Genomic DNA, 57,484 nt, shown 5'->3' on the forward strand with positions numbered 1-57,484 from the left:
ATCGAGCTTCACGTCGTGACCATCCCTCTAGCCGAAGAAGTTCCGCACGTACTCCAGCCCCTCGATCAGCGCGTCGACCTCGGCCGGAGTGGAGTACAGATAGAACGACGCCCGCGTGGTCGCAGGAATTCCGTACCGCAGGCAGACCGGCCGGGCGCAGTGGTGGCCCACCCGGACCGCGATGCCCTGCTCGTCCAGCACCTGGCCGACGTCGTGCGGATGGATGTCACCGAGGGTGAAGGAGATCGCGGCACCGCGGTCCTCGGCCGTCGTCGGGCCGATGATGCGCAGGTCGGGGACCTCCTGCAGCCGGCGCACCGCGTACTCGGTGATCGCGTGCTCGTGCGCGAGGATCTTGTCCATGCCGATCGCGGACAGATAGTCCACGGCCGCCCCGAGCCCGACCGCCTGGGCGATCGGCGGGGTCCCGGCCTCGAACTTGTGCGGGGCGGGCGCGTACGTCGAGGAGTGCATGGACACCGTCTCGATCATCTCGCCGCCGCCGAGGAACGGGGGCAGGTCCTCCAGCAGCTCCTGGCGGCCCCAGAGCACGCCGATGCCGGTCGGACCGCACATCTTGTGCCCGGTGAAGGCGACGAAGTCGGCCTCCAGCGCCTGGACGTCCAGCGGCATGTGCGGGGCGGCCTGCGAGGCGTCGACGACGACCAGTGCGCCGACCTGCTGGGCGCGGCGCACGATGGCCTCGACCGGGTTCACGGTGCCGAGGATGTTGGAGACCAGCACGAACGAGACGACCTTGGTCTTCTCGGTGATGATCTCCTCGATGTTCGACAGGTCGAGGCGGCCGTCGTCGGTGAGGCCGAACCACTTCAGCTTCGCGCCGGTGCGCTGCGCGAGCAGCTGCCACGGGACGATGTTGGAGTGGTGCTCCATCTCCGTGATGACGATCTCGGTGTCGTGGTCCACCCGGTAGGGCTCGTCGGCCCAGCCGAGCATGTTGGCGACCAGATTCAGCGACTCCGAGGCGTTCTTGGTGAATATCACCTCGTCGCGGCTGGGCGCGTTGACGAACGCGGCGACCTTGTCGCGGGCGCCCTCGTACAGCGCCGTGGCCTCCTCGGCGAGGACGTGGACGCCGCGGTGCACGTTGGCGTTGTGCCGCTCGTAGTAGGAGCTGAGCGCGTCGAGCACCTGGCGCGGCTTCTGCGAGGTCGCGGCGTTGTCCAGATAGACGAGCCGCTTCCCGTCATGGACCACGCGGTCCAGGACGGGGAAGTCCTTGCGGATCGCCTCGACGTCGTACGGGGAGGCGACGGGCTGGTGTGTCACTGAGGGGTACCGCCCTTCACATAGGCCGCGTAGCCCTCCTCCTCCAGCTTGTCCGCGAGCTCGGCGCCGCCGGACTCGACGATCCGGCCGCCGGCGAAGACGTGCACGTGGTCGGGCTTGATGTAGCGCAGGATGCGGGTGTAGTGCGTGATCAGCAGGGTGCCGACCTCGCCGCTGTCGCGGACGCGGTTGACGCCCTCGGAGACGATGCGCAGCGCGTCGACGTCCAGACCGGAGTCGGTCTCGTCGAGGATCGCGATCTTCGGCTTGAGGAGCTCCAGCTGCAGGATCTCGTGGCGCTTCTTCTCGCCGCCGGAGAAGCCCTCGTTGACGTTGCGCTCGGCGAAGGCGGGGTCCATGGACAGCCGGGCCATGGCCTCCTTGACCTCCTTCACCCAGGTCCGCAGCTTGGGGGCCTCGCCGCGGACGGCGGTGGCGGAGGTGCGCAGGAAGTTGGAGACGGTGACCCCGGGGACCTCGACCGGGTACTGCATGGCGAGGAAGAGGCCGGCGCGGGCCCGCTCGTCGACGGCCATGTCCAGCAGGTCCTCGCCGTCCAGCGTCACCGAGCCGCCGGTGACGGTGTACTTGGGGTGACCGGCGACGGAGTACGCGAGGGTGGACTTGCCGGAGCCGTTGGGACCCATGATGGCGTGGGTCTCGCCCTGCTTCACGGTCAGGTCGACGCCCTTGAGGATCTCCTTGGGGCCGTTCTCGCCCTCGACGGAGACGTGCAGGTCGCGGATTTCAAGCGTTGCCATGTGCTTCAGGACTCCTGGGTGAGGGAGACGAGCACATCGTCCCCATCGATCTTTACGGGGTATACGGGGACGGGGCGCGTCGCGGGCAGCCCGGACGGCTTTCCGGTACGCAGGTCGAAGCGGGAGCCGTGCAGCCAGCACTCGATCTGGCAGTCCTCCACCTCGCCCTCCGAGAGGGAGACGTTCGCGTGGGAGCAGATGTCGTAAACGGCGAACACCTCGCCCTCCGTGCGCACGACGGAGACCGGCGTGTCACCGAGCTCCACCCGCTTCGGGGTGTCCTCCTCGAGCTCGGCGAGCGTGCAGACCTTGACGTAGGAGCTCATGCGGCCGCGGCCCCCAGCTCGGTCTCGATCCGCGCGATGAGGCGCTCCTCGATGTCGTCGATGCCGATCTCCTGGACCAGCTCGGCGAAGAAGCCGCGCACGACGAGACGGCGGGCCTCGTCGGCGGGGATGCCGCGAGCCATCAGATAGAAGAGCTGCTCGTCGTCGAAGCGGCCGGTCGCCGAGGCGTGGCCGGCGCCGACGATCTCGCCGGTCTCGATCTCCAGGTTCGGCACGGAGTCGACGCGGGCGCCGTCGGTGAGCACCAGATTGCGGTTGAGCTCGTAGGTGTCGGTGCCCTCGGCGGTCTTCTGGATCAGTACGTCGCCGATCCACACCGCGTGCGCGTCCTGGCCCTGCAGGGCGCCCTTGTACGTGACGTGGGAGCGGCAGTTCGGCGCCTCGTGGTCGACGAACAGCCGGTGCTCCTGGTGCTGGCCGGCGTCGGTGAAGTACAGGCCGTAGAGCTCGGCCTCGCCGCCGGGGCCCGCGTAGTTCACGCGCGGGTGGATACGGACCGCGTCGCCGCCGAAGGTGACGACGACGGACTTGAACGAGGCGTCCCGGCCGATCAGCGCGTTGTGCTGGGAGCAGTGGACGGCGGTGTCGGCCCAGTCCTGGACGGACACGAAGGTGACCTTGGCGCCGTCGCCGATCAGGAAGTCGACGTTCGCGGCGCGGACGGCGTCGCCGGTGTGGTCGATGACGATCGCGACCTCGGCGAAGGCGCCGATGTCGAACACCGTGTGGCCGTAGGTCGTCCCGCCCTCGCCCTGCAGCCGGATCCGCAGCGGCTCGGCGAGCACGGCCTCCTTCGGCACGGAGATGACCGTGGCCTTCTCGAACGCGGAGTACGCCTGGGCGGCGACCCGGTCGACGGGCGTACCGGCCTTGCCGAGCCGGGCGTCGTCGCGGCCGACGGACTCGACGGTGACGCCCTCGGGGGCGTCCACCTCCACCTTCATCGAACCGTCGGCGGTCGCCGAGCCGTCGTGCAGGCCCTTCAGCCGCTCCAGCGGCGTGAAGCGCCACTCCTCCTCGCGGCCGTGGGGCACGGGGAAGTCCGCCACGTCGAAGGAGGGCGGTGCGCTCATCCGGGTGGCGACGGTGGACTCGGCGGCCACCGCGATGGTTCCGGCGGCGGTTGACCCGGCCGGGATCTTGGCCTCTGACATAGCTGTCGTCGTGCTCACTTTCTGCTTTATCGCTGTCGCCCCCGCTCGCTGCGGAGCCACTCTGTTGGACGGGGTCCGGGGGCGGAGCCCCCGGTTTCCTTCGGCTTCATTCCTCAGCGGAGCGGACTAGCCGACGGCACCTTCCATCTGCAGCTCGATCAGCCGGTTGAGCTCCAGCGCGTACTCCATCGGCAGTTCCTTGGCGATCGGCTCGACGAAGCCGCGGACGATCATCGCCATCGCCTCGAACTCGGTCATGCCGCGCTGCATCAGATAGAACAGCTGGTCGTCGGAGACCTTGGAGACCGTCGCCTCGTGGCCCATCGTCACGTCGTCCTCGCGGACGTCGACGTACGGGTAGGTGTCGGAGCGGGAGATCGTGTCGACGAGCAGCGCGTCGCACAGCACGTTCGACTTGGATCCGGCGGCACCCTCGCCGATCTCGACCAGACCGCGGTACGAGGTCCGGCCGCCGCCGCGGGCCACCGACTTCGACACGATGTTGGACGAGGTGTTCGGCGCCATGTGGACCATCTTGGAACCGGCGTCCTGGTGCTGCCCCTCGCCGGCGAAGGCGATCGACAGGGTCTCGCCCTTGGCGTGCTCGCCCATCAGATACACGGCCGGGTACTTCATGGTGACCTTGGAGCCGATGTTGCCGTCGATCCACTCCATGGTGGCGCCCTCGTAGGCGACGGCGCGCTTGGTGACCAGGTTGTAGACGTTGTTCGACCAGTTCTGGATGGTCGTGTAGCGGCAGCGGGCGCCCTTCTTCACGATGATCTCGACCACCGCGGAGTGCAGCGAGTCCGACTGGTAGATCGGCGCCGTACAGCCCTCGACGTAGTGGACGTAGGCGTCCTCGTCGACGATGATCAGCGTCCGCTCGAACTGGCCCATGTTCTCGGTGTTGATCCGGAAGTAGGCCTGGAGCGGGATCTCGACGTGCACGCCCTTCGGCACGTAGATGAAGGAGCCGCCGGACCACACCGCGGTGTTCAGCGAGGCGAACTTGTTGTCGCCGGCCGGGATGACCGTGCCGAAGTACTCCTTGAAGAGCTCCGGGTGCTCCTTGAGCGCGGTGTCGGTGTCCAGGAAGATGACGCCCTGCTCCTCCAGGTCCTCGCGGATCTGGTGGTAGACGACCTCCGACTCGTACTGCGCCGCGACACCGGCGACCAGGCGCTGCTTCTCCGCCTCGGGGATGCCGAGCTTGTCGTACGTGTTCTTGATGTCCTCGGGCAGGTCCTCCCAGGACTGGGCCTGCTTCTCCGTGGAGCGGACGAAGTACTTGATGTTGTCGAAGTCGATGCCGGAGAGGTCGGAGCCCCAGTTCGGCATGGGCTTCTTGCCGAAGAGGCGCAGGCCCTTCAGGCGGAGCTTCAGCATCCACTCGGGCTCGTTCTTCTTCGCGGAGATGTCCCGGACGACGGCCTCGGACAGGCCACGCTTCGCGGCCGCGCCGGCCGCGTCGGAGTCGGCCCAGCCGTACTCGTACGTGCCGAGCCCGTCGAGCTCCGGGTGAGTGGTCTCTGTGGGCGCAGTCATGCGGGGTTCCTCCCGGCCTTGCTGGTGGTTGGTGGCGTGCTTCCCGCGTGCGGGACGAATGTGGTGCAGACGCCGTCACCGTGGGCGATGGTGGCGAGACGCTGCACATGGGTGCCGAGCAGCTGCGAGAAGACTTCCGTCTCGGCCTCGCAGAGCTGCGGGAACTGCTCGGCGGTGTGGGCCACCGGGCAGTGGTGCTGGCAGAGCTGTTCGCCGGGGGCGCCGGGGGCGCTTCGCGCCGTAGCAGCGTACCCGTCGTCGGACAGGGCCTTGGCCAGCGCCTTCGCCCGCTCCTGCGGCGGGACGCCGGCCAGCTCGGCGGCGTACTTCTCGGCCTGGCCGGCGACCCGGGCGCGGGCGAAGTCGGCGACGGCCGCCTCACCCCGCTCCCCGCCGCCGGCGCAGTGCGAGATCCAGCGCAGGGCGTCGGCGGCCAGCTCGTCGTAGGCCTGGTCGAAGGCGTCCCGGCCGAAGTCGGTGAGCGCGAAGACCTTGGCGGGGCGGCCGCGGCCGCGCGAGCCGTAGACCCGCTGCTGGCGGGCCTCCACCACGCTCTCGGCGACGAGGGTGTCCAGATGCCGGCGGACGGCGGCCTGGGTCAGGCCCAGGCGCTCGGCGAGGGCAGCGGCCGTGGAGGGGCCGTGGTCGAGGATGGAGCGGGCGACCTTGTTCCGCGTGCCGTGCTCGGCGGGCGGGGCAGCGTTCACGGGCAGCGCGGGGCCGGCAGCCGTCACGGCCGCCTCGTCCTGTCCCTGCGGGCGCTCACGCGGAGTTTTCACAACGCCATTGTTGCGTAATTCACGGCCGGGGGACAAGCGGGGTGTGGATCACCTTTGGTGCGCTGCGTCACTTAGGGCCGCCTAAGTGGATACGCGGGGTGCCCGGGCGTTTCCGGACGGTGTCCCGGCGCGCGGGACGGCCCCGCGGGTGGATCCCGCGGGGCCGTCCCAGGTGCTGCGTGATCAGCCGGCCAGGTCCGGGCGGTGACTCACCCGCACCAGGTTGACCAGGCTCTTCCCGGTGACCGCCGGCAGCCGCAGGTTCAGCTGCCCGTCGGTGACCTCCACCGTGAAGCTGCGCGTGAGGGCGCGGTAGCTGCCGCCCGCCTCCAGCGCGACGTCCACGTTGGGGATCTGCTCGGCGTCCTCGGCCATCACGTCGAAGACGCGGGCCCCGGGCTTGGTGCCGCTGAGCTCCGCGAACCCGAGCTCCACCTGGTAGACGCCGTCGGCCACCCCGTCGAAGCGGTACTCCAGCGCCCCGGTCCGCGAGGTCTGGAACAGCGCCTGCTCGTCGGTGCCGGCGACGGCCTTCGTGGTCTGCTGCAGACCGCTGTTGCCGACCCAGCCGTACGAGCCCGCGGTGTACTCCTGGTCCGCGGTCCAGGTGTCACCCAGGCCGTCGACCCGGTCGCCCACATCCTCGGCGCCCGCGTCCAGCGCCGCCTGGTAGGCGGGCACGGCCACGGTCACCGGCACCTCACGGACGGGGGTCCGGCCGCTCTCCGAGGCCACCACGAGGGTGCCCCGCAGCACCGAGCCGGGCTCGGCGCCCGTGGTGTCAAAGGTGAGCGTCACCTGCTGCTCCGCCCCCGCCGCCAGCCGTCCGGAGGCCGGTCCGGCGTCCAGCCACCCGGCGCCGTCCTTCTCGGCCACCGACCAGTCGGCCGCCGAGCCGGCGTTCGCCAGCGTGAAGGTGCGGGTGCGCTGCTGGTCGGCCGGGATCACCAGGGTGTACGCCGAGAGGCCGGCCGGCGCGATCGCACCGGTCTTCAGCGTGACGCCCTCGCGCGACACACCCCGCGGCTCGAGCGCCGCGGTGCGGGCACCCGCCCCGTAGTGCGCGGCGGAGACGTCCACGTCGTACGAACCGGCGGCCGTCACCGGCACCTGCGCCAGATAGGCGCCGTTCTCGTCGGTGACGTCCGCGCCGCTCGCCGTCCCGTCGCGGCTGACGCCGACGGTGGCGCCGGCGACCGGCAGACCGTCGTTGTCGTCCGTGACGACACCGGAGACCACGGCGGACTTGGTGGTCGAGAACTCCAGCGACATCCCGTCGGAGACCACCGGCTGGTTGTACGCGTACAGCATCGCGTCCGTACCGGTGGCGTTCTCCGCCCCGATGGTGGCCGCGGAGCCGTTCTCGTAGTTCCCGGTGCCGATGTCCTTGTAGTGGAAGGAGTACGAGCCGTCCTCACCGATCACGGCGGAGAACGTCACGCGCTGCGTGGTGGCGCTGCCGAACTTGATGTTGCGCCACTCCACCACGACCTCACGGTGCGGGGCGGTGCCGCGCCGGGACGTGTACACACCGGACTCGTCGTCCAGCGTGAAGTTGTCCCAGAACGGGTAGAGCGCGCCGTTCGGCGTACCCGTCGAGGGCAGCGACACGTTGGCTGAGCTGGTGCTGCTGGTGCCGAACGCCAGCACACCCTCCACCGTGGCCGTCGCCGTGCGGTACGTCTTGCCGTACAGCGCGACCGGGAACGGCAGCGCGACCGTACCGGTGCCGGACGTCGTGCCGCTCATCGTCACCTGGGTGTCACCGGCGGGGAAGTCCCCGCCCGAGCGCACCCGGCAGTTGGTGCCCGCGGCGTCGAGCCGGTCCGCGAGGTCCACGTCCCGGACGGTGTCCCCTGCGATCTCCACCGGGACGGTGGTGGGCGAGGAGCAGCGGCCGGCCGGCGTCACGTTGATCTCGTACGTGCCCTGCGGCAGCGTCATCGCGTAGCGGCCGTCGGCCCCGGCGGTCGCCGTCACCGGCGTCCCCTGGGCGACGAGCACGGCGCCCGCCTCGGTGCCGCCGCCGGAGCGCACGGTGCCGGTGAGGGTGCCGCTCGGCGCGGCGTCGACGGTGACGTCCCGGGTCGCGGTCCCGCCCTCGGTGACGGTCACGGTGGCCTCGGCCGTCAGGTAACCGAACTTGGTCACCGTCACCGTGTAGTCGCCGACCATCACCTTCGGCAGCCCGTACGAACCGTCGGCCCCGGTGCGGACGGTCGCCTGCATCGGGCCGGCGAAGCGCACGGTCGCGTCGGCCAGCGGGGCGCCGCCGGAGGTGACGGTGCCGGTCACGGCGCCGAGCGCGCCGCGCGGGGTGGCGCTGACGGCGGCGAAGGCGTCGAGCCGGCCCTCGCCGAAGACGTTGTTGTTCGCCGCGGTGCCGCCACAGGTGGTGGCGTCCACGTCGATCGCCGTCTGGTTCAGCAGCGCCTCCGTCGCGGCCACGTCACCGCGGATCGCGGGCGAGGCGGACCACATCAGCGCCACGGTCGCGGCGGTGTGCGGGGAGGCCATCGAGGTGCCGGACATCGACCCGAAGCCGCTCGGGATCGACGAGCGGACGTTCACGCCGGGGGCGGCCAGGTTCGGCTTGATGCCCCCGGTCTCGCCCGTACCGCGGCTGGAGAAGGAGGCGATGGCGTTGTTGATGTCGAAGGCGCCCGAGGAGTACGAGTTGGTGTACGCGCCCGGGGAGCCCGAGGTGGTGCAGCCCGGGCCGCTGTTGCCGTTGGAGAACGCCGGGAAGATGCCGGCGTCCCGCCACGACTGGACGGTCGCCTTGTACCAGGTGTCGATGACCGTGTTGCCCCACGAGTTGTTCACCACGTCGGGGGCCAGGTCCGGCCGCGGGTTCTGGCCGTTCAGGTCCGTGGGCGCCACCACCCACTGGCCGGAGGCCAGCAGCGACGCCTGCGAGCAGCTGCTGGACTCGCAGCCCTTCGCGGCGATCCACTGCGCGCCCGGCGCCACGCCCACCTGGTTGCCGGCGCCGTCGTCGCCGACCATGGTGCCCATGGTGTGGGTGCCGTGGTTGTTGTTGTCGCACGGCGTGTCGTTGGCGCACATGTTCGCCGGGTCGAACCAGTTGTAGTTGTGGTCGTACGTGCCGTCCGACCGCAGCCCCCGGTAGCCGTCGGCCACCGCCGGGTGCTGATAGGCCACACCGGAGTCGATGTTGGCGACGACGACGCCCTCGCCGCGGACGCCGAGCTCGTTCCACACCCGCGGGGCGTTGATCCGGTCGACGTTCCACTCGATGCCGTCCACGGCCGGCTCGTCCTGCGCCGGCAGCGGGTCGGGGAGCAGGAGCGGGACGTCCGCCTCGATGGCCGCCACCTCGGGCAGGGCGGCGATCTTCCCGGCCACCGCCTTGTCCGCCGTCACCTGCACGGTGTTGGCGATCCAGAAGCTCTTGTACGACGCCTTCTCCCGCTTCAGCAGGGCGCGCAGCTCCGCCTGGCTGCGGTCGGCGTGCTCGGTCTTGGCCTCGTACACGGCACGGCCCTTGGCCGCCTTGGACTTGGCGGCGCGGGCGGCCGACATGTCGGCCTGGGAGTCGAGCTGCACCCAGAAGGTGACCTTGCCCTCGTCACCGAGGTCCCGCAGCACGGCCGCCTCGGCCTTCGCCTGCAGGTCGGACACGGCCTTCGCGGGCGCCGGGGCAGCTTGGGCGGGGCCGGCGCCGACGGCGAGCGGGAGGGTGAGGGCTGCCGCCGTCAGCGCGCTCAGTGCGGCTCTGCGCAGCACGGTGGGTCTTGCCAAGGTTCTCTCCTTCATACGGTCGGTGGGGTCGCCACCGGGATGAGGGACGGGTGCGCTTGTGCGTTGCGCTGTGCGTTTGCGCTGTGCGTGAGACATCACTCGGTCCCGCGCGTCCCGGGGGGTGGGTGCGCGTGGGGGGCGGTCCGAGCCTGGCGGGGGGAGTCTGGGCGGCAAGCGCTTGCCGCCGCCAGGGGGTGAGGCGGTTTTCGGCCAGGGGTGTATATCCCGGGGTGAGGCCTTTGACGGCTCGCTTCCTTTGCCCCTGGGGCGGGTGTGACGTGGCCGTTTGCCGCTCGGACGGTTCACCTCCCCCGATCCCTATGTTGTCCGGTACATGCCCGGATCATCGCGGCGGTGGCTCGCGTGGTGGCGCGTTCTCGCCATCCGGCGGGGGTGGACGTCCTCGGGATGTTGCGGTCCGCGCCGGCTTCTCCGGGCCTTCTGAACCGCCTCCCGGCGCGAGGGCACCGACCCGGAGCCCAGGCAACCCGACACCCCCCGCCCCGTAGACTCACCCCCATGCACAGCACCCCCGCCGTAGAAACCACCGCCCTCATCAAGCGGTACGGCGACAAGACCGCCCTCGACGGCCTGACCCTCACCGCCGCGCGCGGCACCGTCACCGCCCTCCTCGGCCCCAACGGCGCGGGCAAGACCACCACCGTGGAGATCTGCGAGGGCTACCGCCGCCCCGACGCCGGCACCGTCCGGGTCCTGGGCCTCGACCCCCACCGCGACGCCGCCGCCCTGCGGCCGCGGATCGGCGTGATGCTCCAGGAGGGCGGCGTCTACCCCGGCGCCCGGGCCGTCGAGATGCTCCGCCACATGGCGAAGCTGCACGCCCACCCCCTGGACACCGACGCCCTGATCGAGCGCCTGGGCCTGGCGTCGACCGGCCGCACCCCGTTCCGGCGGCTCTCCGGCGGGCAGAAGCAGCGCCTCGCGCTGGCGACGGCGGTCGTCGGGCGTCCGGAGCTGGTCTTCCTCGACGAGCCGACCGCGGGCCTGGACCCGCAGGCCCGGCACGCCACCTGGGACCTGATCCGTGAGCTGCGCGCGGACGGGGTGTCCGTGATCCTCACGACCCACTACATGCACGAGGCCGAGGAGCTCGCGGACGCCGTCGCGATCATCGACGAGGGCCGCCTCGTCGTCCACGGCACCCCGGAGGAGCTGTGCCGGGGCGGCGCGGAGAACACGATGCGGTTCTCGGGCCGCCCGGGCCTGGACACCGCGTCGCTGCTGAAGGCGCTGCCCTCGCGGAGCGCGGCGGTGGAGCTGACGGCGGGCTCGTACCGGGTCACCGGCGACATCACGCCCGAACTGCTGGCCACGGTGACGACGTGGTGCGCGCAGAACGGTGTGCTGCCCGACCGGATAACGGTGGAGCGGCGCACGCTCGAGGACGTCTTCCTGGAACTGACCGGCAAGGAGCTCCGCGCATGAGCACGGGCGTGTACACCCCCCGCCCCGGAGCGGCCCCGCTGTCGCGCATGATCGCGGCGCAGGCGGCGCTGGAGACAAAGCTCCTGCTGCGCAACGGCGAGCAGCTGCTGCTGACGGTCATCATCCCGTCCGTGGTCCTCGCCCTCTTCAGCGCGGTGGACGTGATCGACACGGGTGCCGGCGAGCGGGTCGACTTCCTGGCCCCCGGCGCCATCGCCCTGGCCGTCCTGGCGACGTCCTTCACCGGCCAGGCGATCGGCACGGGCTTCGACCGCCGCTACGGCGTCCTCAAACGCCTCGGCGCGTCCCCGCTCCCCCGGTTCGCGCTGATGGCGGCGAAGACGGCGTCGGTGCTGCTGACGCAGATCCTGCAGATCGCGCTGCTGTCCGTGATCGCCGCGGCCCTGGGCTGGTCCCCCCGCGGCAACGGGCTCTACGCCGCGGTCCTGATCCTGCTGGCCACGGCGGCCTTCTCCGGCCTGGGCCTGCTCATGGCGGGCACCCTGAAGGCGGAGGCGACGCTGGCGGCGGCGAACCTGGTCTTCATCATCCTGATGGTGATCGGCGGCGTCCTGGTCCCCCTCGCGAAGTTCCCCTCCGCGGTCCAATCCCTCCTGGAGCTCCTCCCGATCACGGCCCTCTCCGAGGGCCTGCGCGACGTCCTCCAGCACGGCGCGGGCATGCCGTGGCCGGAGGCGGGCGTGCTGGCGGTGTGGGCGGTCGTGGGCCTGGGCCTGGCGGCGCGCTTCTTCCGCTGGGAGTGACGGAGGGGCCTACCGCCCGAAGTTCCACTTCCCCGGCAGCCGCGCCCCGCACAACACGCAGACGTAGTCGTCCTCCCGTACGACCGCCCGCTCCCCGCAGCCCTCGCAGCGCCGGAAGACCACCTCGTGCGTGAAGCCCTCCGGGGCCGGGAGCCCGGCCCGGTGGAGGGCCGAGGCGAGGGCGGGCCAGCAGGTGACGTCGGGGCAGTAGCCGGTCGACTGGTTGCTGGACTCGCGGACGGTCCATCCCGTACGCGCGCGTTCGAAGCCGATCTCCCCCGCGGCCAGCACCCGGGCGCCGGACGCGCAGGCCACGTGTTCGCTGCGGCGCGGGGCCAGGCACAGGGTGCCGGTGAGATCCACGACGTACGTGAACGGCTCCGCGAGTTCGGCGCGGGGCCGGGCGGTGAGCCAGCGGTCCAGGTCCGCCGGGGAGCGGACCGGGGTTCCGGGCGGCTGGTCGACGGCCGCCGCGCGGATGTCGTCCGGTCCCACGTACGCGTAACCCTCCACGGCCGCGAGCCTATCCGCCTGCCGGAACCGGCTACCCCCGGCCACGCGTGTTGTCCTACGGTGCTGTGGTCGGCACGAGTGGCTACGCAGGGGGAGGTACCGGATGAGCGCGGGGGCGCTGGCGGAGCGGATCGCCGAGCGGCGGGCCGGGTCGGGTGACGGCCGGGCCATGGTCGGGGAGCTGCGGCGGGCGGCGGTGCTCGTGCCGTTCGAGGGCGGCGGGCTGTGGACGGCCGAGTTCGGCGGGATCCGCTGGATCTGCGGCTTCACGGACGAGGCGGCGCTGGCGCGGTTCGCCCGGGCCAAGGACCCCGGCGACGGCAGCCTGACCGGCCGGGAGTGGGAGTACGCGGTCTACCGCGGCGCGCGGCTGCTGGACGAGATCATCCCGGCGATGGGCGTACCGGCGGGGGTGGCGATCGACATCGGTGACCAGGACACCGCGATGCTCTTCCCGCCGGTGGTGGGCATCGTGCCGGAGGCGGTCGCCGTGGACGCGGGCGTGGACGACGACGACCGGGAGGAACGGGACTGATGTCCGAAGACCTCAAGATCGACGCACAGTCGGTCCAGCAGATCCAGCAGGGCATGCGCAGCGCGATCGCGGAGCTGCGCGACATCGGCACGGGCACCGGCTCGGTGCTCGGCAAGGGCTTCTCGGAGCTGTCGATGACCGGCATGGAGGCCGGCCACCACGGCCTCTCGGTGGACTTCGAGGACTTCTGCGAGCGCTGGGAGTGGGGCGTACGGGCCCTGATCCAGGACGCCAACACCATCTGCGCGAAGCTCGGGATCGCCGCCGGTTTCCTCTGGGAGGAGGACCAGTACATCCAGGGCACCATGAAGATCGGCGTGAACTCCCTGATCGGCAACCCGCACGCGACGGAGGACGAGGTCACGAAGCAGAGCTGGGGCGACGTCGTCACCCCGGACGCCCCGGACTGGAGCGCGGAGTCCTGGGACAAGGCCGGCGACGAGATGGGCCAGACCTGGAAGGACACCGGCCGTTCCCTGGTCACCGAGGGGATGGGCGGGGTGCGCACGGACATCATGAACGACGCCCTGGGCGTCGACGACGACGCGTTCGACCAGGCGGTGGACGACACGTTCGGCCCGTCCCCGGAGGAGCGGGCCGCGGCGGGCGAGGGCGGATGACGGTCCCGGACCGGCGGGGAGCGGCGGGACGGCACCGCCGCACGGCATGCGCCCCGTGACCGGGACCTGGACCGACCTGCTGCGGCACCCCTCGCCCCTGGACCGGCTCTTCTCCTCCGTCCCGCCGCTGCGCGGCGTCCGGCTCCGGTCCGTGACCCTCGACCGGTCGGGGCCCACGGTGACCCTGCGGGTCGATCTGCCGGGGGTGCCGGATCTCGTGGCCGGGAAGTGGGAGTGCGACACCGTGCAGTGTCAGGTGCGGTTCCTGGCCGTCGGGGGGCTGCGGATGAGCGGGTGGACGCCGCCGGTGGTCGTGGACGTGGGGCTGGAGCGCCTGGCCCGGCGGCGGGTCGGGGTGCGGGTGACCGGGGAGGGGACGCGGCTCGTGTTCGTGGCGAGTGACGCGTTGGACGTCGGGCGTGTGAGCGCGTTCCGGGCCGGGGACGACGGTGGGCCGCACCGGTTCGTACGGCCGCTGGATGCCCGGCTGTACGCGGGGACGCCGGAGCCGCACGAAAGGGCCTTCTTTGAGCACCTCTGACTGGTCCGGCCTGCTCACGGCCCCCTCGGCGCTGCGATCGCTGTACGACCACGCCCCCGACCCGGCGGCCTGCCGCCACACGTACCTCCAGATCGACGAACGCGCCACCTCCGTCACCCTGTCCCTCACCACCCGCCACCTCCCCGACCACCCGGATCCCGGCTGGAGGAAGCCGTACGACGTCGTGGAACTCTTCCTCCACTGCACGGAAGTACGCGACCTCACCGTCGACGGCTGGGGCGGCACCATCCACCACGGGGTGACGTTCACCCCAACCCCCGACGGCATCGCCGTCACGCTGACCTCGGACGACGGCACGGCCGCCTTCCGCGCCGAACGGATGGACCTCGTACGGGTACGGGCGGGGCTGACCGGTCCGGAGTGACCCCGCCCCTCACGCCCCCACCGGAATCCGGTCCACCAGCCACCACAGGCTGACCGCGATGATCGGTGCCGTCAGGGCCGGGAGGAGCCGGCGGTGGGCCGGGGTGCGGCGGAGGAGCAGGAGGAGGGGGAAGAGGAGGGCTATCAGGGTGAGTTGGGCTGCTTCTATGCCCGCGTTGAAGCTCAGGAGGGAGAGGAGGAGGTCCCAGGACCAGGAGTCGGCGATGCCCAGCGCCCCCGCGAAGCCCAGGCCGTGGATCAGGCCGAAGAGGAAGATCACGGGAAGGCGCCCGCGGGTAAGGCGGGGGTCGTCGCGCAGCCACAGGCCCGCCGCCGCCGTCACGGCGATGGACGCCGCGATCACCGGCTCCACCAGCCCCGACGGGACGTCCACCACGCCGAGGGCCGCCAGCAGGAACGTGATGCTGTGCGCCGCCGTGAACGCCGACGCCGACCACACCACCTCCCGTACCGTACGGGCCCCCAGGATCAGCGTGAGCAGGAACAGGACGTGGTCCAGGCCCAGGACCAGGTGCTCGGCGCCCAGCCGGAAGAACTCCCCCACCTGGTGCGACGTCCGGTCCTGCCCGACCCGTACCGTCGGGTCCGCCGTCGTCAGCACCGTCGAGCCCGAGGCGCCGTCCACCGAGTAGCGCACGATCGTCCGCGTGCCGTGCACGAACGTCTCGCCGTCCGGGAAGAGCGCGCTGGAGATCGCCGGCTCGCCCGGGCCGCAGTCGTACGACACCGGCAGCAGCACGAACGACCGCCCGCCCCGCGCGTGGACGTCCGCCGGGCCGACGGACGGGACGCAGCGCGCCGAGCCCGCCGTCACCGCGAAGCGGCCCGTGACGTACTCCGCCACCGCGTCCGCGTTCAGCCGCAGCTGACGCAGCTGCTCCGTGCGGCCCTTCGCGTCGTACGCCGACGCGTACAGCCACGCCGACTTCATCAGCAGGTCGTACTCGAGGTCCAGCGTCGCCGAGATGCCCGCCGACCGCGACCCGGTGACGGTCGCGTACGCCGTGGTGGTCGCGTCGTGCGCGGCCGCCGGCGCGGGGCGGAAGAGCCCCCCGAGCAGGAAGCAGCCGAGGAGGAGAGCCAGGGCGCCGCCCCGGACCGCGAGGGTCCGGGGCGGCGTGCCGGAGGGCGTCAGAACCAAGGCGAGTCCAGCGTCCCGCGGCTGCCGTCCGCCTCGCGGGTGACGAACACCGCCGGCTCGGAGGCGGTCACGCCGCCCCCGCCGGAGCGGGCCGTGACCAGCCAGGCGTACGCCGTACCGGGCCGCAGACCGTCCCAGACGACCGACGCGGTGGAACCGGACTCCGCCCGGTCGGTGCCGATGACCCGCACCGGGTTGTACAGGGCGACGGAGTCCGTCCTGAACGTCGTCGTACGGGTGTTGAGGTCGATCGGCAGGACCATGTTGTCCTCCCGCCCGTCGTAGCGGTGGTTCGTGTCGTACTCCGTGGCGCCGAACTCGTCGAGCAGCGGCGAGTACGTGTCGACGGTGAGCTCGGAGCGGTCGACGTCGAACTGCAGCAGCCGGAAGAACGCCGCCCCGAACTGCAGCTGGGAGTCCGGTTCGTAGCCGCCGATCTCGGTGAGGCCGAGCCGGTCCGCGGACACCGTGTAGAACTGGTAGTCCGCCAGCAGCTCCACCACGCCCCGGCCGACCTCGCCGACCTGCGGCTTGATGTTCGTGCCCACGCCGTGCTCGTGGCCGGCGAGGATCAGGAACACGTTGGCGTTGGGCTGGACGACCCGCTTGTACAGCATCGAGCCGTCGGGCGCGGAGAACGGCGCCCCGCGACCGTCGGGGTTGCTGCTCGGCGCGAGGTAGTCGTGCGAGAGCAGGATGCCGTTGCGGTCGGGGTAGCGCTTGAACACCGAGTCGGCCCATTCGGCCTCCTCGCGGGTCACGCCGTACGACAGGCCGACGACGACGAAGTCCAGGCCGCCGGCCGAGAACAGGTCGTAGTGGTTCTGGTTGTCGCCCTCGCGCCACGGCCCGCCGTACTCGGCGTGCTCCCAGCCCTGCGACAGCGCCGCGTATCTGCCGGGCCCGTAGTACTGGTTGTAGATCGCGCCGGGGCCGTTCTCGGTGCCGGACTGGTTGTCGTGGTTGCCGGCGATGACGCCGTTGGGGATGCCGGCGTCGTCGAGCACCTGCTGCTGGCGGGACGACATCTCGAACTCGCCGGTGATCTCGCGGCGCATGGCGTCGTCGGCGGGCTTGCGGATGTTGTTCTCGATGATGTCGCCGGTGTGGGCGACGTAGGAGATCTTCCGCTCGTCCTTGTTGTCCTTGATCCAGCGGGTGACGTCGCCGTACGCGTGCTCCCAGACCGCCCGCTCCCCGGGCGTCTCCTGCTCCACCGCGCCCTCGGAGAGGTACTGGGTGTCGGTGTAGTGGACCATCGAGAAGTCGTACGAGTCGGGGTCGGCGAAGCCGTCCGGGTCCCCGGCGTCGATGTCGTCGGCGAACGGGTCCTCGCCGGTGATCATCGCGTGGACCTGCTGCCCGTCGATGTACCGGTCGTCGACCACGGCCGTCAGCACGGTCTCGCCGGAGGCCGCGCCGCGGGCGCTGGTCAGCACGTCCCAGGCCTCGGTGCGGGTGTTCCAGGCGCGCAGGGCGGCCAGCCGCTCGGGGTCGATGGTGCCTTCCCAGCGCAGGACCGGGTCGGCGATGTGGCCCTTCACCATGACGTCGAAGCGCTGGTACGTGACGTCCCGGCCGGCGGGCGCGTCGAGCGTCTGCCCGTCGGAGGGCTCCAGGCCCCTGGCCGGTACGGGCTTCTCGCCGGCGACCTTCAGGGAGGTGGGTACGGCGGGGGTGGTGCCGGCGTACACCTGGTTCGGGGTGAGGATCTCCGCGCGGGAGAACGTGGCGTCCACCGCGCCGCCGTCGGGTTCGGCGACCTTGGCGGAGAGGGTGACCTGTCCGCCGGCGTCCGTGGAGCCGGGGGCGGGGGCGAGGGTGGTGGGGGTGTCGGGGATGCCGGCGGACGTGAAGGCGACGGTGCGGGTGGCGGCGTTGCCGAGGCTGTCGGTGCCGGAGACCTTCAGGGTGTGCTGTCCCGCCTTCAGGCCCGGGCCGACGGGGGCGCCGGGCTTGATCGCTTTGCCGTCCAGGGTGACGTCGGGGCCGCTGACCACGGCGTTGGCGTCGGAGAGGCGGACGTCCAGGACGACGGCGGCGGTGAGCTTCTGGCCGGCCGCGGGGGTGCTGGAGGCGATCTCGGGGGCGGTGTTGTCGGAGAAGAGGGTGCGGGTGGCGGTCTCGCCGCCGGTGGAGACGGCGGCGAGGGTGTGCCTGCCGTCCATGATCCGCGCGGTGTCGAGGTCGGCGTGCAGGCCCTGGGGGGTGCCCTCGACCAGGAACTCGAGGTCGATCTCGCCGAGCGGGTTCACGTTGTCGCCGCAGTTGCCGTCGCCGAGGGAGTACGAGCCCTTGAGCATCTGTCCGGTGGCGGTGGCGCCGCCGGCCGGGGTGAGGGCGACGTTCGAGATCGCGAAGTCGTCGTGGTTGTCGCCGCAGGAGGTGGCGAAGGTGCCGGTGACGACGTCGAGGGTGTTCCAGCCGGGGACCAGCCACTCGTCGGGGAAGGTGAGCTCGACGCGCCGGCTGACGAAGTCGCTGTCCAGCAGCAGCTTCTGCCCGTTGATCAGGACGTGATTGCCGTACCGGGCCTCGATGGAGTTGGTGCCCACGTCGAACGCCAGCTTCGCGTCGCCGGAGCCCAGCGTCGGGCTGACGTGCGTGGCGGGGCCGTCGACGGTGAAGTGCACGGGGGCCTCGCGCAGCAGGGTGGAGCCGGTACCGCAGGAGCCGTCGCCCATGGCGTACGTGTCCTGGAGGTCCCGTGGGGTGACGGTGGCGCCGTCGAGGGCGAGGGCGAGGTTCGTCAGGGTGAAGTCGTCGCGGTTGTTGCCGCAGGACTCCTTGTAGTCGCCGGTGACGACCGTGACCGTGTTGTCGCCGGGGACCAGGAAGCGGGCCGGGACGGCGATGTCGACGTGCTGGCTGACCCAGTTTCCGCCGAGGTCGATGCGCTTGCCGTTGACGAGGAGGAAGTTGTCGAACCGGTCGTCGATCGAGTTCGAACCGACGTCGAAGGTGAAGTGCGCGGCCCCGTTGCCGAGGGTGGCCTTCGCGGGCGGCTCCGCGCCGTCGACCGTGAGGGACGTCACGCCGCCGTCGTCGCCGGCCGGGGTGGCGGCGAACACGGGCTCCGTACCGGCGGACAGGGTGCCGTCCGTGGGGAGGAGCTTCGGGGCGCCGGCGGGGGCGTTGTTCACGGTGACGTCGTGGCGGACGGTCCTGCCGGAGGCGGAGACCGCGGTGAGGGCGTGCTCGCCGTTGGTGAGCTTCGTCGTGTCGAGGTCCGCGGTGAGGCCGGTGGTGCCCCGCGGGTCGTTGAGGACGAAGAAGCTGAGCTCCGCGTGCGTCAGCAGGCTGGTGTTCGTACCGCAGGAGCCGTCGCCGAAGGAGTACGTGTACTCGTTCTCCTCGCCGTCCGCGGTCTCGCCGAGGAGCTCGAGGCCGATGTCGGAGAGGACGAAGTCGTCGTAGTTGACGCCGCAGGAGCTGTCGACCGTGCCGGCGAAGAACTCGACGGTGTTCTCGCCCTCGACCAGCTTCCCGTTCGGGATCTCGATCGTGGCGCGCTCGCCCACCAGGTCGCCGATGTCGACCCGGTAGTCGCCGTTGACCAGCACATAGTTGTGGTAGCGGGCCTCGGTGGAGTTCGACCCGACGTCGAACGTCAGCCGGGAGGAGCCGACGGTCCGCTCCGCGTCCAGCTTCTCGCCGTCGACCGTGAGGCTCGTCACGTCGTCGTCGAGGGTCGTCGGGGAGCCCGTGACCGTCTTCGTGCCCTCGAGGTACGCGCCGTCCCCGGGGGTGAGCACCGGCGCGGTCGCGACCGCGTCCGGAGCGGGCTTCTCGCTCGCCACGGCCGGGATGGCGGGGGCCACCACCGCCGTTCCGCTCATGAGCAGCACGGCCGCCATGGCGGGGCCGAGGACCTTCCCCGTACCACGTCGTCGTAGCCTCTGACCTCTTCGCCGCATCCGCAGGTCCGTCCTTCCGTCACGAGCAGGCCGAAGGGCATGCCGTGAGGCAGCACGACATGCCCGCGTCAGTCAGCCTGGGCGGCCGGGGTGAACGGGACGCGAGCGGGCGGAGAAGAGCCGGGGAACGGTAAGCCCTTACGGAATCCCGGGCATGACGGTCTTGTCCGGACATCAGCCCACCCCTGTCGGCTCCCGCGCATCCGCCCCGCATACGATGGCGCCGTGTTCAACCCCCTCGCCCTCATCGACCGGCGCTGGACGCCGTCGCCGCAGACCGTCCGGCGGGCCGCCATGACCGCGCTGGTGACCAGCGTCGTGATCGTCGTCACCGGCGGCGTCGTACGCCTGACCGGATCCGGGCTGGGGTGCGACACCTGGCCGAAGTGCTCCTCCGAGAGTCTGACGACCACCCGGGAGATGGGCCTGCACGGCGCCATCGAGTTCGGCAACCGGCTGCTCACCTACGTGGTGTGCGCCGCCGTCGGCTGGGCGATCATCGCGGCCCGCTGCGTGAAGCCGCGCCGCCGGGGGCTGACCCGGCTGGCCTGGTGGCAGTTCTGGCTGGTCGTGGTCAACGCCGTGGTCGGCGGCATCACCGTGCTGATGGATCTCAACCCGTACATCGTGGCCGGGCACTTCCTCGCCGCGAGCGGTCTGCTGACCGTGGCGTTCCTCACCTGGCACCGCGCCGGGGAGGGCGACGGCGGGCCGGACTGGCTGGTCGGGGGCATCGTCCGCAAGCAAACGTGGCTGCTGGTCGCGGCCACCGTGGTGCTGCTCGTCGCCGGCACGATCGTCACCGGGGCGGGGCCGCACGCGGGTGACTCCAGCGAGGTGCCGCGGATCGAGTGGATCTCGTGGACGGACGCGTCGCACGTGCATGCCGCGTCCGCGTGGCTGGTGGTGTCGCTGACGCTGGTCATCTGGGTCACGCTGAAGCTGATGGACGGCCCGCCGGGACCGCTCGCGCGGGTGCGGGAGCTGTTCCTGGTGCTGATGGCGCAGGGCGTGATCGGGTATGTCCAGTACTTCACGGACGTTCCGGAGGTGCTGGTCGGCGTGCACATGCTGGGCACGTCGCTGGTGTGGATCGCGGTGCTGCGCGTCCTGATGTCGTTGCGTCACCGGCCGTCGGTCACCCCGGCGGACATCCCGCAGCCGGCCGCGGAGAGCCACGCGGTGGCGGCGGGGTCCTGAGACGGCTCCCCCTCCGGGGGGGCGGGCGCGGCGGGGGATGCGTTCGGCGTCGGCCGCCGGCCCCCGCGCCTCCGGCGCGGTCAGCTCCCACCCACACACCACCCGTTACCGGCTCCGGGGGCACCCTGGCCGGCTCGGACGAAACCGGCGGCCGCCGACGCAGGCAAGGGGACGTCCGACACGCCTGTGCGCGTACGGGAAACGCACCCAGCCCGACCACGACGCGGCAGTACGCGCACAGGTGTGTCGGGCGGCCCCGACCCACCCACCCGAGCACGCACACCCCGGCGTACCAGACACCGAAGCCAGAGGCCAGGGAAACCAAGCCTCAGCCGGGCCGGCGCCTGAGGCCTCCGGCCGAAGGCCCGGAGCGCGTCAGCCGACGCAACCGCAGGCCGACGACCGGACACCTCAAGCCGAAGCCGGAGGATAAAGCTGCGCCGGCAACCCCGAGGCAGCCGCCCGGTCCAGCAGCCACAACGTCCGGGCCCGCCCCCGGGCCCCCGCCGCCGGCGCCTGGATCTCCCCGGCCCCGGACAACGCGATGGTCACCGCGGACGCCTTGTCGGCCCCGGCGGCAAGCAACCACACCTCACGCGCCGCACGAATGGCGGGCAGGGTGAGCGACACCCGAGTGGGCGGCGGCTTGGGCGCACCGTGCACCCCGACCACCATCCGCTCGGTCTCCCGCACCCCGGGATGCTCGGGGAACAGCGAGGCCACATGCGTATCCGGCCCCACCCCCAGCAGCAACACGTCGAAGACGGGCACAGCCCCGTGATCCTCGGGCCGGGCGGCGCCGGCCAGCGACGAGGCGTAAGCGGCAGCGGCGGCATCGGCGTCGGAGCCGTACACCCCACCGGACGCGGGCATCGGATGCACCCGGGCCGGATCCAGCGGCACGGCGTCCAGCAAGGCCGCCCGGGCCTGGGTGACGTTCCGCTCCGGATCCCCCTCGGGAAGGAACCGCTCGTCACCCCACCAGAGATCGAGCCGGGCCCAGTCGACCGCGTCCCGGGCGGGCGCCCCGGCAAGGGCCGCGAGCAGCCCGTTGCCGTTGCGCCCGCCGGTGAGGACCACGGAAGCGGAGCCGCGGGCCGCCTGAGCGTCGACGATCTTCGTGATCAGCCGGGCCGCCGCGGCCTCGGCCATCAGCTCCTTGTCGCGGTGCACGACGATCTGCGGTGCGCTCACCTGGGCTTGGTCACCTTCCGGGTCACCGTCTTGCGAGCGGTGGTCTTACGCGCGGCCGAGGTCTTCCTGGCCGCGGCGGGCTTCTTCGCCGGCTCCTCGGCGACGGGGACCGAGGACCCCGGCGCCCCCAGCCGATCCGTACCGAAGGAAACGGCCTGGTGGTACGCCTCGTCCGGATCGAGCCGCCGCAGCTCCTCCGCGATGAGCTCCGCCGTGGACCGCCGCTGCAGCGCCACATGACGCTCGGGCTGCCCGGGGACCTCGAGCTTCGCGAGGACGCCGTCGGGCCGGTCCAGGCATACGGTGCCGTCCACGGTGTGCAGCTGGACGGCGGTGATGCCGGGCCCGGGGGAGACGGTGCGCTCCACGGGGACCTTGAGCCGCTCGCCGAGCCACATGGCGAGCAGTTCGGTGGAGGGGTTGTACTCCTCCCCCTCGACCTTCACCCCGTCGATCCGGGCGTGCCGCTGATCGAGCGCGGCGGCCAGCACACTCCGCCAGGCGGTGACCCGGGTCCACGCCAGATCGGTGTCACCGGGCGCGTAGGTCCGGGCCCGCAGGGCGAGCGCGGCGACCGGATCCTCGGTGGCCGCGGCGTCGGTGATCCGCCGCGCGGCGAGCGCCCCGAGGGGATCCTCCGAGGGCACCTCGGGAGCGTCCTCCGGCCACCACACGACGACGGGCGCGTCCGGCAGCAGCAGCGGCAGGACGACGCTCTCGGCGTGATGGGAGAGCTCCCCGTGCAGCCGCAGCAGCACGGTCTCCCCGGTGTCGGACTCGGACCCGACCCGCACCTCGGCGTCGAGCCGCGCCCGGTGCCGGTCGCGGGGGGTGCGCCCGGGCCGCCGGACGACGACCAGGATGCGCGAGGGATGCTCCTTGGACGCCTCGGCGGCGGCGCGCAGCGCGTCGTAGTGGTTGCCCTCGTCGGTGACGATGACGAGGGTCAGCACCATGCCCACGGCCGGCGTTCCGGTGGCCCGCCGGGCCTTGACCAGCGCCGAGTTGATCTGGCTCGACGTGGTGTCCGTCAGATCGATGTTCATGGCCGCCGCCAACTCCGTCCGTGAATCGAATTGCCCGTGATCGCCCGCCCCGGACGCGACGGACTCGCCCGTCCGGCCGGGGGCTCGGGGGTTGTCCCCCGAAAGAACGCAGTCATGGCCGCCGCCAACTCCGTCCGTCTCTCGCGAGCATCTCGTCCGCCGCCTTGGGACCCCAGGTCCCCGAGGTGTACGACTCGGGCCTGCCGTTCTTCGCCCAGTGCCGCTCGATGGGGTCGAGGATCTCCCAGGACCGCTCGACCTCCTGGTGCCGGGGGAAGAGGTTGGCGTCGCCGAGCAGGACGTCGAGGATGAGCCGCTCGTACGCCTCCGGGCTGGACTCCGTGAAGGACTCGCCGTACGCGAAGTCCATCGTCACGTCGCGGATCTCCATCGACGTGCCGGGGACCTTCGAGCCGAACCGGATGGTCACGCCCTCGTCCGGCTGCACCCGGATGACCAGGGCGTTCTGCCCGAGCTCCGAGGTGTCGTAGGCGTCGAACGGGGAGTGCGGGGCGCGCTGGAAGACGACCGCGATCTCCGTGACCCGGCGGCCGAGGCGCTTGCCGGTGCGCAGATAGAACGGCACGCCGGCCCAGCGCCGGGTGTTGATCTCCAGCTTGATGGCGGCGTAGGTGTCGGTCGTGGAGTTGGGGTCGATGCCCTCCTCCTCCAGATAGCCGGGCACCTGCTCGCCGCCCTGCCAGCCGGCCGCGTACTGGCCGCGCACGGTGTGCTTGGACAGGTCGTCGGGCAGCCGGACCGCGTTGAGGACCTTCAGCTTCTCGCCGACCAGCGCCTTGGGATGGAAGGAGGTGGGCTCCTCCATCGCGGTGAGCGCGAGCAGCTGCAGCAGATGGTTCTGGATGACGTCGCGGGCGGCGCCGATGCCGTCGTAGTAGCCGGCGCGGCCGCCGATGCCGATGTCCTCGGCCATCGTGATCTGCACGTGGTCGACGTAGGACCGGTTCCACAGCGGTTCGAAGATGGTGTTGCCGAACCGGAGCGCCAGGATGTTCTGGACGGTCTCCTTGCCGAGGTAGTGGTCGATCCGGAAGACCTCGTTGGGCTCGAACACCCGGTGCACGATCTTGTTGAGCTCCTGCGCGCTCTTCAGATCGTGCCCGAAGGGCTTCTCGATGACCGCCCGCCGCCAGCCGTGGCCGCTGGAGTCGGACAGGCCGTGCTCCTGGAGCTGCTGGACGACGTTGGGGAAGAACTTCGGCGGTACGGAGAGGTAGAAGGCGAAGTTGCCGCCCGTACCGCGCTCCTTGTCGAGGGCCTCGATGGTCTGGCGCAGCCGGTCGAACGCCACGTCGTCGTCGAAGTCGCCCTGGACGAACCGGAAGCCCTCCGACAGCTGCTGCCACACCTCCTCCCGGAAGGGGGTGCGCGCGTGTTCCTTGACGGCGTCGTGCACCACCTGGGCGAAGTCCTCGTCCGCCCACTCGCGCCGGGCGAACCCGACGAGGGAGAAGCCCGGCGGCAGCAGACCCCGGTTGGCGAGGTCGTACACCGCGGGCATCAGCTTCTTGCGGGACAGGTCACCCGTCACGCCGAAGATGACCAGACCGGACGGCCCCGCGATACGCGGGAGCCGCCGGTCCTGCGGGGCGCGCAGCGGATTCGCCGTCACACCCGTCGGTTCGGTCACCGCCCTCACGCCTCCTTCGGCGTACGGCGCTCGAGCTCCGCCTGGGTGGACGCGACGAGGTCGTTCCAGGCGGCCTCGAACTTCTCCACGCCCTCGTCCTCGAGCACCTGCACGACGTCGTCGTACGAGATGCCGAGGCCCGCGAGGGCGTCGATGTCGGCCTGCGCCTGCTTGTACGTGCCGCGCACCGCGTCGCCGGTGATCTCGCCGTGGTCGGCGACGGCGTCCAGGGTGGCCTCGGGCATGGTGTTGACGGTGCCGGGGGCGACCAGGTCGACGACGTACAGGGTGTCCTTGTACGCCGGGTCCTTCACGCCCGTCGACGCCCACAGCGGGCGCTGCTTGTTGGCGCCGGCCTTCTCCAGGTCCGCCCAGCGGTCGGAGGAGAAGACCTCCTCGTACGCCTGGTAGGCGAGCCGGGCGTTGGCGACGGCGGCCTTGCCGCGCATGGCCTTGGCCTCGTCGGTGCCCAGGGCGTCGAGGCGCTTGTCGATCTCGGTGTCCACGCGGGAGACGAAGAACGACGCCACGGAGTGGATCTCCGAGAGGTCCAGCCCGGCCTTCTTGGCCGTCTCCAGACCGGTCAGATAGGCGTCCATCACCGCGCGGTAGCGCTCGAGGGAGAAGATCAGCGTGACGTTGACGCTGATGCCCAGGCCGGTGGTCTCCGCGATGGCCGGCAGGCCGGCCTTGGTCGCGGGGATCTTGATCAGAGTGTTCGGCCGGTCCACCAGCCAGGCCAGCTGCTTGGCCTCGGCGACGGTGGCGGCCGTGTTGTGCGCGAGCCGCGGGTCGACCTCGATCGACACCCGGCCGTCCTGGCCGTCGGTGGCGTCGTACACCGGGCGCAGGATGTCGGCGGCGTCGCGGACGTCCGCCGTCGTGATCATCCGCAGCGCCTCGTCGACGGTGAGCCGGCGGGCGGCGAGGTCGATCAGCTGCTCGTCGTAGCCGTCGCCCGAGGAGATGGCCTTCTGGAAGATCGACGGGTTGGTCGTGACGCCGACGACGTGGCTGTCGTCGATGAGCTCGGCGAGGTTGCCGGACGTAATCCGCTTGCGGGACAGGTCGTCCAGCCAGATCGCGACGCCTTCGTCGGAGAGGCGCTTCAATGCGTCTGTCATGGGGTTTCAGCTCCTGTTGTCATGTTCCGTAAGCTTCAGCGACCGGAGGCTTCCAGAGATTCCCGGGCGGCGGCGGCTACCGCGTCACCCGTCAGGCCGTACTCCTGGTACAGGACCTTGTAGTCGGCGGAGGCGCCGAAGTGCTCCAGCGAGACGATCCGGCCGGCGTCCCCGACGTACTTGGGCCAGGTGAGTCCGACGGCCGCCTCGACGGCCACGCGGGCCTTGACGGACGGGGGCAGCACGCTGTCGCGGTACGCCTGGTCCTGCTCCTCGAACCACTCCACGCAGGGCATGGACACGACCCGCGTCGGGATGCCGGCGGCCTGCAGCTGCTCGCGCGCCTCGACGGCGAGCTGCACCTCGGAGCCGGTTCCCAGCAGGATCACCCGCGCGTCGCCGCCGTCCGCCTCGAAGAGGACGTAGCCGCCGCGGGCGGTGTCCTCGTTCGCCTCGTACGTCGGGACGTTCTGCCGGGTCAGGGCCAGACCGTGCGGGGCGCCCTTGCCGTACACCTTGGTGTGGCGGCGCAGGATCTCGCGCCAGGCCAGGACGGTCTCGTTGGCGTCCGCGGGGCGGACGACGTTGAGGCCGGGGATGGCGCGCAGCGACGGGACGTGCTCGATGGGCTGGTGCGTCGGGCCGTCCTCGCCCAGGCCGATCGAGTCGTGCGTCCAGACGTAGGTGACCGGCAGGTGCATCAGGGCGCTCAGCCGCACCGCGTTGCGCATGTAGTCGGAGAACACCAGGAACGTGCCGCCGTAGACCCGGGTGTGGCCGTGCAGCGTGATGCCGTTCATGGCGGCGGCCATCGCGTGCTCACGGATGCCGTTGTGGACGGTCCGGCCGTACGGCTGGGCCTCCGGCAGCGGGTTGCCCTCGGGGAGGAAGGACGACGAGGCGTCGATGGTGGTGTTGTTCGAGCCGGCGAGGTCGGCGGAGCCGCCCCACAGCTCGGGGACCACCGGGCCCAGCGCCTTCAGCACCTCGCCGGAGGCCTTGCGGGTGGCGACGTCCTTGCCCGCGGGGAAGGACGGCAGCTTCTCCTCCCAGCCCTCGGGCAGCTCGCCGGCCTGGATCCGGTCGAACTGCGCGGCCCGCTCCGGGTTGGCGGAACGCCAGGCGGCGAACCCCTTCTCCCAGACGGCGCGGGCCTCGCGGCCCCGGTCGCCGGCCTCGCGGGCGTGCGCCAGGACCTCGTCGGCCACCTCGAAGCTCTGCTCGGGGTCGAAGCCCAGCACCCGCTTGGTGGCCGCGACCTCCTCGGCGCCCAGCGCGGAGCCGTGCGCGGCCTCCGTGTTCTGGGCGTTCGGGGCCGGCCAGGCGATGATCGAGCGGGCGGCGATGAACGACGGCCGGTCGGTGACCGCGCGGGCCGCCTCGAACGCGGCGTACAGCGCCTCGGGGTCGAGGTCGCCGTTCGGCTTCTGCTCGACCCGCTGCACGTGCCAGCCGTAGGCCTCGTACCGCTTGATGGTGTCCTCGGAGACCGCCGTGGCGGTGTCGCCCTCGATGGAGATGTGGTTGTCGTCCCACAGGAGGGTCAGGTTGCCCAGCTTCTGGTGCCCGGCCAGCGACGACGCCTCGTGCGAGATGCCCTCCTGGAGGCAGCCGTCACCGGCGATCACCCAGATCTGGTGGTCGAACGGGGACGTGCCGGCGGGAGCGTCCGGGTCGAACAGGCCGCGCTCGTAGCGGGCGGCCATCGCCATGCCCACGGCGTTGGCGACGCCCTGGCCCAGCGGGCCGGTCGTGGTCTCCACGCCCCTGGTGTGGCCGTACTCCGGGTGGCCCGGGGTCTTGGAGCCCCAGGTGCGGAAGGCCTTCAGGTCGTCCAGCTCCAGTCCGTATCCGGACAGGTAGAGCTGGGTGTAGAGCGTGAGGGAGGAGTGGCCGGCCGAGAGGACGAACCGGTCACGGCCCACCCAGTCGGGGTCGGCGGGGTCGTGCCGCATCACCTTCTGGAAGAGGGTGTAGGCGGCGGGTGCGAGGCTCATGGCCGTGCCGGGGTGGCCGTTGCCCACCTTCTGTACGGCATCCATGGCCAGGACGCGAGCCGTGTCGACCGCCCGGTCGTCCAGCTCGGTCCAGTCGAGCGCTGTGGTCGTCGGCTGTGTGCTCACCCTTGCTCAGGGCTCCTCTCCACAAGTCGAATGCCGGTGAACAAATGCCCACCGGACACGTCGAGCCTATCCCGCTGTTCCAGCGTGCCCGTCAGGGGCACGGCCCGCCTCCCGACTGGGCAAAAGCGTGCGCTCAGGGGGTGGTGTCCGGGCTCTGATGAGCAACTGATACGGGCCGGCTCCCCCGTCCGACACACGAGGGACCCCCGGGAAGGCGGGCCCGGGGGCAGCGTCTAAAGTTGGGGTGCTGAGTTCCCGACCTTTCCTGATTCAGAGGTGTCCGTGACGGCCGTCGAATCCCGACCTGCAGGGACGCTGGCGGCGTCCCCCGCACGCTGGCCGTTCCGGGCCCGTCTGATGGCGTTCGTCGCGCTGACGAAACCGCGCATCATCGAACTGCTGCTCATCACGACCGTTCCGGTGATGTTCCTGGCGGCCGAGGGCGTGCCCGATCTGTGGCTGGTTCTGGCCACCTGTATCGGCGGCTATCTGTCCGCCGGCGGCGCGAACTCGCTCAACATGTACATCGACCGCGACATCGACGCGCTGATGCACCGCACGGAGCAGCGCCCGCTGGTCACCGGCATCGTCTCGCCGCGCGAGGCGCTGGTCTTCGGGCTCGGTCTCTCCGTGGTCTCCACGGTGTGGTTCGCGGCGCTCGTCAACCCGCTGTCCGCGGCGCTGTCGGTGGCGGCGATCCTCTTCTACGTGGTCGGCTACACGATCATCCTGAAGCGGCGGACCGCGCAGAACATCGTGTGGGGCGGCATCGCCGGCTGCATGCCGGTGTTCATCGGCTGGTCGGCCGTGACGAACACGGTGTCGTGGGCCTCGCTGATCCTGTTCCTGGTGATCTTCTTCTGGACGCCGCCGCACTACTGGCCGCTGTCGATGAAGGTCAAGGACGACTACGCGCGGGTCGGCGTGCCGATGCTGCCGGTCGTCGCCTCGAACAAGGTCGTGGCCCGGCAGATCGTCGCGTACAGCTGGGTGATGGTGGGCGTGTCCCTCCTCCTGTGGCCGCTGGGCCCCACCGGGTACTTCTATCCGGCGGTCGCCGTGGTGCTGGGCGCCTTCTGGATGCGGGAGGCGTACGCACTGCGGGCCCGCGCGAAGGCGGGGCTGACCGGGGCGAAGCTCAAGGAGATGCGGCTCTTCCACTGGTCGATCACGTATGTGTCGCTGCTGTTCCTGGCGGTGGCGGCGGATCCGTTCCTGCGCTGAGGCGTACGTGGCGTACGTCGTGCGCCGATGCGCGCTGGATGCCACTGATCCCGGAGGTATCGCATGTCCGCGGTGCACTACGACAGCTACAGCGACGCTCGTACTCATCTGAAGGATCTGCTGGACGCGGCCGACGAGGGGCGGGTGGCCGCCGTACGGCGGGACTCCGGCCGTACGGCGGTGGTCGACGTGGGGAGGCTGCGCCGATATCTCGCTTCGGTCTGCCCGTCCCGCGCGCAGGTGGTGCCCGAGGCCGACGGCTGGTCGGTACTCGTCCCGGGACTTCCGGTCACGGCCGACGGGAACTCGTTCGACGAGGCCGTAAAGGATATGGCGGACGCGCTCCGCGAGTACGCGGAGGACTGGCAGGAGCGGCTGCGGCTGGCGCCCAACCACCAGGACAACTGGGGTCTGGTGCAGCTCATCGAGCTCAGCGACAACGAGGAACTCCGGGCCTGGATCGCGGGGGTGCCGCGGTGACCCGGCGGCAACCGGATCGGCCGTACCACAACTCCTTCTGCACCACGGAGGGCTGGCAGCGGGTGCGTGATGCGCGTGGGCGTGTGGGCACGCATCACGTCACGTACGAGCTGACGTTGTCCGACGACCGGATACTTCGGACGGGCGTTTCCCACCCTGTCGACCGGACCGGATACGGCGCGGCGATGTGGGCGCATGTCCTGCGCGATCGGTCGCGGGTGGGGTGGCCAACCCGGTTACCCATGGGTAGCATCAGGGGTATGAGCGACAAGACCACCGGCCGGCTGGCCAAGCAGATCGCCGCCTTCTCCACCGAGCACGGCGGGGCGGAGGGGCAGATCGCCTACCTCGGGCAGATGGGCGCGCGGATCGTCCTCGTCGGGGACGACGGGGCGTGGGGCGATCTGGTCGCCCCGTCGGTGGACGTGGCGACCGCGGCGGCCGAGGCGGCGGGTCTCACGCTGCGCGAGGCGTTCGACGGGGAGCTCGCGGCGAAGGTCTCCACGGGGCCGTACGAGTGGCGCCGGATGGCGGGCATCCAGCTCTGACGTTCGCTTCCCCGCCCTCGGACGCCGGGTGGGCCGGGTTTCCTCGCGCCGTGTCTCTGGTCCGGTGGGGTGTGCGTGCCTGGGTCTGTGGGTCGGGGCCGCCCGACACACCTGTGCGCGTAGTGCCGCGTCGTGGTTGGGTCGGGTGCGTTTCCCGTACGCGCACAGGCGTGTCGGACGTCCCCTTGCCCGCGTCGGCGGCCGCCGGTTTCGTCCGAGCCGGCCAGGGTGCCCCCGGAGCCGGTAACGGGTGGTGTGTGGGTGGGAGCTGACCGCGCCGGAGGCGCGGGGGCCGGCGGCAGAGGCTCACCCCTGGCCTCCGGCCACGGCGGACGCCGAGAGCAGCGTCGCCGACGCGAGGCTGCCCCAGAGGGCGACCGCGCCGTGCGGGGCCAGCGCCGTGATCGCCGCCGGGGACACCGCGAGGCCGAAGCCCGTGGAGAGCTGGAGGCGGGCCAGCGCCCGGCCCAGGGCGTGGGGCGGGGCCAGCGCCGTGACCAGCGCGGTGGCGCTGCCCGCGTAGAGGATCTCCCCCAGCGTGCAGATCACGGACACCGCCGCGACGGCCGGGGCCGCCCAGCCGTGGGCGAGTGACGTGGCCGCCAGGAAGCCCGCGTACGAGGCCGCCAGCACCACGCCCGAGAGGGCCAGCGTCGTCCGGCGGCGGAAGCGGGACATGAGCACCGTCAGCGGGACCTGGAGGGTGACGACCAGGACCGTGTTGGTCACGAAGACCGCCGCCGGCCAGGCCGGGGACGCGTGGAGCTGGGTCACCAGGATCAGGGGGAGCGCGATCTCGGGGACGTTGAGGCAGAAGACGTAGATCACGTTGGCGGCGAGCAGCGTGCGCATGCGGGGTGCGGGCCCGGTCGCGTGGGGCCCGGACGGGTCCGTCGGGTCCGCCCGTACGTGGACCGACCAGGCCAGGACCGCCGCGCCCAGATAGGCGAGTGCGGTCGCCACCGCCATCGCCCGGAGCGCCGCGGTGCCACCCGCGAGGCAGGCGGTGGCCAGCAGGGCTCCCACGCCCAGGGCGCCGTTGCGCAGGGCTCGGGCCGCCGCCAGGGCCGTGTCCCGGTCGCGGCCCTCGGCCACCGTGGCCACCAGGGCCGCGTGGGCCGCCGGCCAGGCCTGGTTGCCGATGCCCAGGAAGAGGGCGGCCGTTGCGAAGAGGGTGACGTGGCCCGTGGGGGCCGCCAGGAGCAGGGCTACGCCCAGGACCCGGATCAGCATGGAGGCCGCCACCGCCGTGCTGCGTGCGCCGTGGTCGAGCCAGCGGCCCAGGGCGGGCATGCAGGCCAGGCCGGCGACGATGCCGGCGGTCATCGCGGTGCCGGCCGCCGGGGCGGACAGGTTCAGGACCGTGATGCCGTAGAGGAGGAGGAAGGGGCGGAGCAGGCCGGTGCCGAGGGCGTCCACGGCCAGGGCCATGACGTAGCGGGGGCCTCCCGAGGCCTGGATCAGGGGGCGGGTTCTGGTGAGGGGTGCCATGGCTCAGACGGTGCTGGCCGGTGGTGGGGTGGGGCACGTCGATTGACGTTCACCGTCAATCGACGGGGGTGGTCGTTGCGCGGGTGGTGATGATGGGGGCATGACGCTGAGGATCGATGTCAGCGGTGTGGGGGGTGAGCCCGTACGGTTCGCCGCCTCACCGCTGGCCGAGTTGACCGCGATGCTGCATGTGCTGGCCGAGCCGGGGCATCATCCGCTGTTCGCGGGGTGGGCCGCGGATGTGTGGGCCGGGTTGCTGCCCGAGTTGGCCGAGCGGTTGCGGGAGGCGGAGTTTCTCTGGCGGTCGTCGCAGGCCGATTTCCTGCTCCCGGCGAGGCCGCGGCCCACTCTCGCCGAGGAGTTGGACGACGTGGATCTGATCTCCGACGAGACGTATGTGACCGCCGCGCTCGTCACCACGTGCGGGAGCAGCCGGGTGCATTTCCGGGGGGCGTCGCCGCTCACCGACGCCGTGGCGCGGGAGCGGGCGCTGGAGGTGGCGCAGGCCCGGGGTGCGTTGCAGGAGGCGTTCGCGGAGCGGCTGCTGGCGGATCCGGGTGCTGTGCGGGCGCGGGTGCGGGAGACCCTCGAGGAGTGTGCCGGGGCCTTCTTCGAGCGGGCGTGGGCAGGTGTCGCCGTGCGGATCGCCGATGATCTGCGGCTGAAGAACGAGCTGCTCAGGCGGCGGGGGCCGGCGGCCGCGCTCGCCTCGGTCTCCGGTGCGGTCACGCTGGCGGCGGACGGTGGGCGCATCGTCGTGGACAAGGTGCAGGACAAGGCCACCGTCGCGCGTGGTGCCGGGGTCACCTTCATCCCCAGCGTCTTCGGGCGCCCGCATCTCGTCGCGGTCCATGCGCCGGGGTGGCATCCGGTGGTGCAGTATCCCGTCGCCGAGCCCGAGCCGGGTGATCCGGTGCCGCTGGAGACGGTCACCCTGCGGCTGGAGGCGCTCGCCCATCCCGTACGGCTGCGGCTGCTGCGTACGCTGGCGCGCGGGCCGCACACCACCGGGGAGCTGGCCGGCTTCTGGGATCTGACGGCGCCGGAGGTGTCCCGGCATCTCGCCGTGCTGCGGCGGGCGGGGCTGCTCACGGGGCGGCGGGACGGGCGTTATGTGCGGTACAGCCTGAACCTGTCCGATCTGACGGCGCTGGGTACGGACCTGCTGTCGGCCGTCCTACGCTGACCCCCGCGCCGCCAGCCGGGCCAGCGCCACCGCTCCCGGGAGGCCGTCCGGGACCGGGTGCGGGGTGAGGCCCAGCGAGGCGAGGCGCTTCGTCAGGCGGGGCAGCAGGGGGCCGCCGGTGCCGATCAGGCCGCCGACCGTCACCAGGGCCTCCCCGGGGGCCGGGGTCAGGGCCGTGACGCACTCCAGGAGGAGGTCCGCCGCGTCGTCCAGGATCGCCCCCGCCACCGCGTCGCCCGCGGCCGCCGCCTCCACGACCGTCCTGCTGTGCCGGGCCAGGAGCACCGGGGGGTCGCACGCCAGGGCGCCGTCGACCAGCGCCAGGCGCAGGCGCTCCGGGGCCGGGTCCGCGGTGGTGAAGCCGAACGCCCGGGCCAGCAGCAGCGCCAGGGCCGTCGCCGGGCCACGGCCGTCGAGGGCGCGCAGGGAGCGGCGCACGCCCTCGCGCGCCACCCAGAACCCGCTGCCGTCGTCACCGGCCAGCCACCCGCAGCCGTCCGCCGCGGCCACCAGCCGGCGGGCGGTGATGCGGGCCGCCCCCGCGCCGGTGCCCGCGATCATGACGATGCCGTCCGCGGGGGGACCGGGCGCCCCGGCGAACGCCACGTCCACGTCGCCGATCACCTCGACCGCCGCACCCCGCACCCCGTGCGCCTCCAGCGCCGCCCGGACACCCCCCACCGCCGCCCGCTGGCCGGGGTCGTTGGCCTGGCCCGGGCCACCGCCGCCGGCGAAACCGGCGACCACGGCCCGTACCGCGGCGGGGTCCCGCCCCCGCAGCACGTCGCCGACCACCCGCGTCAGCCGCTCGGCCAGCACGTCCGCCGGGACCGAACGGGCGTTGCCCGGGCCGGTGGCGGCGGTGGCCAGCAGCGGTCCGCCGCCGGCGGGAGCGACGGCGGCGCGCAGGCTCGTACCGCCCGCGTCGATGCCGATGACGAGGCCCGTCACCGCGCGTCCCGGTACGGGCGTACCGCCTCCTGCGACGCCGCCATCGCCTGCGTCGTCCTGTCGTACGTCCGCTGCGCCACCGCGATGTGCAGCACGTCGAACACCGCCATCTGCGCGTGCCGGGCGAGCGCCGCGGAGCTGACGCCCGTCGCCCGCACCCGGGTGGCCAGGGCCAGGTCGGCGTGGCGGGCGAGGGGGGCGTCGGGGTCGTTGGTCACCGCGACGGTGGTGGCACCGCGGGAGGCGGCCTCGGCCAGGACGTCGCGGGGCTCGCGGGTGGCGCCGGTGTGCGAGACGGCGACCACCACGTCGTCGGGGCCGAGCAACGCGGCGCCGGTCAGCGCGATATGGGCGTCCGTCCAGATCCAGGCGGGGATGCCGATGCCGTACAGCCGCTGCTGGAACTCGGCGGCCGTCGTACCGCTGCCGCCCACGCCGAACAGCTCCACGCGCCGCGCGGCCGCGATCCGCAGCGCCACCTCCTCCAGCACCCGCAGGTCCAGCCCGCGCACCGCCTCCGCGACCACCCCGGCGACCGCGGCGACCACGGCCTCGGCGACCCGGTCCAGCGCGTCGTGCTCACTGATCGCCGCCCCGATACCGCCCTGCCAGGTGCGGGACACCGTACGGGCCGGGTCGGCGGCGGCGAGTGCCAGGCGCAGCTGGGAGTAGCCGGCCAGGCCCAGGGTGCGGCACAGCCGGGTGATGCTGCCGGTGGACACCCCGGCGGTCTCGGCGAGTTCGAGGATGGTGCGCGCGGCGACGGCCCCCGGATCCGCGAGGATCAGGGCGGCCAGGGTGCGCTGGGCCTCGGGGAGGCCGGGCTCGAGCTCCCGGATACGGTCGACGATCTGGCTCACGAAGAAGAATTCTTCACCGCTGCGCCATATCTCTGTCAAGACCTTGACGAATCCGGCGTGGATCCCGCAGATTGAGCTTTCGGCAGAGAAAAATTGTTCACCGCACCGAACCGGAGTTGGGTATGACCGGGCAGACGATCGACGCCGACGCATTCACCACCGCCGCCCTGGAGACGGTCCGCCGGGTCAGCGAGACGCAGCGCGAGGGCGTGCTGGCCACCGCCGCCCTGTGGGCGGACTCGCTGCAGAAGGACGGCGTGATCCAGGCGTTCGGCACCGGCCACTCGGAGGCCCTGGCCACGGAGATCTCCGGCCGGGCGGGCGGGTTCGTACCGACGAACAAGGTGTCGCTGCGGGACGTGGTGCTGCGCGGCGACAAGCCGAAGGAGTTCATCACCGACCCGCTGCTGGAGCGCGATCCGGCGACGGCCCGCAAGCTGTACGAGCTGTCCGGGGCGCAGCCGCAGGACGTGTTCGTGATCGCGTCCAACTCCGGGATCAACGGCTCGATCGTGGAGATGGCGGGCATCGTGAAGGAGCACGGGCATCCGCTGATCGCCATCACGTCCACCGCGCACGGCGCGAAGACTCCGTCGCGGCATCCGTCGGGCAAGCGGCTGCCGGACTTCGCGGACATCGTGCTGGACAACGGCGCGCCGTTCGGCGACTCGCTGCTGGAGCTGCCGGGCGGCGGCACGGCGTGCGCGGTGTCGTCGATCACGGGCGCGTTCCTGGTGCAGCAGATCGTCGCGGAGACCATCAAGCTGCTGCTGGCGGCGGGGGTCACGCCGCCGGTGTATCTGTCGGCCAACATCCCGGCGGGCGACGAGCACAACAAGGCCCTGGAGGCCAAGTACGAGGGTCGCATCCGCCGGTCGGCGTAACGCGTACGGAAAGAAGCCTCCGCCGGTGGTCCCGGCGGAGGCTTCTTCGCGCCGTCAGCGGTTGCGCAGCGACCGGTAGCGGTCCACCAGCGCCTGCGTCGAGGTGTCCAGCCCCTCGACCTCCGCGCCCTCGGTCAGCGCGGGCTCGATGCGCTTGGCGAGGACCTTGCCCAGCTCCACGCCCCACTGGTCGAAGGAGTTGATCTGCCACACGGCGCCCTGGACGAACACCTTGTGCTCGTACAGCGCGACGAGCTGCCCCAGCACCGACGGCGAAAGCTCGGAGGCCAGGATGGTCGTCGTGGGGTGGTTGCCGCGGAACGTGCGGTGCGGGACGAGGTCCTCCGCGACGCCCTCGGCCCGTACCTCGTCCGCCGTCTTCCCGAAGGCGAGCGCCTGGCCCTGGGCGAACAGGTTGGCCATCAGCAGGTCGTGCTGCTCGCCGAACGGCCCGAGCTCCGCGATCGGCCGGGCGAAGCCGAGCAGGTCGGCCGGGATGACCTTGGTGCCCTGGTGGAGCAGCTGGTAGTAGGCGTGCTGGCCGTTGGTGCCGGGCGTACCCCAGACCACCGGTCCGGTCTGCCAGGCGACGGGGCGGCCGTCGAGGTCCACGGACTTGCCGTTGGACTCCATGTCCAGCTGCTGGAGGTAGGCGGTGAACTTGGAGAGGTAGTGGCTGTACGGCAGCACCGCGTGTGCCTGCGCGTCGAAGAAGCCGCCGTACCAGACGCCGAGGAGGCCGAGCAGCAGCGGCGCGTTGGCCTCGGGCGGGGCGGTGCGGAAGTGTTCGTCGACCAGCCGGAAGCCGGCCAGCATCTCGCGGAAGCGGTCCGGGCCGATGGCGATCATCAGGGAGAGGCCGATCGCCGAGTCGTACGAGTAGCGGCCGCCGACCCAGTCCCAGAACTCGAACATGTTCTCCGTGTCGATGCCGAACTCGGAGACCTTCTCCGCGTTCGTCGACAGGGCGACGAAGTGCTTCGCGACGGCCTCCTGGCCGGCGCCGAGGCCCTTCAGCAGCCAGTCGCGGGCGGCGGTGGCGTTGGTGATCGTCTCGATGGTGGTGAACGTCTTGGACGCGACGACGAACAGCGTCGTCTCCGGGTCCAGGTCCCGCACGGCCTCGTGCAGGTCGGCGCCGTCCACGTTGGACACGAAGCGGAACGTCAGCTCGCGGGCGGTGTACGGGCGCAGCACCTCGTACGCCATCGCCGGGCCCAGGTCGGAACCGCCGATGCCGATGTTGACGACGGAGGTGATGGGCCGGCCGGTGTGCCCGTGCCAGTCGCCGGAGCGGATCCGGTCGGCGAACGTGCCCATCCGGGTGAGGACATGGTGCACGCCCTCCACCACGTTCACGCCGTCCACCTCGACGCGCTCGGCGTGCGGTGCCCGCAGCGCGGTGTGCAGCACCGCCCGGTCCTCGGTGACGTTGATCTTCTCGCCGCGGAACATGGCGTCCCGCAGGCCGGCGACGCCGGTGGCGGCGGCGAGTTCGCGCAGCAGCCGCAGCGTCTCGTCGGTCACCAGGTTCTTGGAGTAGTCGAGCAGCAGATCCCCGACCTGGACGGTGTAGCGGTCGGCGCGCTCGGGGTCGGCGGCGAACAGCTCCCGCAGCTGGGTGGTCCCGAACTCCTCGCGGTGCCGGGCGAGAGCGTTCCATTCGGGAGTCTGGTCGAGCCTGATGCTGGATGTCTTCTCGGGCATGCCTCAACCCTAAATCCTCGCGATCGAACGTGCGGCGACCACCAGGGGTACGGCGCCGCACGCCATCAGCACCGCCGCCACCAGCACCGGCGTGTTGAGCGGCCACAGTTCGGCGACCCCGCCGGCCGCGACCGCGCCCAGCGGGGTGCCGGCGATCGTCGCCGTACGGAAGGCGGCGCTGACCCTGCCCAAGAGGGCGGCGGGGGCGCGCTCCTGGAGGACGGTGACCTCCACAACCATCGTCAGCATCCCGGCGAAGCCGAACACCGCGAGCGCGACGGCCGCGACGGGCAGGGACCGTACGGTGCCGAAGACCGCGAGGGCCGCCGCCTGCGCCGCGATCGCGGCCGGCAGCGCACGGATCCGCCCCAGCCGTTCGGCGAGCGGGCCGGCGGCCACCATCCCGGCGCCGTACGCGGTGAGGACGACGGCGTACCCGGTGGCGCCCGCGCCCAGCCAGCCGGTGATGTGCACGACGAGCACCCCGATCACCATGCCCACGGCGGCGTTGCAGACGACGGCCGACACCCCGACGGCCCGCAGCGTCCGGTCCCCCCACAGCGCGCGCAGCCCCTCGGCGACGTCGCCGCGCAGGGTGCGGCCGGCGGGCGCGGGGGTACGGGCGGTGGGGACACCGGCGACAAGTGCCGCCGCCAGCGCGAAGCTCACCGCGTCCACGGCGTACGGGAGGGCGAGCCCGGCGCCCAGCAGCAGGGGTACGAGGGGACCGCCCACGAAGCGGTACGCGACCTCCTGGCCGGTCAGCAGCCGCCCGTTGGCCCTGGCCAGCAGCTCGCGGGGGACGACGGCGGGCAGCAGGGCGGTGGCGGCGTTGTCGAACACCGTCTGCAGGGTGGTGAGGGCGAACGCCAGCACCAGCAGCAGCCAGATCCGCGCCTCCCCCGCCCATACGGCGACCGCGAAGGCCGCCGTCAGCACGGCCCGTACCGCGTCGACCGCCGCCATCGCCCGGCGCTGGTCGACGCGGTCGGCGACGGCGCCGCCGAGCAGCCCGAACAGCAGCCAGGGCAGGAACTGGGCGGCGGCCACCAGGGAGACGAGCAGCGGCGAGTCCGTGAGCCGTACGGCGAGCAGCGGCAGCGCGGCACCGCGCAGCGCGTCCCCGAACCGCGACACGACCGCCGCGCTCCACAGCCGTCCGAATCCCCCGCGCCACCGCAGCACCGGCGCCGTACCGGTCGTCTCAGTCGTCATGGACGCAGCCAACAGCCCGCCCGGGCCGCGTGCCTCGGGCGAATGCCCTATCGGGGGGCCTCAGTTGTCGTGCCCGCCTGTCGGCGCTCACCGGCCGTACCGCTACGATCACCCGCCAAGCAGCGTTTTCCGGGGGAGGGAGCACGCCATGGAGGTACTGCGCTGGCGGACCGGCGACGGTCCGATGGCCGAGTGGATCGAGCGGGTGCAGCGGCTCGTGTTCGGCCCCGGGACGTTCGAGCTGTCCGGTCCGGCGGTGTGGCCGGACCATCCCTACGGCATGGGGCTCGGCTCCGGGCTGGACGCCCGCGGGGTCGCCGAGCTGCTGACGGCGGACGGGGTCGGCCGGCTGTACGTGTCCTTCTCCCGCGGGATGACGCTGACGGCGCCCACGGCCGACATCCTCGCGGTGACCGGACGCGCCGCGGACGGCCGCGGCTCCGGTCACCGGGCGACGTACACCCCGGACGGCCCGGTGAAGCTGGCGGCGCCCGTCCGCTCCCCGGCGGAGCTCGGCGCCTGGCTGGACCAGCTGGCGCCGCTGTTCCCGGCGCCGGTGGAGGTCCCGGACCGCTCCACGGAGCCGTTTCCCGTCCCGCTGGCGACGGGCCTGCTCAGCGGCCCGGACACGGTCACGGTGTGCGTGGACACGCTGACCTCCCGGGAGAGCGTGGTCAACCCGACGACCGTGGTCTCCGTCGCCGCCGACCCGTCCCGGATCCCGGTGGACGCCGCCCTGGGCTGCCATCCGGCGGTGCTCCGTACGTATCCGGCGGCCACGTCCCGCGAGCTGGCGCACGCCCTCGCCGGGCTGGCGGCGGCCTGGGGCGCCCCGGCGGACGACGGCGCGCCGCCGGAGCGGGCCTCGTACCGGCGCGGGACGACGCTGCGCGTCCTGCGGATAGAGCACCGGCGCGCGACGCTGCGCCTCTCCCGCCCCGGCGCCCCGGAGCTCCACGTGACGGGGGACGTCTCCCGGCCCGCGGCCTGGACGGCGCCCCTCTTCTCCCCCGCCCTGCACGAGTCCCGGTCCACGGGCTCGCGGCGCGGACTGCAGCGCTGGCTGGAGGGCGTCGGGCAGGCGGTGTACGGCGGCCCCGCGGCGTGGTCCGTCACCGGGGCGACCGACTCCCCCGCGATGCCGCTGGGGGCCGCGGACCTGGCGCGGTGGCTGAAGGAGAACTGCCCCGGGCGCCGGCTCTCCGTCGGGGAATTCACCCCCGAGGGCGAGACGGAACTCCTGAGCACCCGCACCCGCGACGGCTGGGCCACGGTCACCGGCCGGCGCCGCCCGGACCCGGGGACGCCAATGGCCTGACCCCATGGGGTCAGGCCACCGTCAGGACGCGGTCAGATCTCGCCCCGGAGCTTCGCCAGCGCCTCGGCGAGAATCGCCTCGCCGTCGGCGTCCGAACGACGCTCGCGCACATACGCCAGATGCGTCTTGTACGGCTCCGTACGCGGCGGGTCCGGGGGATTGTCCCGGTCCTGCCCCGCGGGGAACCCGCAGCGCGGGCAGTCCCACGTGTCCGGCACCTGCGCGTCGCTCGCAAAGCTGGGGCGTGTCTCGTGCCCGTTCGAGCACCAGAAGGAGACCCTGAGGCGCGGGGCGGACTCGCCGCGCTCTGCCTCCCCCATCGGCCCCGCTCCGACCCGGCTGCCCCGGATCGCGTTGCCACTTGCCACGGTCGTTACTCCCTGCGTGATGGTGCTAAGAGTCGCCCCAGTCTACGTACCCCGGCGTACTGCGGAAGCCGCCTAGTCGAACTTCATCAGCAGACCGAGTACGACGATGATGGCAAACCAGATCAGACCCACAACGACGGTGATGCGGTCAAGGTTGCGCTCGGCGACCGACGAACCACCCACGGACGACTGCATGCCACCGCCGAACATGTCGGACAGGCCGCCGCCCTTCCCCTTGTGCATGAGCACCAGCATCATCAGCAGCCCGCTGAAGATGATGAGGGCGATCGAGAACCCCACGACCACGGCTGGACCAACTCTCTCAGAACGGACAAATTTATAAGACTAGCGGGGGCCGGGCGGAATCGGTGCCCAGGGACACGCCGACCGGTCCGACCCCCGACAGGGTACGCCGAAGAGGCCTCCCGGGCCTACTACTGGTCCCGGAACCGCACGATCTTGACGAATTCGTCGGCGTCCAGCGCCGCCCCGCCGACCAGTGCGCCGTCGACGTCCGGCTGCGCCATGATCGCGGCGACGTTCCCGGCCTTGACCGAGCCGCCGTACTGGATCCGCACCCCGTCCGCGAGTTCCTGGCTGTAGAGCTCGGCGAGCCGGCCGCGGATCGCCCCGCAGACCTCCTGCGCGTCCTCGGGGGTGGCGACCTCGCCGGTGCCGATGGCCCACACCGGCTCGTACGCGATCACGATCGTCGCCGCCTGCTCGGCGGGGATGTCCTTGAGCGCGCCGTCGAGCTGGTTCAGCGTGTACTGGACCTGCTGGCCGGCCTTGCGGATGTCCAGTCCCTCGCCCACGCACAGGATCGGCGTGATGCCGTACTTGAACGCGGCCTTGACCTTGGCGTTCACGATCTCGTCGGACTCGGCGTGGTACTGCCGGCGCTCGGAGTGGCCGATCGCCGTGTACGCGCACTTCAGCTTGGCCAGCATCGGACCGGAGATCTCCCCGGTGTACGCGCCGGAGTCGTGCGCCGAGATGTCCTGGGCGCCGTACCTGATCTTCAGCTTATCGCCGTCGACGAGGGTCTGCACCGACCGGAGGTCGGTGAAGGGCGGCAGGACGGCGACCTCGACGGCCTCGTAGTCCTTGTCCGCGAGGGCGAAGGCGAGCTTCTGGACATGGGCGATGGCCTCGAGGTGGTTGAGGTTCATCTTCCAGTTGCCCGCCATCAGGGGCGTACGGGTCATGGGGGTCAGTCCTCCAGTGCGGCGAGGCCGGGGAGCGTCTTGCCCTCGAGGTATTCGAGGGAGGCGCCGCCACCGGTCGAGATGTGGCCGAACGCGTTCTCGTCGAAGCCCAGCAGCCGGACCGCGGCTGCGGAGTCACCGCCGCCGACGACCGAGAAGGCCGGACTGTCGACGAGCGCCTGCGCGATCGCGCGGGTGCCCTCGGCGTAGTCGGGGTGTTCAAAGACGCCCATCGGACCGTTCCAGAACACGGTGCCGGCGTCGGCGATCCTCGAGGCGAAGAGCTCGCGGCTCTCGGGGCCGATGTCCAGGCCCATCAGGTCCGCGGGGATGTTCTGCGCGGACACCGTCTGCGGACCGGTGTCCGCCTGGGCCTTCAGGTCCGGGAAGCCGGGGCCGGCGACGACGTCGACGGGGAGCACGAACTCCACGCCGAGCTCCTTGGCCCGGGACAGGTACTCGGTGACGGCCGGGAGCTGGTCCTCCTGCAGGAGGCTGCCGCCGACCTCGTGGCCCTGGGCCCTGAGGAAGGTGAACACCATGCCGCCGCCGACGAGGATCCGGTCGGCCTTGGTGAGCAGGTTGTCGATCACCGCGAGCTTGTCGGAGACCTTGGAGCCGCCGAGGACGACGACGTAGGGCCGCTTCACCTCGTCGGTGAGCTGCTTCAGCACGCCCACCTCGGTGGCGATGAGCCTGCCCGCGGCGTGCGGGAGGCGGGCGGGCAGGTCGTACACCGAGGCGTGCTTGCGGTGGACGGCGCCGAAGCCGTCGCCCACGTACAGCTCGGCCAGGGCCGCCAGCTCGTCGGCGAAGGCGCCGCGCTCGGCGTCGTCCTTGCTCGTCTCGCCGGCGTTGAAGCGCAGGTTCTCCAGCAGCGTGACCTCGCCGTCGCCGAGGGCGGCGACGGTGGCCTTCGCGCTCTCACCCACGGTGTCGGTGGCGAAGGCCACCGGCCGCCCGAGGATCTCGCCGAGCCGCACGGCGGCCGGGGCGAGGGAGAACCGCGGGTCGGGCGCACCCTTGGGGCGCCCGAGGTGCGAGGCGACGATCACCCGGGCGCCGGCCTCGGCCAGCGCGGCGATCGTCGGGGCGACGGCGCGGATCCGGCCGTCGTCGGTGATGGTGGTGCCGTCCAGCGGCACGTTGAGGTCGGCGCGGACGAAGACCCGCTTGCCGGTCACGCCCTCCGCGAGGAGGTCGTCGAGCGTCTTCATGGTCGGGGACTCCCGGTACTGCGGATTTGTGCACGAGTCGGTGAACAGGGGGGCGACACACGGGCCCCGCAGGGGCGTTCGAGAAGCCGCTGCGGGGCCCGGCGTGTCACTGTCTGGGGTCGTACGGTCAGAGCTGCCCGCCGACGAAGACCGTGAGGTCGACGAGACGGTGGGAGTAGCCCCACTCGTTGTCGTACCAGCCTACGATCTTCACCTGCGTGCCCTGGGCCAGGGTCAGCTTGGAGTCGAAGGTGCACGAGGCCGGCCAGCCGACGATGTCGGAGGAGACGATCTCGTCCTCGGTGTACTCCAGGATGCCCTGCAGCTGACCGGAGGCGGCCTTCTGGAAGGCGGCGTTGACCTCCTCGCGGGTGACCTCGCGGGTCAGCTCCACGACCAGGTCGGTGACCGAGCCGGTGGGCACGGGCACGCGCATGGCGATGCCGTCCAGCTTGCCCTTGAGCTGCGGGAGGACCAGGGCGGTGGCCTTCGCGGCGCCCGTCGAGGTCGGGATGATGTTCACCGCGGCGGCGCGGGCGCGGCGCAGGTCCTTGTGCGGGAAGTCAAGGATCCGCTGGTCGTTGGTGTACGCGTGGACCGTCGTCATCAGGCCCTTGACGATGCCGAAGTTCTCGTCGAGGACCTTGGCCATCGGCGCCACGCAGTTGGTGGTGCAGGAGGCGTTGGAGATGACGTGGTGGCTGGCCGCGTCGTACTTGTCCTGGTTGACGCCCATCACGATGGTGATGTCCTCGTCCTTGGCCGGGGCCGAGATGAGGACCTTCTTCGCGCCGGCCCGGATGTGCTTCTCGGCGTCGGCCTTCTTGGTGAAGATGCCGGTGGACTCGATCACGATGTCCGCGCCCAGCTCGCCCCAGGGCAGGTTGGCGGGGTCGCGCTCGGCGAACGTCCGGAACGTCTGCCCGTCGACGGTGATGCTGTCCTCGGTGTGGCTGACCTCGCGGTTCAGCCGGCCCAGGATGGAGTCGTACTTGAGCAGGTGAACCAGGGTGGCGATGTCGGTCAGGTCATTGACACCGACGACCTCGATGTCCGCACCCTGCTCCAGCAGTGCCCGGAAGTAGTTGCGGCCGATACGGCCGAAGCCGTTGATGCCTACGCGGATCGTCACGAACCGATCTCCTCGTTGGTAGCCGGGTGTGCGGCCCGGCGAGCGTGATTTGGGATGTCCCCGACCGCTTCCGACCCTACCTCGTGAAGCCCTTGCGGGGTGCCCCGACCCCACTCGGAAAGGGGTTTCCGGTCACGTTGCGTGATCAATGGAGCGGGGGTCCGCTCACACGCGCGGATCCGGACGGATCGGTCGGACACGGGCGCCCGGCCCATGCCCGTCAACCGACCATTTCCTCCGTCAGATTGGACTCCGTACCCGGGATACCGAGGTCCGAGGCCTTCTTGTCGGCCATCGCCAGCAGCCGGCGGATCCGGCCGGCGACCGCGTCCTTGGTGAGCGGCGGATCGGCGAGGGCACCGAGCTCCTCCAGCGACGCCTGCTTGTGCTCCATGCGCAGCCGGCCGGCCGCCGCGAGATGCTCGGGGACCTCCTCGCCGAGGATCTCCAGCGCCCGCTGCACCCGGGCCCCGGCGGCCACTGCCGCGCGGGCCGAGCGGCGCAGGTTGGCGTCGTCGAAGTTCGCCAGCCGGTTCGCCGTGGCGCGCACCTCGCGGCGCATCCGGCGCTCCTCCCAGGCCAGCACCGACTCGTGCGCCCCGAGCCGGGTCAGCAGCGCCCCGATCGCGTCGCCGTCGCGGACGACGACCCGGTCCACGCCGCGCACCTCGCGCGCCTTGCCGGGGATGCCGAGCCGCCGGGCGGCGCCGACCAGGGCGAGGGCGGCCTCCGGGCCGGGGCAGGTGACCTCGAGCGACGAGGAGCGGCCGGGCTCCGTGAGCGAGCCGTGCGCGAGGAACGCGCCGCGCCAGGCGGCCTCCGCGTCGCAGGTGGCGCCGGAGACGACCTGGGGCGGCAGCCCGCGGATCGGCCGGCCGCGCCCGTCGACCAGGCCCGTCTGCCGGGCGAGCTGGTCACCGCCGGCGACCACCCGCACCACGTACCGCGAACCGCGGCGCAGCCCGCCGGGGGCCATCACCACCAGGTCCGAGTTGTGGCCGAAGATCTCCAGGATGTCCTTGCGCAGCCGGCGCGCGGCGATCCCCGTGTCGAGCTCGGCCTCGATCACGATCCGGCCGCTGACGAGGTGCAGCCCGCCCGCGAACCGCAGCGTCGCGGAGACCTCCGCCTTGCGGCAGCAGGTCCGGGTGACGGGGAGGCGGGAGATCTCGTCCTTCACCGCGCCTGTCATCGCCATGGGCCGATCCTTCCATGCATCCGGAAAATACGGTCGTACGCGGCTGCCAGCAGCTCCGGGTCGTGCCGGTCCGTGCTGCCGGCGGCGGCCACCGCCGCCAGCTCGACCGAGGCCCCGAGCCGGCCGGCGGCGGCCAGCAGCCGTTCCCGGTCGGGGACGCCGGACACGGCCGCCTCGTCGGCGAGCACCACGTCGAAGGCGAGTTTAGGGGCGTGTCGTGCCAAAACCTCCACATGACGCTGCGGGGAAAATCCTTCCGTTTCTCCCGGCTGGGGTGCCAGGTTCAGCGAGAGCACCCGCCGGGCCCTGGTCTCCGTGAGGGCGTCGCGCAGCTCGGGGACCAGCAGATGCGGGATCACGGAGGTGAACCAGGACCCCGGGCCGAGGATCACCCAGTCGGCCTCCAGCACCGCCGCCACGGCCTCCGGGACGGCCGGCGGGTCGTACGGGACGAGCTGGACCCCGACGACCTCGCCCTCGGTGAGCGCCACGTTGGCCTGGCCGCGGACGGTCGACAGCTCGTCGGGGCGGGCCCTGTCCAGGCCGCGGACGTCGGCGGTGAGCTCCAGCGGCACGGCGGACATCGGGAGCACCCTGCCCTGCGCGCCGAGGAGCCGGCCGACCAGGTCCAGGGCCTGGACGTGGTCGCCGAGCTGCTCCCACAGGGCGACGATCAGCAGATTGCCGACGGCGTGCCCGTGCAGGTCGCCCCGGGAGGCGAAGCGGTGCTGGATGACCCGGGCCCAGGTCTGGCCCCAGTCGTCGTCCCCGCACAGCGCCGCCAGGGCCTTGCGCAGATCGCCGGGCGGGAGCACGTCGAGCTCGTCGCGGAGCCGGCCGCTGGAGCCGCCGTCGTCGGCGACGGTGACGACGGCCGTCAGATCGCCGGTGATCCGGCGCAGGGCCGCCAGGGACGCCGACAGGCCCATACCGCCGCCGAGCGCGACGACCTTGGGCTGGGCCCCGCCCCGGCGCCGGGTGGCGCCCCGGCGGCGCAGCCGGATGGTCCGGCCGATGGTGCTGCGTGTCACAGCGGCTGCCTCACTATCACCTCACGAAACGCCGTCCCCCTCGGAGGACGGAAACCACTGCCGACCGCGCGGGAGCGCTCACTCCCGTCCCATGTCACGGTGGACGATCACCGTCTCCACGCCGTCCGAGGCCAGCCGGCGCGCCAGGCGCTCCGACATGGCGACGGAGCGGTGCTTGCCGCCCGTGCAGCCGACGGCGATGGTCACGTAGCGCTTGCCCTCGCGCCGGTAGCCCGTGGCGATCAGGCGCAGCAGCTCGGCGTACCGGTCGAGGAACTCCTTGGCGCCGGGCTGGTCGAAAACGTACGTGGCCACCTCGTCGTTCAGCCCGGTGAAGGGGCGCAGCTCGGGCACCCAGTGCGGGTTCGGCAGGAAGCGGCAGTCGACGACCAGGTCGGCGTCGACGGGCAGGCCGTACTTGTAGCCGAAGGACATCACCGTGGCCCGCAGCTCCGGCTCGTCCTCCCCCGCGAACTGGGCGTCGAGCTTGGCGCGCAGCTCGTGCACGTTCAGCGAGGAGGTGTCGATCACCAGGTCGGCGTCGCCGCGCAGCTCGCGCAGCAGGTCCCGCTCGGCGGCGATGCCGTCGACGATCCGGCCGTCGCCCTGCAGCGGATGCGGCCGGCGGACGGACTCGAAGCGGCGGACCAGGGCCTCGTCGGACGCCTCGAGGAACACCGTGCGCCGCGTGACGTGCTTGGCGCTGAGGTCGGCGAGGGACTCGCGGAGGTTGTCGAAGAAGCGCCGGCCGCGGACGTCGACGACGACGGCGATCCGGGCGACGTTGCCCTGGGAGCGGGCGCCGAGGTCGACCATGGTGGGGATGAGCGCGGGCGGCAGATTGTCCACCACGAACCAGCCGAGGTCCTCCAGACACTTGGCCGCGGTGGAGCGGCCGGCGCCGGACATCCCGGAGATGATGACCAGCTCGGGGATCGCCGCCTCGGCCGCCTCGCCCGGCTCGATCGTCGCACCCCCGATCGCCTCGCCGGCCGTCGCTTCGGTGCTCGTCCGGTCCGTCTCGTCCGCGTCGCGCTCGTTCATCCGTTTGCCCCCGGTCGTCGGTTCCGTACTGCTGTGGATCGTGCCGCCGGATCGTACCGGCCGCTGTGTCAATCGTGCCTCTGCGTCAATCGTCTTCCATGATCTCTCCCGTGGCGGTGTTCACCGCGGGAGCGGCGGGCGAGGTCTTGGCCAGGGCCGCGGCGATCGCCTCGGCCGTACGGCGGCCGATGCCGGGGACCTCGCACAGCTGGTCAATGGTGGCAGCCCGGAGCCGTTTGAGTGACCCGAAGTGCTTGAGCAGGGCCGTGCGCCGGGTGTCGCCCAGGCCCGGCACGTCGTCCAGCGGGCCGGCCTTCATGCTCGCCGCGCGCTTCTTGCGCTGGTAGGAGATGGCGAAGCGGTGCGCCTCGTCCCGGACGCGCTGCAGCAGATACAGGCCCTCGCTGGAGCGGGGCAGCACCACCGGGTCGTCCTCGCCGGGCAGCCAGACCTCCTCCAGCCGCTTGGCGAGCCCGCAGACGGCGACGTCGTCTATGCCGAGCTCGGCCAGGGCCTTCGCGGCGGCGGCGACCTGGGGCCGGCCGCCGTCGACGACCACGAGCTGCGGGGGGTAGGCGAACTTCTTCGGGCGGCCGGTCTCGTCCCGCGTGGTGTCCGGGACCTCACCCTCGGGAGTCCCGTCGGCGGGCTGCTCGCCGACGCCCTCACCGGTACGGGCCTTGTCCGCCAGATAGCGCCTGAACCTGCGGGTGAGCACCTCGTGCATCGCGCGGACGTCGTCCTGGCCGGCGAAGCTCTTGATCTCGAAGCGCCGGTACTCGCTCTTGCGGACGAGGCCGTCCTCAAAGACCACCATCGAGCCCACCACGTCGTCGCCCTGCAGATGCGAGATGTCGTAGCACTCGATGCGCAGCGGCGCCGTGTCCAGGTCGAGGGCCTGCGCGATCTCCTCCAGGGCGCGCGAGCGCGTGGTGAGGTCGGAGGCGCGTTTGGTCTTGTGCAGTACGAGGGCCTGCTGGGCGTTGCGCCGGACCGTCTCCATCAGCGCCTTCTTGTCGCCGCGCTGCGGGATGCGCAGGTCGACGCGCGAGCCCCGGCGGCCGGCGAGCCACTCCCGGACCGGCGCGACGGGCTCGGGGAGGGCCGGGACCAGCACCTCGCGCGGCACGGCGTCGCCGCTCTCCTCGCCGTACAGCTGCTGCAGGGCGTGCTCGACGAGGCCGGCGGAGGTGACGTCCTCGACCTTGTCCGTGACCCAGCCGCGCTGGCCGCGGACCCGGCCGCCGCGGACGTGGAAGATCTGCACGGCGGCCTCCAGCTCGTCCTCGGCGAGGGCGATCAGGTCGGCGTCCGTGGCGTCGGTGAGGACGACGGCGTTCTTCTCCATGGCGTGGCGCAGCGCCTCGATGTCGTCGCGCAGCCGGGCGGCCCGCTCGTACTCCATCTCCTCGGACGCCTCGCGCATCTGCGTCTCGAGCCGCCTGAGGTAGCCCGCCGTGCGGCCGGCCATGAAGTCGCAGAACTCCTCGGCCAGTTCGCGGTGCTCCTCGGCGCTGATCCGGTCCACGCAGGGGGCGGAGCACTTGCCGATGTAGCCGAGGAGGCAGGGGCGGCCGATCTGGCGGGAGCGCTTGAACACGCCGGCGGAGCAGGTGCGTACGGGGAAGGCGCGGAGCATCAGGTCGACCGTCTCGCGGATCGCCCAGGCATGGCCGTACGGGCCGAAGTAGCGCACGCCCTTCTTCTTCGGGCCGCGCATCACCAGGACGCGCGGATACTCCTCGTTCATCGTGACGGCCAGGGACGGATAGCTCTTGTCGTCGCGGTACTTGACGTTGAACCGCGGGTCGTACTCCTTGATCCAGGAGTACTCCAGCTGCAGCGCCTCGACCTCGGTGGAGACGACCGTCCACTCCACGGACGCGGCGGTGGTCACCATCGTGCGCGTGCGCTGATGGAGTCCGGCGAGGTCCTGGAAGTACGACGCGAGGCGCTGGCGGAGGCTCTTCGCCTTTCCGACGTAGATCACCCGGCCGTGCTCGTCCCGGAACCTGTACACCCCCGGGGAGTCGGGGATCTGCCCGGGCTTGGGGCGGTAGGTGGAGGGATCGGCCATGGTCCCCACCCTACTGGGGGCGTCCGACAGTCATTCCCGGCGGACTTGGCCCGTCGGCATGTCGCGATATAGCGTGGACGTTCAGGTCAGCGTCGTCCGTGTGCCGCGGACGACGGCCCGGGAACAGGGGGAACGATGTCGGCAGAGGTCTCGCCCAGCGGTCAGGACTCGGGGGCCGGGGGGCCGAAGGGCCCGCTGCCCGCCCTGCGGGCCTCGCACGCGGACCGGGACCGGGTGGTGGACGTGCTGCGGATCGCCGCCGGGGACGGGCTGCTGACCTCCGAGGAGCTGGACGAGCGGGTGGAGGCGGCCCTGTCGGCGCGGACGGTCGACGAGCTGGGCCCGCTCACCGCGGATCTGCCCGGGAGCGCGGCCCCGGCCCGCGCCGGGGGCGACGACACGGCCCGGATCGAGCGGCGGTTCAGCACGGTGACGCGCGAGGGGCGCTGGCCGGTCCCCCGGCGGATGGAGCTGGACACCGAGTGGTCGGCGGTGACGCTGGACTTCACGGAGGCCGTCATCACCCACGACACGCTGGTCATCGACGTGGACATGCAGGGCAAGACGCTGACGCTGATCACTCCGCCGGGGGTCGTGGTCAACACGGACGACCTGGCGCTGGAGCACGCCCGGCTCCGGGTGCGCCGGACACCGGACGCCGGGGAGCGGGTCGTGCTGCGGGTGGAGCTCGTCGGCACGAAGCGCTTCGGGCGGGTGCTGGTGCGCCCGCCGCGGCGGCGCAGGCGTCGTTAGTCAGGCCCGGGTGGCGATCAGCTTTCCGCCCCGGACCCCGACCGGGATCGGCGGCAGCGGAACCGACGCCGGGCCGTGGCGGACGTCGCCGTTCGTCGCGTCGAAGCGGCTGCCGTGGCAGGCGCAGTACGCCTCGGTGCCGTTGACCTCCGTGACCACGCACGCCTGGTGGGTGCAGACGGCGCTGCGGCCCTCGTACACGTCCGCCTTCGGCCGGCTGACGATCACCCGCTCGGTGCGGTAGAGCTTCGCGCCGCCGACCGGCACCGCCTCCGGGTCGCCGAGGTCGATGTCGCCCCTGGGGCCGGTGTTCTCCTGGTGGGCCGGGGTCTCCGTGGAGCACGCGGTCGCCGCTCCGGTGGTGAGGAGAGCGGCGGCGGCTCCGCACAGGACGGTACGGCGGGGGGTGCCGGAGGTGGGATCTGTCATGGGATTGACGATACTGGTGGGGTGATCGTTGTCGGCGGCGAGGCCCTGATCGACCTGGTACCGGCGGATCCGGGCGGTGCGCCCGGTCCCCTGGCGCCGCTGCGGCCGCTGCGCGGCGGCGGCCCGTACAACACGGCGCTCGCGCTGGCCCGGCTGGGCACCGCGACGTCCTTCTGCTCCCGGGTGTCCACGGACGCCTTCGGGGAGGCGCTGCTGGCGGGGCTGCGGGCGGACGGCGTGAACCTGTCTCTCGTCCAGCGCGGGCCCGAGCCGACGACCCTCGCGGTGGCGACGGTGGGGGCGGACGGGTCCGCGGAGTACGGGTTCTACGTCGAGGGCACCGCCGACCGGCTGTTCGAGGAGCCGGCGGTGATGCCGGACGCCGCGAAGGCGCTCTGTCTGGGGACGTGTTCGCTGGTGCTGGAGCCGGGCGCGACGGCGTACGAGGCGCTGCTGCGGTGGGCCGCCCACCACCGGGTGTTCACGCTGCTCGACCCGAACATCCGGCCGGCGCTCATCGCGTCCCCGGCCGCGTACCGGGCGCGGTTCCGGTCGTGGCTGGCGGACGTGCCGCTGCTGAAGCTGTCGGAGGCCGACGCCGCGTGGCTGGCGGACGGGCAGGACGTGCCGCGGGCGGCGGAGGGCTGGCTGGCGGCGGGGCCGGCGGCGGTCGTCATGACGCACGGCGCCGAGGGGCTGTCCGTGCTGGCGCGCGGCGGCCGGCCGGCCGGGGAGGGGGCGCTGCGCTGCACGGTGGCGGCGCCGGCGGTGCGGGTGGTGGACACCATCGGCGCCGGTGACACGGTGAACGCCGCGCTGCTCCACTGGCTGGAGCAGCGCGGCGCCCTGTCCCGTCCGGCGGTGGCGGCCCTGGACGCGGCGGCCTGGCACGAGGGCCTGACCTACGCCGCCCGCGCCGCGGCACTGACGTGCACGCGGGCGGGGGCGGAGCCGCCGTACGCGGGCGAGCTCTAGCTCACTGTCACCGGCGACGCCTGCGGCACCCCGTTCACCGTCACCGTCAGCGTGCCCGTCCCCGGACGCAGGCCGGTGAGGACGCCCGTCGCCGGGTCGTACGCCGCCACCGCGCCGTCCGGGGCGTGCGACGGCGCGCCTATCCAGAGGTTCGGCGTCCCCGTCCAGTCACCGCTGACCGGCCACGCCACCGGCACCTGCCGGGTCGTCGCGCCGATCGACTGCGTCACGGACGCCGTCACGGCCGCCTCCTCGCCGGCCCCCAGCTCCGCCGGCGCGTTCAGCGTGAGGCCGTCGACGTGCGGGCGGGTCTGCACGGTCACCCAGTCGGGGCCGCCGGTCCACGGCTTCAGCCGCGCCGCGTTCTGCTCCCCGGGGCTGACGGCGTCGACCCCGATGAGCGACCAGCCGCTGAAGCCGCCCTCGGCGGGCGGGGTCGCCGGGTTCTTGCCCGAGTTGCCGTTGATGAAGTACGGGACGCCGTCGACGTGCTCGGCGTGGAACGTACCGACGTGCGAGCCCACGAAGAGGACGCCCTTGCCGGTCGTACGGCGGAAGTCGCCGAGCCAGTCCTCCATCAGGGCCGCTTCCTTGCGGTCGTTCAGCTGGCTGCCCTTCTGCGGGGTGGGGTCGCGCGGCGGCACGTGTTCGATGACCGTCACCGAGCGGACCGCCGGGTCGGCCGCGGCGGCGTCGAGCTGCGCGCGGAGCTCCTTCAGCTGCGCCCAGCCGCCGCCGCGGACGGTGAGCCGCGAGGTGTCGAGGGTGATGAACCGGGTGCCCTTGTGGTCGAACGTGCGCTGGGCGGGCCCGAATTCGGACACGAAGTTCTCGATCGTGCCGCCCATCACCTCGTGGTTGCCCGGCACGTAGTACCAGGGCAGCTCGCCGCCCAGCTCCTCGTCGAGCACCCGGTGCGCGAGATCCAGGTCGGCGGGCGAACCCTCGTCCACCAGATCGCCGTTGACGACCACGAAGTCCGGGTGCTGCGCCTTGATCTCCCGCAGCGTCCGCCGTGCGGCCCGCACGATGTCGCTGTCGGGGTCACGGGCCACGAACTGCGCGTCGGACATCACCGCGAACCGCCAGTCCCGGCCCTGTACGTCCGTCCCGGTGCCGATCAGCGGGTCGGCGACGGCGGGAGCGGGCGGCAGGTCGACGGCGGGCGGCGTCTGCGCCGTCAGCCCGTCGATGACGATCTCGCTCGCGTACTGGTGCGCGGGCACCGTCTCGGCGATGTAGAAGCGCACGACCTTCAGCGGGTACGTGATGCCCTGCGGCACCTCGAACGTCAGCTGCTGCCAGCCGGGTTCGGTGAGGTACGGCGCCCGCAGGATCTGGGTGACGCCCGCGCCGTCGGTGAGCTGCAGCGACGGCCAGGCGCCCTTGCCGTCGCTCTTCACCCACAGCCCGAAGCTCTTCGGCTGCCCGGGGACGGCGATCTGGGCGGGCGGCAGGGCGTAGATGGCGCGGGTCGCGGTGGACTGGGTGAAGTCGTACGTCATCCTCAGCCCCGTCCCCTCGTGCGCGTCCGCCGTCGGGGCGATCGCGCCGGTGGCGCGGGCTGTGGTGTACGTCCACTGCGCGGCGTCGTCGAACGTGGCGACGTCCTGCTCGTACAGCCCCGCCGTCACCGCGAGGACGGTGCTGTGGCCCTGCACGGTGGCCGTGACCCGGGTCGCCAGGGCGTCGGGGGTGGCGGCGCGGACGGTGAAGCCGCCGGCCGCCGGGTCCGGGGTGACGGTGATGAGGCTCGCGTCGTAGGAGAGGTCGACGTCGGCGGGGTCGATGGGGGCGCTGTGGCCGGAGGCGTCGAAGCCGGTGAAGCCGAAGCCGGTGCGGTCCGCCGCGTCCTTGAGGCCTACGCGGTCGTTGGTCGGGCGGATGCGGGCGAGACGGTCCAGGACCGTCAGCGTGGTCGCGCCCTTCGCGGTGCCGCGGTGGGCGGTGAGCTGTGTGGGGCCGCCGTGCTCGCGGGCGGTGAACACGCCGTCGGCGCCGACCGTCCCGGAGCGCGGCTCGCTGGAGGTCCAGTAGGCGGGGGTGCCGTCGGCGGGGCCGTACGTCTCGTCGTAGCCGGCCGCCGTCAGCGCGCGGTGCAGGCCGGGGAAGACCCGCTCGGGGTGGCCGCCGGGGACCTGGTCGGCGGAGGGGGCCTTGGCCGGGTCGGCGGCCGTCTCGACCCAGAAGCCGGTGAGGTCGCCGGTGCCGTCGGGGGCGGTGATCGCCAGGCCGTTGGGGACGACGCGCTCGAAGCCGTCGGAGGGGGTGTTCTCCAGCTGCGGGGTGTCGGAGCCGGGTTCGCGGGCGACGAGGGTGGAGGAGCCGCCGCCGTCGAGGTTGAGGGCGCTGTAGGCGCCGAGCTGCTTCATCATCAGCGCCAGCTCGGTCAGTGTGACGCCGCCGGTGTCGCCGGAGCGGCCGTCGACGGTCAGCACGTGCATGGTGCGGCCGTCTTGCGAGAAGCCGACGGCGGTACGGGCGGCGGCCGGGTTGTTCGGCCTGCCCTCCCAGTTCTGCGCCACGCCGTCGAGCACCAGGACGCCGCGGCCGCCGACGACGGTGCGGGGCACGTCGCCGCCGTCGGTGACGGGGCGGTACTCGGTTCGTACGGCATCACCGGGCGTCAGCCGCGCGAGGACGTCGGCGCCCGCGTCACGGCCGAGCAGGACGGTGGTGTCCTCGGGGATGGCGCCGGTGCCGGGCGCGGTGGCGACGGCGGTCACCACGCCGCCGCGCACGGTCACTTCGGTGGTACGGGCCGCGCCGTCGACGGTCAGCGCGCGGTCGGCGGTGCCCCAGTGGGCGGTGTACATGCCGATGCCGCCGCCGGGGACGTTGGCCGCGTTGAAGGAGGCCAGCTCGTGCGGTCCGTCGGGGAGGGTGACGGTGCCCTCGAAGTACAGCTTCAGCAGCCGTCCGGCGCTGTCCGCGTCGATGCCGACGGCCTCCTCGGCGCCGGCCGAGGGCGAGTGGGTGACCTGTCCGCCGGCTATGCCGGGGCCGAGGGGGGCGCCGGTCTCGTTGATGTCGAAGAAGTCGGCGTTGATCGCGGCGACGGTCCGCCGCCCCTCCCCCGCGTCGTGCGTCTTCACGAGGTCGGCGACCGTCTTGCGCCCGGACACGTCGTCCGCGAGGTAGTCGACGCGGGCGGAGCCGCCGAGGTCGACGCTGAGGGCGTCCGCCCGCAGCCACTTGTCGGACTCCAGCCGGTCGAACGACGTGAGCTCCACCCCCGGCGCGATCGGCCGGGACGTGGAGCCCAGATCCATCCCGTCGTTGTCGGCGATCGCCGTCGGGGTGACGGGATCCTGCGGTACGCCGTCGGCGAGCGCGGGCGTCGTGGCGAACGCGAGGGCGGCCGCCGTGGCCATCAGTGCGGTTCTGCTGCCGTGGAATCTCCCGCGCCGGTTCGTTCCCAACACAACTTCTCCTCTGCACACGGTGGTTCGGCGTGTTTGCCGCACGCGGGGCCACAGCGTTCCAGGAGAAAGTGGTCTACACCAGGGGGCGTCGGGAAACTCGTGGGGAAGTTTTCCCCGGGCGTCCACCCCCTCGGTACGCTTCGGGGGCCCGCGGGAGGCGCGGTCGAGCGGCAGGGGAGGCGCCCGTGCGGGCGGAGTGGACGGGGACGGGGGCCGTACGGCCCGGGGAGCTGATCGGTCCGTACACGGTGCTGGACGAGCTGGCCAGCGGCGGGATGGGGCGGGTGTATCTGGCGCGGTCCCCCGGCGGGCGGACGGTCGCCGTGAAGACGCTGCTGGGCACGTCCGACGAGGGCACGGAGGTGGACCGGCGCCGCTTCGCCCGCGAGGTGGCCGTGGCGCGCCGGGTGCGGGGGCTGTACACCGCGGGCGTGGTGGACGCGGACGCCGAGGCGCCGGTCCCGTGGATGGCCACCGAGTACATCCCGGCCCCCTCGCTGCGCGAACTCGTCGCCGCCCACGGCCCGTTACCGGCCGGGCCGATGCAGTGGGTCGCCGCCGGGATGGCCGAGGCGCTGGTCAGCCTGCACGAGGCGGGGCTGGTCCACCGTGACATCAAGCCGTCGAACGTGCTGCTGCCCGAGGACGGCCCCCGGCTGATCGACTTCGGGATCTCGCAGGCCGGCGACCTCACCCGGACCGGGGCGGTGCTGGGCACGATCGCGTTCGCCGCGCCCGAGCAGGTACGGGGCGAGGCGACGACCACCGCGACGGACGTGTTCTCGCTGGGGGCCACGCTCTTCTACCTGGTCGCGGGGCGCAGTCCGTACCGGGACATGGGGACGGGCACGGCGGTCGAACAGCTGGTACGGGCCGCGGAGTGCGACCTCGACCTGACCGGGCTGCCCGCCGCGGCCGACGCCCTGATCCGCCCCTGCCTCGCCGCCTCCCCCGCCGAACGCCCCACGCCGGAGGACCTGCTGGCCCGGGTCGGCCCCGCCCTCGCCGCCCGCCCGGACGCGCACGGCGCCGCCGGCTGGCTGCCGGAGAGCTGGTCGACGGCGATCGTCCGGCACCGCGGGCGCCGGATCGCGGAGGCCGAGGCCGCCAGGCGCCGCATCGACCCCGAGGGCGTCACCGAGCGCACGCCGCCCGCCTACGGCGCTCATCCGGCCTACGGCGCCGGTCCCGGCACCCGCCCGATGCCCGCGCCGGCGGAGCGGCCGGCGCGGGCATCGGGCTTCCGGCTGGTCGCCTCGCTGGTCGCCGGGGGGCTGCTCGTCACGATCGGCGCCGTCTACGCGATCACGTACGACGGTGGCGGCGGTGGTGCGCCCGATCCCGTACGGCAGGACCTGCGCCTGGTCCTGGTGGAGCAGAACGCGGCCGGCAAGTGTGCCAACAAACTGCCGCCGCCCACCTTCGACTCCAAGAACCCGGAGACGTGTTACGCCATCTCCACGCGGGCCGAGGACCGGATGAGCGTCACCCAGCTGAAGGACGTACGGGCCGCGCAGAACGAGCAGGGCACGGACTGGATGGTCCAGATGTCGTTCGAGAAGACCGACGCCCGGCACTTCGCGACCCTCACCGGGAAGGCCGCCGGGCGCGAGTCCCCGAAGAACCAGATCGCCATCATCCTGGGCGACACACTCATCAGCGCCCCCGTGGTCACCGCGGCCATCACCGGCGGCGAGGTGGAGATCAGCGGCAGCTTCACCCGCGACGACGCCGAGAAACTGGCGCGAGACCTCGGCGCCCCGTCCTGAACCCTCAGCGCCGGGCGAGCGCCAGCAGCCCGCGCAGGGCCGCGACGAGGCGCTCCTTGTCGAAGCGGGCGGAGTCGTCCAGGGCGAGCCGGCCGAACTCCTCCGCCGTGACCAGGACCAGGTGCGACAGCACCTCGGCGTCCAGGTCGGGCCCGCCGCGCAGGTCCAGGGCCTGGCGCAGGCCCGCGGCGATATGGCGGCGGACGACGGCACGGGTCTGCTCGAGCTGCTGGTGGACGGCGACCGGGGCGCCGTGGGTGAGGCCGAGGATGGGGCGCCAGACGTACGGGTCCTCGCGCACCTGGTCGATGAGGCGGCTGAAGGCGGCCGTCAGCCAGGCCCCGAGGTCCTCCGGGCCGCCGGCCTCGGCCAGCACCCGCAGCGCCTGCTCGAGGCCACGGTCGCGGGTGCGCCGGAGCAGCGCGTCCATCAGGGCGTCGAGGTCGTCGAACACGCTGTAGACCACGGGCCGGGTGACGCCCGCCTCCTTGGCGATCGCGCCGACGGAGATCCGGTCGTACCCGTCGCGCACGACGATGCGCAGGGCGCAGTCCAGCAGATGTTCGCGGCGCTGCTCGGGGGCGAGCCGGGGCGCGTAGCGGCGTTTGGGCGCGGGGGCGGGAGGGCGGCCGGTCATCGCGTAACAGAGTACTTCCCAAGCAAAGCTACAGTGCTGTAAATTTCGAAGCCGGGGGTGCACCGGATCCGAGGAGAGTGAGGACGGCCGATGGTCGCGTTCAAGACCCGCAAACAGTGGACCGAGCACTTCGAGCCCGCCGAGGACTACGGCTTCTTCGGCCCGGACTCGGTGACCTGGAAGGTGTGGACGTATCCGACATCGCTCATCCTCGGCTTCGTCCGCTCGGTGACGATCGAGCACCTCGACCCCAATCTGACGGCCGCCGTGGTCCAGTCCGGCGGGGTCAAGTACCGTCCGCACACCCGCTACAGCCGGACGATCCGCTACTTCGCGATGATGGTCGTCGGCGCCACCGAGCCCACGGCCCGGGCGGCGGACGTGCTGGTCAAGGTGCACTCCAAGGCGATCGGCGACGACCCGGTGACCGGCAGCACGTATGACGCCAACCGGCCGAGCTCGCAGCTGTGGATCCATATGACGGCGTGGCACT

General features: G+C 72.2%; 50 protein-coding genes (2 of these 50 only partly in view). 17 read left to right on the top strand and 33 right to left on the bottom strand.

Translation table 11 applies throughout. The annotated features are described in order from the left end of the window. The 8 genes from sufU to SRB5_RS12540 form a co-directional block, all read right to left on the bottom strand. Nucleotides 1–12, bottom strand: the beginning of a protein-coding gene (sufU, locus tag SRB5_RS12505; RefSeq protein WP_323377809.1) for a Fe-S cluster assembly sulfur transfer protein SufU. Its footprint begins 450 nt before the window's first position; the window shows 12 of its 462 coding nt (coding positions 1–12); the start codon lies at nt 10–12; the stop codon falls past the left edge of the window. A gap of 15 nt (nt 13–27) precedes the next feature. Next, complete coding sequence (locus tag SRB5_RS12510) at nt 28–1,290, bottom strand: cysteine desulfurase (RefSeq protein WP_323377810.1); 1,263 nt, start codon at nt 1,288–1,290, stop codon at nt 28–30. Continuing rightward, nucleotides 1,287–2,051, bottom strand: coding sequence for a Fe-S cluster assembly ATPase SufC (sufC, locus tag SRB5_RS12515; RefSeq protein WP_153451879.1), 765 nt, complete (start codon nt 2,049–2,051; stop codon nt 1,287–1,289). The genes SRB5_RS12510 and sufC overlap by 4 nt, the downstream gene beginning before the upstream one ends. A gap of 5 nt (nt 2,052–2,056) precedes the next feature. Then, entirely contained in the window at nt 2,057–2,377 is a 321-nt protein-coding gene (locus SRB5_RS12520) for a non-heme iron oxygenase ferredoxin subunit (protein ID WP_153451881.1), read from the bottom strand. Continuing rightward, nucleotides 2,374–3,552: a Fe-S cluster assembly protein SufD gene (gene sufD, locus SRB5_RS12525; protein ID WP_153451883.1), complete on the bottom strand. Its 1,179-nt coding sequence runs from the start codon at nt 3,550–3,552 to the stop codon at nt 2,374–2,376. The genes SRB5_RS12520 and sufD overlap by 4 nt, the downstream gene beginning before the upstream one ends. Nucleotides 3,553–3,678: 126 nt before the next feature. Beyond that, nucleotides 3,679–5,100 (bottom strand): Fe-S cluster assembly protein SufB, encoded by a 1,422-nt coding sequence (sufB, locus tag SRB5_RS12530; protein ID WP_153451884.1) that lies wholly within the window; start codon nt 5,098–5,100, stop codon nt 3,679–3,681. Beyond that, nucleotides 5,097–5,879: a helix-turn-helix transcriptional regulator gene (locus SRB5_RS12535; protein ID WP_407703911.1), complete on the bottom strand. Its 783-nt coding sequence runs from the start codon at nt 5,877–5,879 to the stop codon at nt 5,097–5,099. Before SRB5_RS12535 ends, sufB begins: the two co-directional genes overlap by 4 nt. Nucleotides 5,880–6,062: 183 nt before the next feature. After that, nucleotides 6,063–9,644 carry a S8 family serine peptidase gene (locus SRB5_RS12540; RefSeq protein WP_228389992.1) on the bottom strand — a complete coding sequence of 1,194 codons (3,582 nt, stop codon included), beginning with the start codon at nt 9,642–9,644 and terminating at the stop codon, nt 6,063–6,065. Between the two features lie 519 nt (nt 9,645–10,163). Here SRB5_RS12540 and SRB5_RS12545 point away from each other — a divergent pair. Then, the gene (locus SRB5_RS12545; protein WP_153451888.1) at nt 10,164–11,090 is read left to right on the top strand and encodes an ABC transporter ATP-binding protein; all 927 of its coding nucleotides are present in this window, start codon (nt 10,164–10,166) and stop codon (nt 11,088–11,090) included. Beyond that, the gene (locus tag SRB5_RS12550; protein WP_153451889.1) at nt 11,087–11,854 is read left to right on the top strand and encodes an ABC transporter permease; all 768 of its coding nucleotides are present in this window, start codon (nt 11,087–11,089) and stop codon (nt 11,852–11,854) included. The genes SRB5_RS12545 and SRB5_RS12550 overlap by 4 nt, the downstream gene beginning before the upstream one ends. A 9-nt stretch (nt 11,855–11,863) precedes the next feature. On the opposite strand, the gene SRB5_RS12555 is transcribed toward SRB5_RS12550, so the two are convergent. Continuing rightward, entirely contained in the window at nt 11,864–12,367 is a 504-nt protein-coding gene (locus SRB5_RS12555; protein ID WP_323377811.1) for a hypothetical protein, read from the bottom strand. A gap of 103 nt (nt 12,368–12,470) precedes the next feature. Here SRB5_RS12555 and SRB5_RS12560 point away from each other — a divergent pair, with 103 nt between their 5' ends. The 4 genes from SRB5_RS12560 to SRB5_RS12575 are packed head-to-tail and all read left to right on the top strand — an operon-like array spanning nt 12,471 to nt 14,448. Next, nucleotides 12,471–12,902: a hypothetical protein gene (locus SRB5_RS12560; RefSeq protein WP_153451891.1), complete on the top strand. Its 432-nt coding sequence runs from the start codon at nt 12,471–12,473 to the stop codon at nt 12,900–12,902. After that, nucleotides 12,902–13,522: a hypothetical protein gene (locus tag SRB5_RS12565; protein ID WP_153451893.1), complete on the top strand. Its 621-nt coding sequence runs from the start codon at nt 12,902–12,904 to the stop codon at nt 13,520–13,522. Before SRB5_RS12560 ends, SRB5_RS12565 begins: the two co-directional genes overlap by 1 nt. 55 nt (nt 13,523–13,577) lie before the next feature. Then, complete coding sequence (locus SRB5_RS12570) at nt 13,578–14,063, top strand: Imm50 family immunity protein (RefSeq protein ID WP_194292909.1); 486 nt, start codon at nt 13,578–13,580, stop codon at nt 14,061–14,063. Further along, nucleotides 14,050–14,448 carry an Imm50 family immunity protein gene (locus SRB5_RS12575; RefSeq protein WP_194292910.1) on the top strand — a complete coding sequence of 133 codons (399 nt, stop codon included), beginning with the start codon at nt 14,050–14,052 and terminating at the stop codon, nt 14,446–14,448. Before SRB5_RS12570 ends, SRB5_RS12575 begins: the two co-directional genes overlap by 14 nt. A gap of 9 nt (nt 14,449–14,457) precedes the next feature. Here SRB5_RS12575 and SRB5_RS12580 read toward each other — a convergent pair whose 3' ends face one another. After that, entirely contained in the window at nt 14,458–15,609 is a 1,152-nt protein-coding gene (locus SRB5_RS12580) for a HupE/UreJ family protein (RefSeq protein WP_228389993.1), read from the bottom strand. Beyond that, on the bottom strand, nt 15,600–19,466 hold the full coding sequence (locus SRB5_RS12585) for a metallophosphoesterase (protein WP_153451898.1): 3,867 nt from the start codon (nt 19,464–19,466) through the stop codon (nt 15,600–15,602). Before SRB5_RS12585 ends, SRB5_RS12580 begins: the two co-directional genes overlap by 10 nt. A gap of 285 nt (nt 19,467–19,751) precedes the next feature. Here SRB5_RS12585 and SRB5_RS12590 point away from each other — a divergent pair, with 285 nt between their 5' ends. Beyond that, nucleotides 19,752–20,726 (top strand): COX15/CtaA family protein, encoded by a 975-nt coding sequence (locus tag SRB5_RS12590; RefSeq protein WP_323377812.1) that lies wholly within the window; start codon nt 19,752–19,754, stop codon nt 20,724–20,726. Between the two features lie 411 nt (nt 20,727–21,137). On the opposite strand, the gene pgl is transcribed toward SRB5_RS12590, so the two are convergent. The 5 genes from pgl to tkt form a co-directional block, all read right to left on the bottom strand. Further along, entirely contained in the window at nt 21,138–21,878 is a 741-nt protein-coding gene (gene pgl, locus SRB5_RS12595; protein ID WP_153452020.1) for a 6-phosphogluconolactonase, read from the bottom strand. A 38-nt stretch (nt 21,879–21,916) separates the two neighbouring features. Then, nucleotides 21,917–22,966 (bottom strand): glucose-6-phosphate dehydrogenase assembly protein OpcA, encoded by a 1,050-nt coding sequence (gene opcA, locus SRB5_RS12600; protein WP_153451900.1) that lies wholly within the window; start codon nt 22,964–22,966, stop codon nt 21,917–21,919. A gap of 112 nt (nt 22,967–23,078) precedes the next feature. After that, complete coding sequence (gene zwf / locus SRB5_RS12605) at nt 23,079–24,617, bottom strand: glucose-6-phosphate dehydrogenase (protein ID WP_323377814.1); 1,539 nt, start codon at nt 24,615–24,617, stop codon at nt 23,079–23,081. Between the two features lie 5 nt (nt 24,618–24,622). After that, nucleotides 24,623–25,741, bottom strand: coding sequence for a transaldolase (gene tal / locus SRB5_RS12610; RefSeq protein ID WP_153451902.1), 1,119 nt, complete (start codon nt 25,739–25,741; stop codon nt 24,623–24,625). 35 nt (nt 25,742–25,776) lie between these two features. Continuing rightward, on the bottom strand, nt 25,777–27,864 hold the full coding sequence (gene tkt, locus SRB5_RS12615; RefSeq protein ID WP_323377815.1) for a transketolase: 2,088 nt from the start codon (nt 27,862–27,864) through the stop codon (nt 25,777–25,779). 282 nt (nt 27,865–28,146) lie between these two features. Between tkt and SRB5_RS12620 the strand changes: the two genes are divergently transcribed. The 3 genes from SRB5_RS12620 (at nt 28,147) to SRB5_RS12630 (ending at nt 30,116) form a co-directional block, all read left to right on the top strand. Further along, a complete protein-coding gene (locus tag SRB5_RS12620; protein ID WP_323377816.1) occupies nt 28,147–29,088 on the top strand; it encodes a heme o synthase in 942 nt (313 codons plus the stop codon). A gap of 63 nt (nt 29,089–29,151) precedes the next feature. Then, nucleotides 29,152–29,568, top strand: coding sequence for a prevent-host-death protein (locus SRB5_RS12625; RefSeq protein WP_153451903.1), 417 nt, complete (start codon nt 29,152–29,154; stop codon nt 29,566–29,568). Nucleotides 29,569–29,810: 242 nt separating this feature from the next. After that, nucleotides 29,811–30,116: a hypothetical protein gene (locus SRB5_RS12630; protein ID WP_153451905.1), complete on the top strand. Its 306-nt coding sequence runs from the start codon at nt 29,811–29,813 to the stop codon at nt 30,114–30,116. A gap of 306 nt (nt 30,117–30,422) precedes the next feature. On the opposite strand, the gene SRB5_RS12635 is transcribed toward SRB5_RS12630, so the two are convergent. Beyond that, nucleotides 30,423–31,607: an MFS transporter gene (locus tag SRB5_RS12635; protein ID WP_153451907.1), complete on the bottom strand. Its 1,185-nt coding sequence runs from the start codon at nt 31,605–31,607 to the stop codon at nt 30,423–30,425. A gap of 100 nt (nt 31,608–31,707) precedes the next feature. Here SRB5_RS12635 and SRB5_RS12640 point away from each other — a divergent pair, with 100 nt between their 5' ends. Then, nucleotides 31,708–32,793 (top strand): DUF5937 family protein, encoded by a 1,086-nt coding sequence (locus SRB5_RS12640; RefSeq protein WP_153451909.1) that lies wholly within the window; start codon nt 31,708–31,710, stop codon nt 32,791–32,793. Here SRB5_RS12640 and SRB5_RS12645 read toward each other — a convergent pair. Then, entirely contained in the window at nt 32,785–33,744 is a 960-nt protein-coding gene (locus tag SRB5_RS12645; protein ID WP_323377817.1) for a BadF/BadG/BcrA/BcrD ATPase family protein, read from the bottom strand. The two genes, SRB5_RS12640 and SRB5_RS12645, sit on opposite strands and share 9 nt — an antisense overlap. Then, a complete protein-coding gene (locus tag SRB5_RS12650; protein WP_194292911.1) occupies nt 33,741–34,604 on the bottom strand; it encodes a MurR/RpiR family transcriptional regulator in 864 nt (287 codons plus the stop codon). Before SRB5_RS12650 ends, SRB5_RS12645 begins: the two co-directional genes overlap by 4 nt. A gap of 122 nt (nt 34,605–34,726) precedes the next feature. Here SRB5_RS12650 and SRB5_RS12655 point away from each other — a divergent pair, with 122 nt between their 5' ends. Continuing rightward, nucleotides 34,727–35,488 (top strand): sugar isomerase domain-containing protein, encoded by a 762-nt coding sequence (locus tag SRB5_RS12655; protein ID WP_153451911.1) that lies wholly within the window; start codon nt 34,727–34,729, stop codon nt 35,486–35,488. Between the two features lie 54 nt (nt 35,489–35,542). Here the strand turns inward: SRB5_RS12655 and pgi are convergent, their stop codons facing one another. Further along, nucleotides 35,543–37,195: a glucose-6-phosphate isomerase gene (gene pgi / locus SRB5_RS12660; RefSeq protein WP_153451913.1), complete on the bottom strand. Its 1,653-nt coding sequence runs from the start codon at nt 37,193–37,195 to the stop codon at nt 35,543–35,545. A 9-nt stretch (nt 37,196–37,204) separates the two neighbouring features. Further along, nucleotides 37,205–38,410 carry an MFS transporter gene (locus tag SRB5_RS12665; RefSeq protein ID WP_153451914.1) on the bottom strand — a complete coding sequence of 402 codons (1,206 nt, stop codon included), beginning with the start codon at nt 38,408–38,410 and terminating at the stop codon, nt 37,205–37,207. A gap of 148 nt (nt 38,411–38,558) precedes the next feature. On the opposite strand from SRB5_RS12665, the gene SRB5_RS12670 reads away from it, so the two are divergent. Further along, complete coding sequence (locus SRB5_RS12670; protein ID WP_153451916.1) at nt 38,559–39,728, top strand: hypothetical protein; 1,170 nt, start codon at nt 38,559–38,561, stop codon at nt 39,726–39,728. Nucleotides 39,729–39,760: 32 nt separating this feature from the next. On the opposite strand, the gene SRB5_RS12675 is transcribed toward SRB5_RS12670, so the two are convergent. The 9 genes from SRB5_RS12675 to uvrC form a co-directional block, all read right to left on the bottom strand. Next, nucleotides 39,761–40,096 (bottom strand): RNA polymerase-binding protein RbpA, encoded by a 336-nt coding sequence (locus SRB5_RS12675; protein WP_323377818.1) that lies wholly within the window; start codon nt 40,094–40,096, stop codon nt 39,761–39,763. A gap of 72 nt (nt 40,097–40,168) precedes the next feature. Next, nucleotides 40,169–40,396, bottom strand: a complete 228-nt coding sequence (gene secG, locus SRB5_RS12680; RefSeq protein ID WP_323377819.1) for a preprotein translocase subunit SecG — start codon at nt 40,394–40,396, stop codon at nt 40,169–40,171. Nucleotides 40,397–40,530: 134 nt separating this feature from the next. Next, the gene (tpiA, locus tag SRB5_RS12685; RefSeq protein WP_153451918.1) at nt 40,531–41,304 is read right to left on the bottom strand and encodes a triose-phosphate isomerase; all 774 of its coding nucleotides are present in this window, start codon (nt 41,302–41,304) and stop codon (nt 40,531–40,533) included. Between the two features lie 5 nt (nt 41,305–41,309). After that, nucleotides 41,310–42,521, bottom strand: coding sequence for a phosphoglycerate kinase (locus SRB5_RS12690; protein ID WP_153451920.1), 1,212 nt, complete (start codon nt 42,519–42,521; stop codon nt 41,310–41,312). Nucleotides 42,522–42,648: 127 nt separating this feature from the next. After that, nucleotides 42,649–43,653 carry a type I glyceraldehyde-3-phosphate dehydrogenase gene (gap, locus tag SRB5_RS12695; protein WP_323377820.1) on the bottom strand — a complete coding sequence of 335 codons (1,005 nt, stop codon included), beginning with the start codon at nt 43,651–43,653 and terminating at the stop codon, nt 42,649–42,651. A gap of 220 nt (nt 43,654–43,873) precedes the next feature. Continuing rightward, entirely contained in the window at nt 43,874–44,851 is a 978-nt protein-coding gene (gene whiA, locus SRB5_RS12700; RefSeq protein ID WP_153451921.1) for a DNA-binding protein WhiA, read from the bottom strand. Next, complete coding sequence (locus SRB5_RS12705) at nt 44,842–45,882, bottom strand: gluconeogenesis factor YvcK family protein (RefSeq protein ID WP_323377821.1); 1,041 nt, start codon at nt 45,880–45,882, stop codon at nt 44,842–44,844. The genes whiA and SRB5_RS12705 overlap by 10 nt, the downstream gene beginning before the upstream one ends. 78 nt (nt 45,883–45,960) lie before the next feature. Next, on the bottom strand, nt 45,961–46,926 hold the full coding sequence (rapZ, locus tag SRB5_RS12710) for an RNase adapter RapZ (protein WP_153451923.1): 966 nt from the start codon (nt 46,924–46,926) through the stop codon (nt 45,961–45,963). Nucleotides 46,927–47,011: 85 nt separating this feature from the next. Further along, nucleotides 47,012–49,003: an excinuclease ABC subunit UvrC gene (gene uvrC, locus SRB5_RS12715; protein WP_153451925.1), complete on the bottom strand. Its 1,992-nt coding sequence runs from the start codon at nt 49,001–49,003 to the stop codon at nt 47,012–47,014. Nucleotides 49,004–49,138: 135 nt separating this feature from the next. Between uvrC and SRB5_RS12720 the strand changes: the two genes are divergently transcribed. Continuing rightward, nucleotides 49,139–49,756, top strand: a complete 618-nt coding sequence (locus SRB5_RS12720) for a DUF1707 SHOCT-like domain-containing protein (protein ID WP_153451927.1) — start codon at nt 49,139–49,141, stop codon at nt 49,754–49,756. Here the strand turns inward: SRB5_RS12720 and SRB5_RS12725 are convergent, their stop codons facing one another. Beyond that, on the bottom strand, nt 49,757–50,185 hold the full coding sequence (locus tag SRB5_RS12725; protein WP_153452034.1) for a QcrA and Rieske domain-containing protein: 429 nt from the start codon (nt 50,183–50,185) through the stop codon (nt 49,757–49,759). A gap of 21 nt (nt 50,186–50,206) precedes the next feature. Between SRB5_RS12725 and SRB5_RS12730 the strand changes: the two genes are divergently transcribed. Beyond that, complete coding sequence (locus tag SRB5_RS12730; RefSeq protein WP_323377822.1) at nt 50,207–51,160, top strand: carbohydrate kinase family protein; 954 nt, start codon at nt 50,207–50,209, stop codon at nt 51,158–51,160. Here the strand turns inward: SRB5_RS12730 and SRB5_RS12735 are convergent. Next, entirely contained in the window at nt 51,157–54,534 is a 3,378-nt protein-coding gene (locus SRB5_RS12735; protein WP_153451928.1) for a phosphodiester glycosidase family protein, read from the bottom strand. The genes SRB5_RS12730 and SRB5_RS12735 overlap by 4 nt on opposite strands. A 236-nt stretch (nt 54,535–54,770) precedes the next feature. Between SRB5_RS12735 and SRB5_RS12740 the strand changes: the two genes are divergently transcribed. After that, nucleotides 54,771–56,354 (top strand): serine/threonine-protein kinase, encoded by a 1,584-nt coding sequence (locus tag SRB5_RS12740; protein ID WP_323377823.1) that lies wholly within the window; start codon nt 54,771–54,773, stop codon nt 56,352–56,354. 4 nt (nt 56,355–56,358) lie between these two features. Here SRB5_RS12740 and SRB5_RS12745 read toward each other — a convergent pair whose 3' ends face one another. Then, nucleotides 56,359–56,991, bottom strand: a complete 633-nt coding sequence (locus tag SRB5_RS12745) for a TetR/AcrR family transcriptional regulator (RefSeq protein ID WP_153451930.1) — start codon at nt 56,989–56,991, stop codon at nt 56,359–56,361. A gap of 90 nt (nt 56,992–57,081) precedes the next feature. Between SRB5_RS12745 and SRB5_RS12750 the strand changes: the two genes are divergently transcribed. Next, nucleotides 57,082–57,484, top strand: partial view of an oxygenase MpaB family protein gene (locus tag SRB5_RS12750; protein WP_153451932.1) — the 5' end (the start) only. It continues 701 nt past the right edge of the window; the window shows 403 of its 1,104 coding nt (coding positions 1–403); its start codon is at nt 57,082–57,084; its stop codon lies beyond the right edge, outside the window.

The sequence above is a fragment of the Streptomyces smaragdinus genome (genome assembly GCF_009604385.1).
Taxonomy (GTDB): domain Bacteria; phylum Actinomycetota; class Actinomycetes; order Streptomycetales; family Streptomycetaceae; genus Streptomyces; species Streptomyces smaragdinus.

Bases quoted from the DNA above. Each gene is read 5' to 3' on its own strand.
- sufC (WP_153451879.1), bottom strand. From the start codon at position 2,051: ATGGCAACGCTTGAAATCCGCGACCTGCACGTCTCCGTCGAGGGCGAG.
- SRB5_RS12520 (WP_153451881.1), bottom strand. From the start codon at position 2,377: ATGAGCTCCTACGTCAAGGTCTGCACGCTCGCCGAGCTCGAGGAGGAC.
- sufD (WP_153451883.1), bottom strand. From the start codon at position 3,552: ATGTCAGAGGCCAAGATCCCGGCCGGGTCAACCGCCGCCGGAACCATC.
- sufB (WP_153451884.1), bottom strand. From the start codon at position 5,100: ATGACTGCGCCCACAGAGACCACTCACCCGGAGCTCGACGGGCTCGGC.
- SRB5_RS12545 (WP_153451888.1), top strand. From the start codon at position 10,164: ATGCACAGCACCCCCGCCGTAGAAACCACCGCCCTCATCAAGCGGTAC.
- SRB5_RS12550 (WP_153451889.1), top strand. From the start codon at position 11,087: ATGAGCACGGGCGTGTACACCCCCCGCCCCGGAGCGGCCCCGCTGTCG.
- SRB5_RS12560 (WP_153451891.1), top strand. From the start codon at position 12,471: ATGAGCGCGGGGGCGCTGGCGGAGCGGATCGCCGAGCGGCGGGCCGGG.
- SRB5_RS12565 (WP_153451893.1), top strand. From the start codon at position 12,902: ATGTCCGAAGACCTCAAGATCGACGCACAGTCGGTCCAGCAGATCCAG.
- SRB5_RS12585 (WP_153451898.1), bottom strand. From the start codon at position 19,466: ATGGCGGCCGTGCTGCTCATGAGCGGAACGGCGGTGGTGGCCCCCGCC.
- pgl (WP_153452020.1), bottom strand. From the start codon at position 21,878: ATGGCCGAGGCCGCGGCGGCCCGGCTGATCACGAAGATCGTCGACGCT.
- opcA (WP_153451900.1), bottom strand. From the start codon at position 22,966: ATGAACATCGATCTGACGGACACCACGTCGAGCCAGATCAACTCGGCG.
- tal (WP_153451902.1), bottom strand. From the start codon at position 25,741: ATGACAGACGCATTGAAGCGCCTCTCCGACGAAGGCGTCGCGATCTGG.
- SRB5_RS12625 (WP_153451903.1), top strand. From the start codon at position 29,152: ATGTCCGCGGTGCACTACGACAGCTACAGCGACGCTCGTACTCATCTG.
- SRB5_RS12630 (WP_153451905.1), top strand. From the start codon at position 29,811: ATGGGTAGCATCAGGGGTATGAGCGACAAGACCACCGGCCGGCTGGCC.
- SRB5_RS12635 (WP_153451907.1), bottom strand. From the start codon at position 31,607: ATGGCACCCCTCACCAGAACCCGCCCCCTGATCCAGGCCTCGGGAGGC.
- SRB5_RS12640 (WP_153451909.1), top strand. From the start codon at position 31,708: ATGACGCTGAGGATCGATGTCAGCGGTGTGGGGGGTGAGCCCGTACGG.
- SRB5_RS12655 (WP_153451911.1), top strand. From the start codon at position 34,727: ATGACCGGGCAGACGATCGACGCCGACGCATTCACCACCGCCGCCCTG.
- pgi (WP_153451913.1), bottom strand. From the start codon at position 37,195: ATGCCCGAGAAGACATCCAGCATCAGGCTCGACCAGACTCCCGAATGG.
- SRB5_RS12665 (WP_153451914.1), bottom strand. From the start codon at position 38,410: ATGACGACTGAGACGACCGGTACGGCGCCGGTGCTGCGGTGGCGCGGG.
- SRB5_RS12670 (WP_153451916.1), top strand. From the start codon at position 38,559: ATGGAGGTACTGCGCTGGCGGACCGGCGACGGTCCGATGGCCGAGTGG.
- tpiA (WP_153451918.1), bottom strand. From the start codon at position 41,304: ATGACCCGTACGCCCCTGATGGCGGGCAACTGGAAGATGAACCTCAAC.
- SRB5_RS12690 (WP_153451920.1), bottom strand. From the start codon at position 42,521: ATGAAGACGCTCGACGACCTCCTCGCGGAGGGCGTGACCGGCAAGCGG.
- whiA (WP_153451921.1), bottom strand. From the start codon at position 44,851: ATGGCGATGACAGGCGCGGTGAAGGACGAGATCTCCCGCCTCCCCGTC.
- rapZ (WP_153451923.1), bottom strand. From the start codon at position 46,926: ATGAACGAGCGCGACGCGGACGAGACGGACCGGACGAGCACCGAAGCG.
- uvrC (WP_153451925.1), bottom strand. From the start codon at position 49,003: ATGGCCGATCCCTCCACCTACCGCCCCAAGCCCGGGCAGATCCCCGAC.
- SRB5_RS12720 (WP_153451927.1), top strand. From the start codon at position 49,139: ATGTCGGCAGAGGTCTCGCCCAGCGGTCAGGACTCGGGGGCCGGGGGG.
- SRB5_RS12725 (WP_153452034.1), bottom strand. From the start codon at position 50,185: ATGACAGATCCCACCTCCGGCACCCCCCGCCGTACCGTCCTGTGCGGA.
- SRB5_RS12735 (WP_153451928.1), bottom strand. From the start codon at position 54,534: ATGGCCACGGCGGCCGCCCTCGCGTTCGCCACGACGCCCGCGCTCGCC.
- SRB5_RS12745 (WP_153451930.1), bottom strand. From the start codon at position 56,991: ATGACCGGCCGCCCTCCCGCCCCCGCGCCCAAACGCCGCTACGCGCCC.